Consider the following 56,142-nt stretch of genomic DNA (forward strand, 5'->3'; position numbering starts at 1 on the left):
GTGCTGGCCGGACTGCTGCGCGCCGACGAGGGCGAAATCGACCTCGACGGCCAGCCGGCCGGTACGGCCCGGCGCGCCCGCGCCATCACCTACCTTGGCCACCTGCCGGGGTTGAAGGCCGACCTGACCGCGATCGAGAACCTCAACTTCCTGTGCGGCCTGCACGGCCGCCGCCGCGCGCAGCTGCCGGAGAACGCGCTGGCCATCGTCGGCCTGGCCGGTTACGAGGACACCCTTGCCCGCCAGCTCTCGGCCGGACAGAAGAAGCGCCTGACGCTGGCACGCCTGTGGATGTCGCCGGCACCGCTTTGGCTGCTCGACGAGCCCTACGCCAACCTCGACCTGGAAGGCATCGAGCTGGTCAACCGCATGGTCCAGGCGCACCTGCGCGAAGGCGGTGCCGCGCTGGTCACCACCCATGGCGCCTACGCCGCACCGCCGGTGCGCACGCGCATGCTGGTGATGGCCAAGGGTGCCGTGCAATGACCGCCCAGACCGCCACCCTCTCCGGCGCCGCCCGCGCCCTGCTGACGCGCGACCTGCGCCTGCTCTGGCGCCGCCGCGGCGATGCGCTGCAGCCGGCGCTGTTCGCCCTACTGGTCGTGGTGCTGTTCGCCCTCGCCCTGGGCGGCGAGAAGCAGGCGCTGTCCAAGGTCGCAGGTGCCGTCCTGTGGCTGTCGGTGCTGCTGGCCGGCCTGCTCTCGCTCGACACCCTGTTTCGTGGCGACGCCGAGGACGGTTCGCTGGAGCAGTGGATGCTCGCCCCCGTGCCGCTGGCATGGCTGGTGGCGGTGCGCACCTTCATGCACTGGGCCACCAGTGCGTTGCCGCTGCTGATTGCCACTCCTTTCCTGGCCGAGCTGCTCTACCTGCCGCGCGACCAGTTGCCCGTGCTGCTGGCATCGCTGGCGCTGGGCACGCCGCTGCTGAGCCTGCTCGGCGCGGTGGTGGCCGCGCTGACGGTCGGAATGCGGCGCTCCGGTATACTCGTGGCCTTGCTGGCGCTGCCGCTTTACGTGCCCGTGCTGGTGTTCGGTGCGGGCAGCGTGGCCGCCGCGGCGCAAGGGCTGGATCCCATTGGCGCGCTGCTGTTGCTGGGCGCCGGGCTGGCAGTGGCACTGGTGCTGGCGCCGCTGGCCGCCGCCGCCGCGATCCGGATTGCGCTCAGCTAGTCAACAGCCTGTTGAGCCAGATCAAATGCCGCGCCCCGGCCCCATCCTTTAATGTCCGCCGCAACCCGCCAAATGCCGCCACCTGGCCCCCGCGCCCGGAAGCACACGCAACCAGCAGGCCCGAGCAGTCCAGGTAGACCAAGACAACGATGAATCCGATCATCCGCTGGTTCCACAAACTCGGTTCACCGCCCTACTTCGACCGCTTTGCTGCGCGCTGGGCCCCCTGGGGCTACGGCCTGGGCCTGCTGGTCATGGCCTGGGGCCTGTACGGCGCGCTGTTCCAGGTGCCGGCCGACTACCAGCAGGGCGACAGCTTCCGCATCCTCTACATCCACGTGCCCAGCGCCTGGATGAGCATGGCCGTGTTTGGGCTCATGGCCATCTACGCGGCGATCGCGCTGATCTGGCGGATCAAGCTGTGCGAGATCCTGGCGATGGCCTGCGCGCCGATCGGTGCCGCTTTCACCCTGATCACGCTGCTGACCGGTTCGATCTGGGGCAAGCCGATGTGGGGCACCTGGTGGGACTGGGACCCGCGCCTGACCACCGAGCTGATCCTGCTGTTCCTCTATCTGGGCGTGATCGGCCTGTACAACGCCATCGACGACCGCCGCGCCGCCGCGCGCGCCGCCGGCCTGCTGGCGATCGTCGGCGTGGTGCTGCTGCCGGTGATCCGCTACTCGGTGGTGTGGTGGAACTCGCTGCACCAGGGCCAGACCATCCGCCTGCTCGGTGAGTCGAGCATGGATTCGAGCATGATCCCGCCGCTGGTGTGGATGATCGTCGGCACCAAGCTGTGGTTCATCGGCGCGCTGCTGACGCGCGCGCGCGCCGACAACCTGCGCCGCGAGAGCGGCAAGGGCTGGGTGGCCGAACTGGCACGGGGGAAGGCGCAATGAGCTACCTGAACTACGTGATCGCCGCCTACGCGGTGTTCGTGATCGTGCTGGGCTGGGACTTTGTCGCCACGCACCTGCAGATCCGCCGCGAACTGCGTGGCGCGCGCCTGCGCGCACAGCGCGAAGCCGCCCGCCCTGGCAAGGGCACGGCAGCAAACGAATTGATCAGATGAGTAAGCACGAATGAATCCAGTACGTCGCCGCCGCCTGCTGTGGGTCATCGCCCTGGTCGTGGCCGCCGGCATCGCCGCCGCCCTCGTGGCCATGGCCCTGCAACGCAACATCGCCTACCTGTACACGCCCAGCGAAGTCCTTCGCGGTGAAGCCGGCGGACATGCGCGGTTCCGCCTTGGCGGCATGGTCGCGGCCGATTCCTTCACCCGCGCACCCGGTTCGCTGGAAGCGCACTTCAAGGTCAGCGACGGCGACGCGCTGATGCCGGTGGTCTACACCGGCATCCTCCCGGACCTGTTCCGCGAGAAGCAGGCCGTAGTCGCCACCGGCCGCATGCAGGGCGACACCTTCGTCGCCGAGGAAATCCTCGCCAAGCACGACGAGACCTACATGCCCAAGGAAGTCGCCGACAAGATGGGCATGGCGCACAAGAAGCACGACGTGCCGGCACCGTCAGCAGGTTCGGCGCAATGACCGCACGCATCGGGGTGAGGGCACGCCATGCTCGGTGAAATCGGCCAGGTCACCCTGATCCTCGCCCTGCTGGTGTCGCTGCTGCAGGCAGCGTTGCCGTTGGCCGGCGCGCAGCGCGGCGTCGGCAGTTGGATGGCGATTGCGCGTCCTGCTGCTTATGCGCAGCTGGCGCTGGTCGGCTTCGCCTTCGTCGTCCTCAGCCACGGCTTCGTGACCCAGGACTTCTCGCTGCGCTATGTCGCCGAGAACAGCAACTCGCTGCTGCCGCTGATGTACCGCTACACCGCGGTCTGGGGCGCGCACGAAGGCTCGCTGCTGCTGTGGGCGCTGATCCTGGCACTGTGGACTGGCGCGGTCGCGCGCTTCTCGCAGCGACTTCCGGCCGAGGTCATTGCCCGCGTGCTGGGCGTGATGGGCCTGGTCAGCACCGGCTTCCTCGCCTTCCTGATCTTCACCAGCAATCCGTTCCAGCGCCTGTTGCCGGCCGCCGCAGAAGGCCGCGACCTCAACCCGCTGCTGCAGGACCCGGGCATGATCATCCACCCGCCGATGCTGTACGTCGGCTACGTGGGTTTCGCCGTGCCGTTCGCGTTCGCGATCGCGGCGCTGCTCGACGGTCGCATCGATGCGCGCTGGCTGCGCTGGACCCGGCCGTGGACCAACGTCGCCTGGGCATTCCTGACCTTCGGTATCGCCCTGGGTTCGTGGTGGGCGTATTACGAGCTCGGCTGGGGCGGCTGGTGGTTCTGGGATCCGGTCGAGAACGCGAGCTTCATGCCGTGGCTGGCCGGCGCTGCGCTGCTGCATTCGCAGGCGGTGACCGAGAAGCGCGGAAGCTTCCGCGGCTGGACATTGTTGCTGGCGATCGCGACGTTCTCGCTGTCGCTGCTAGGCACCTTCCTGGTGCGTTCGGGCGTGCTGACCAGCGTGCATGCATTCGCCGCCGATCCGGCGCGCGGACTGTTCATCCTGATCTTCCTCGGCATCGTCATCGGCGGCTCGCTGTTGCTGTACGCGTTGCGCGCGCCTTCGGCCGAGGATGGCGGCAAGCCGTTCGACGTCAGCTCGCGCGAGACGCTGCTGCTGGCCAACAACCTGCTGCTCTCCACCGCCTGCGCGATGGTCCTGCTCGGCACGCTGTATCCGCTGCTGGCCGACGCGCTGGAGCTGGGCAAGATCTCGGTCGGCCCGCCCTACTTCGCCCTGATGTTCGTGCTGCTGATGTCGCCGCTGGTGGCCTTGCTGCCATTCGGCCCGGTCACCCGCTGGCAGCGTGAGCAGGTGTCCAGGCCGCTGGCGATGCTGCTGCCGTGGGCCGCGCTCGCACTGGCACTGGCGGTGCTCGCCTACTTCTTCGCGCCGCAGGGTCCGTGGAAGGTCGCTGCCGGCGTGCTCGGCGCGGCGTGGGTGTTGTTTGGCACGGTCCGCTTCGTCGTCACGCGCCTGCGCAGCCAGAGCACTGGCCAACGCTTCACCGCCGAGATGCTCGGCATGACCCTGGCCCACGTCGGCGTCGCAGTGTTCCTGATCGGCGCCCTGCTGGTCGAAGGCCTGAGCCAGCAGCGCGAGCTCGCCGTCGCGCCGGGCCAGACGGTCGAGCTGGGACGTTACGCGTTCCGCTTCGATGGCGTCGCCCATTTGCAGGGGCCGAACTACGAAGCCGACCGCGGCACCGTCACCGTGTTCGCCAACGATCGCCCGCTGACCGTGATGCATCCGGAGAAGCGCAAATATGCGAGCGGCGGCCAGGTCATGACGGAGGCAGCGATTGAAAGCGGCGTCACGCGCGACCTCTACGTCGCTTTGGGCGAACCGCTCGGCGGTGGCTCGTGGGCACTGCGCGTGCACGTCAAGCCGTTCATCCGCTGGATCTGGGGTGGCGCGCTGCTGATGATGTTCGGTGGCCTGGTCGCGGCAACGGACCGGCGTTTCCGCCGAAGCGCCACGGTCGCCAGCCCCGCGGCCGCTGGTTCGTCCAGTGCCAGTGTCGCCAACCCGGCGATACCCAACCCGAGCGCGGAGCCCGCACGATGAGCGAACCGTCACCGCAGCCACGCAATTCCACGATGCGCTGGGTGCCTTTGCTGATCGTCGTCGCGCTGGGCGTGCTGCTGTTCGCCGGCGTGATGCTCAGCCGCAATCCCAATCGCGAAGCATTGCCGTCGCCGCTGATCGGCAAGCCCGCACCCGCCTTCCGCCTGCCGGTGCTGCACGAACCCGGCAGGCTGGTGTCGTCCGATGATCTGCGCGGCGCGCCGTACCTGCTCAATGTCTGGGGCAGCTGGTGCCCGGCCTGCCGCGACGAGCACCCGGTGCTGACGCGCTTCGCCGAGAGCAAGCGCCTGCGCGTGATCGGGTTCAACTGGAAGGACGAGCACGCCGACGCGATGCGCTGGCTCGAGCAGTTCGGCAACCCGTACTTCATGGTCATCGCCGACTATGAGGGCAAGGCCGCGATCGACTGGGGCATCTACGGCGCACCGGAGACCTTCCTGGTCGACGGCAAGGGCATCGTGCGCTGGAAGTACGTCGGACCGCTGACCGATGAAGTGATCCGGGACGATCTGCTGCCGAAGCTGGATGAGATCGGCGGGAGCGCGCGATGACACGGGCACTGCTGCTGTTCGTCGCAATGGCGATGGCCTCCTTTACCTCCTTCGCCCAACCCGCCAGCGACCCCGCCCCGCTCCAGTTCCAGTCCCCGATCGAGGAGCAGCGCTTCCACGACCTCGTCGCCGAACTGCGCTGCGTGATGTGCCAGAACCAGTCCCTGGCCGAATCCAATGCACAGATCGCCGTCGACCTGCGCCGCGAAGTGCTGGAACTGATGCGCCAGGGCAAGGACAACCGCGAGATCAAGCAGTTCCTGGTCGAACGCTACGGCGAGTTCGTGTTGTACCGGCCCCAGGTTGAATCCAAGACGTGGTTGCTGTGGTTCGGCCCGGCCCTGGTGCTGCTGGCCGGCGGCATCGTGGTCGTCGGCGCGGTGCGCAAGCGCCGCCAGGCGCCGGCCTCGGCAAAGACCAGCGACAGCAACGAAGAGCAGGAGTGGTAATGGTCGGTTTCGTGATTGCCGGCCTCGTGCTGGCCGTGCTGGTGCTGGCCTATGTGCTGCGACCGTTGTGGAGGACCCGTCCCATTGCCGGGTTCGCAGTGATTGCCGGGCTGACCCTGGCCACTGCTCTCACCTACGTCGCCATCGGCACGCCCGCCGCGCTGGATTCGGCGCAGCGACGCGCACCGGAAACCCTGGGCGATGCCATCACCCAGCTCGAGGCCGAACTCAAGCGCGACCCCAACCAGGTCGAAGGCTGGCGCCTGCTTGCCCGCGCACGCGTCGCCGAAGGCGAACCGGCCAAGGCACGCGATGCGCTGATGCGTGCGCTCAAGCTGATGCCGGACGACCCGGACCTGCTGGCCGAAGCGGCAGAGATGCGCGCCATCGCGGCGCCTGGCCGCCAGTTTGATGCGGAAGGCATTTCGATGCTGCGCCATGCGCTCGAAGTGCAGCCGATGCACCAGCGTGCCCGCTGGTTCCTCGGCATCGCCCAGCGCCAGGCCAAGCAGCCGGCCGAAGCCGCGCGCACCTGGGAGCCGCTGCTCACGGTGGTCAGTGGCAGCACCGGCGAGAGCCTGCGCGAACAGATCAACGCCGCGCGTGGCGAGGCGGGCCTGCCACCATTGCCGCCGTCGGCCGTGCCGACGCAAGCCGCCGGCGCAGGCCTCAAGGTCAAGGTGACGCTGGCACCGGCGCTGGCCGCGAAGCTGCCGGCCAACGCCAGCCTGTTCGTGATCGCGCGCCAGCCCGGCGGACCGCCGATGCCGGTCGCCGTCGAGAAGCTCGCAGCCGCGAACTTCCCGGTCGAAGTAACGCTCGACGATGGCGACAGCCCGATGCCGACGATGAAGCTCTCGCAGCTGGACCGGGTGGAAGTACTTGCGCGTGTGTCGTCCAGCGGCAATGCGATTCCGCAGGCAGGGGACTTCGAAGCCATGGCGAAACCGGCCGGCAAGGATGCGGGCACGATCGAGTTGCTGATCGACCAGGTTCGGCCATAACTCGGCCGAGCCCGTTAAGCTTCCCCCATGACCGAATTCATCCCCCCCGGTACCCGCTGGTTCGACCTGCCCTCGCCGTTCCCGATGAAGCGCGGCGGCGCGCTGAACAACGCCCGCGTCGCCTACGAAACCTGGGGCACGCTCAATGCCGCCGGTGACAATGCCGTCCTGATCGTCACCGGCCTGTCGCCCGATGCGCACGCGGCCAGCAACGAAGGCAATCCGGAACCGGGCTGGTGGGAACAGATGCTCGGCCCGGGAAAGCCAATCGACAGCGACCACTGGTTCGTCATCTGCGTCAATTCGCTCGGCAGCTGCAAAGGCTCGACCGGGCCGGCCTCGATCAATCCCGACACCGGCGCACCGTATCGGCTGAGCTTCCCCGACCTGTCGGTCGAGGACGGCGCGCAGGCGGCCGCGCATGTCGTGCACGCGCTCGGCATCACCAGCCTGGCCTGCATCATCGGCAATTCCATGGGCGGCATGACCGCGCTGGCGTTCCTGCACCTGCATCCGGGCCTGGCGCGCAGCCATATCAACATTTCCGGTGCGGCCAAGGCGCTGCCGTTCTCGATCGCGATCCGTTCGCTGCAGCGCGAAGCAATCCGCCTCGACCCGAACTGGAACCACGGCCAGTACGACGACGAGCGCTACCCCGAGGCCGGCATGCGCATGGCGCGCAAGCTCGGCGTGATCACCTACCGCTCGGCGCTTGAGTGGGATGGGCGATTCGGTCGCGTGCGGCTGGATTCGGACCGCACCGAAGACGAGCCCTTCGGCCTCGAATTCGAGGTCGAAAGCTACCTGGAAGGCCACGCCCGCCGCTTCGTGCGCCGCTTCGACCCCAATTGCTACCTCTACCTGAGCCGTTCGATGGACTGGTTCGACCTGGGCGAGTACTGCAGCGACCGCCAGGGCAACGGCGAGGCCGACACCCGGGCCGGCCTGGCCGGGCTGCGCGTGGAGAAGGCGCTGGCGATCGGCGTCCACACCGACATCCTGTTTCCGCTGCAGCAGCAGGAGGAGATCGCCGAAGGCCTGCGCGCCGGCGGAGCCGACTCGCGGTTCCTGCCGCTGCCGTCGCCGCAGGGGCATGACGCCTTCCTGGTCGACATCGCACGCTTCGGACCGGCCGTCGGCGACTTCCTGAACGGCCTTCGCTGAACGGCCCGCCAAGTGTCCGTACCGCCGTAGATTGATGCGGCGCAAGATTCGCTGCGCCGGGTGCACGATAGAATTGCACCATGACGATCAACGACGCACTGCCCGACCTCGATTTCCCCGGCCACGACAAGCTGGTCGCCGCCATCGACGCCGCGGTTGCGGCCGGTGACGAACATGCCGTGACCGCGGCACTGCGCACGACCCTGTGCGGCATGATCCGCGACCGCGACGTGCAGCTGCCATCGTGCGTGCACGACCCGATCGAAGACCACTACGCGCGCCGCGAGATCTACCGCAGCCCGCGCCTGGGCTACAGCGTCGTCGCCATGACCTGGGGGCCCGGCCAGGGCACGCCTGTGCATGACCATTGCGGCCTGTGGTGTGTCGAGGGCGTCTGGGACGGTGAGCTGGAAATCACCCAGTACGAACTGCTTGAACGCGACGGCGAGCGTTTCCGCTTCCGCGCCGCAGGTGGCATGCACGCCGGCCCCGGCAGTGCCGGCAGCCTGATCCCGCCGCACGAGTACCACACCATCCGCAACGCCAGCCGCGAGTCGGTCGCCGTCTCGCTGCACATCTACAAGGCGCCGATGGAAGCGTGCTCGATGTTCGTCCCCAACGAAGGCGAATGGTTCGCCCGCGTCGCCAAGACGCTGCAGACCGACGAAGCCGCGTAAGCCTCAAGTTTCTGTAGCCCCTCTCCCGCCTGCGGGGTGAGAGGACACTGCTTGCGAGCCATTGGCTCGCGTGTCCTCGAACGCCCGAGTGCTATGCGCTCGGGCCGGGGTGCGGGTTGGGGTGAGGGCTCGCCCGGTCGCCAACGCCTGACCTCTGGCACTACACCTCAGCCCCCTATCGCATAGGGTGAGCGTTTCCGCCGGAGCCTCTCCCCCGATGCTGACCGACTTCGTACTCGCCTCGCTCCACCACCTTCTCGTTTACGCACTGATCGCAATGCTGGTCGCACAGTCGGTGCTGCTGCGCGGCGCCGTCGACCGCCCCACCCTGCAGCGCCTGGTCGGCATCGACAGGGGCTACGGCATCTGCGCGATGTTGCTGATCGTGGTCGGCATCTGCCGGATCATCTACGGGGTGAAGGGCCACGACTTCTACCTGCACAACCCGTGGTTCCACGCCAAGATGGGCGCTTTCGTGCTGGTCGGCCTGCTCTCGATCGTGCCGACCGTGCGCTTCCTGCGCTGGCGCAAGGCCCTGGCGACCAACCCGTCCTACCTGCCCGATGCCACCGAGGTCGGCAGGCTGCGCGGCATCGTCCGCTTCGAACTGATCCTGATCGCGGCGATCTTCGTCTTCGCCGCCGCGATGGCCCGCTACGGCGGCCTGTGAGACATCCCCCTGCTACCGGGCGGCCGCGTCGGCTATACTGCGCGGCCGCGCCGGAATGGCGGAATCGGTAGACGCAGCGGACTCAAAATCCGCCGCCGTTAAAAGCGTGTGGGTTCGAGTCCCACTTCCGGCACCAATCGCTTGAAGCCCCAAGGGAGACCTCGGGGCTTTTTTCGTTTCCGCCGCTCATCAGCTCGCAGAACGCTTCCAGCAGGACCTCAGGCGCGTTCCACGTCCGGCAACTTCCAGCTCTTGTCGAACACCGGCGCTTCCGGCCCGTAGAAGCGGAAGATCAACTCGAAGCGCCCCTTCGGATCGGTCGGCACCCAGTTGGAGTCCCTGCCGGCGGGCGCCTTCGGGCCGAAGTACACGTCGACCGAACCGTCGGCGTTCTTCTGCAATCCGGGCGTCAGCGAAGACCGGCTGGCCCATGGCATGTCGCGTATGAGCGCGTGGGTCGCCCGGTCATATGCGGTGACCGACCAGTACAGCCTTACGGGCACGTTTGCCGGAACGTGCAGGCGGTAGTGGCCGCTTCCCTTCAACGGCTCGCCATCCGCGCTCTTCTGATTGAACAGATAGAACTGGCCCGTCCCGAGGTGCTTGGCACTGAAGAACGCATATGAGTACGTGACCCCACGAGCGTCCACAGGATACTGGGCGGGATCGGCGTAGGCCGACTGGATCTCCTTCATCAGGTCGGCAGGCGCCGGCAGCGTCCAGCGGCTGCCGTCGATATACGGGGCCGGGAAATGTCCGCTCTCGTAGCGGGAATCGATCCACGCGTGCGCTTCACGCGCGGCAACGTCGAGGCGTTTGCGCGCCTGCGCGTCCGGCTGGAACGGCTTGCCCTTCTCGATGCCGATCGTCCGCAGCGGATCGATCATCACCCTGTCGCGATCCAGCCACGGCTCGCGTTGCACCACACGATCCAGCAGTTCGTAGAAGCTTGCGTCATAAGGGATCGTGCCATCGAACACGGAATCGATGGCATCGACGAAGCGCGTCTGCGGCGGATTGGCGGCCTGCGAGAGCGGATAGACCTTGATCCGCTTCGCGTAGGCCACGGACTTGGCGACATCCGCCTCGCTGCCGCTGGCAAGATTGGATCGCAACAACGCGTAGGTACCGAAGGTCGCTGACGGCATCGCGATATAGCCTCGCGGTATCGGCCCCTTGAAGCCCGGAGGCAGGATCAGGTACTTGCCGCCCTTGCCCTTGTCTACGCCAGCGGGGCCGACGTCCTCGATTGCCGTTTGCCAGGCGTCGTCGACACTGCCGGTGATGGAGCCGCCCTGCGCGGGCGGAATCTCGAGCACGACCGGCCCTGCGTCGGTCGTGTTGAAGAACGGAATGAGATAGATCGTGTCCGGGTTCGGCGTAAGCGTCTGGTTCTTCCAGCCGGACGGGCGCGACCAGAACACGATCTCGTTGTCCTTGCCGCCGAGCTTGTGCGTCGCATCGCGCATCCGCTCGAAGTTGACGGCTGGCATGCCCCATACCACTGCCTCGACCGCGCGACGCTTCACGGCACGCTCCGAGATCGCTTCCGGCGTGAGCGCGGCGGTGTTGGCACTGTCGGCGGGCGGAACTGCAGGGTCGGCGATGGGCGCCACCTCGTGCTGGCGAAGGCAGGCGGTCAGACACCAGCATCCGAGAAACAGCGCACTCATGCGAGCCAATGTCGGCATCATCAGCTCCTGGTTCCTCGTCGTCGGCAGTCCGTGCCGCCGCTATCGACGGCACGGTGGAGTTCCGGCAGCCTGCCCCGCGTGTCGTTGCAAGGACGTGAATGACGATCCGCAGCTAGCGCGCCGGCCAGCGCTACAACAAGCCCAGTTGCGTGGCCTTCAATGTTGCCGCCGCACGCGTCGTGCACTCCAGCTTGCGGAACACGCTTTCCACGTGCGTGCGCACGGTACTTGGACTGATGGAGAGTTTCTGCGCCGCCTGCTTGTTGCTGGCGCCCAGGCTGATCCAGCGCAGGACATCTCGCTCCCGCTCCGTGAGCAGTCCGGTCGATGGCGGTGGCGGCGATCGTTTGGCCTCCCGGCGCGTGTCGAAAAGCGCATTGACGACGGCCGGGTCATGTCGGCCCGCTGCAGCTTCGGCCATCAACAGATCGCGCGCTTCGTGATCGGCATACGCTCCGCGCCAGGGTCGCTCGACACGAAGCGCTGCCAGCGCCACCGCCGCGGCGAGGACGCGTCCTTCCAGCGGGATGCTGACTGACTTCACCTCGCGAAAGTAGCCCGAACCATCGGGTCGCTCGTACGCGTAGGAGGCCACTTCCGCCTCCGCTGCGAGCGAGCCGATCTGTCGCGCGGCACGGCCGGTCCAGTACGGCACCAGGCGGACGCGCTCCCATGCCGACTCGGCGAGTCGGCCCGGCGTATCCCAGACCATGTTTGGCACGGCAGCTCGCCCGATGCCATGTATGAGCGCGGCCCGGTACACCCGCTGCTGGCTGACTTCGTCCAGGCCCAGCTGCAGCGCTGCGTTGCGCGCAATCTGCGCCACGTTGCGCGAATGGCCGGTCATCCATGGCAGTTTCAGGTCGATGACGTGGGCGAGAATCTCCAGCGATGTCGTACGCCCGGCCAGCACCGCTTCCAGCGAACACGGGCCGGACAAGGTCGGGTCTTCATCGAGCGCCGACAGCCACTGGCGCGCGTGCGCGAGGACCACGTTGGCAAGTGCTCGCGGGTAAAGCGTGTCCGCGCGCTCGGCGATGAGCCTGCATGCCTGGTCGAGGCCGTAGAGCCGGTTGAAGATGTCGAGATCGCCGGCAAGCGAGGCCATGTAGACCGCTGTCGGAACCTGTTCGCCACGCAGTCCATCAGGTGCACCACTGCCGTCATGGCTCTCGAACAGGTGGCGCAGGGCGAACTGCGTTTCTTCATCCAGTCCCAGTTGTTCGGCTATGTCGCCTGACACTTCGCAATGGATTCGAGAGAGCGACAGGAATGCCGATCCCTTGTTGCGGGTCCCTGAACGAAAACTGCTTCCAGAAGACTGGATCGCGAGCAGCGCTTTCCGGCCGCCGACGTCGTCGCCGAACAGCTGGGCGAATTCCGGCGCGTTGGCTGTACAGCCCGACCACCGCAGCAGCGCGACGGCAGTGGCGCGCGTGCGTGCCGCGTGGTCCGCGCCGGCCTCGCGGGCAAGTTGCCCTGCCATCCATGCGGCACGCGGCGAATGGTCGGTAGGTTGCCCCATGGCCAGGTCGCCGACGAACGCCAGCGACCGGATCACATCGAGGAGGGCGACTGCGGAATCGTCCACGGTCTTCATTGCCTCTACACAGGGTGGACGGGAAGTCTATCCCTGCCCTTCCCGTCCGGGCCTCGGTCATTCAACCGATGGTGCACGCAGGGAGCAGGCGGCAATCTGCGCTCCAAGGTTGGTTCGCCAGCCCCTCCGCCGAAAGACCGACCCGCCTCACTATCCATCCTGGAGAATCCCATGAAACTGAAGTCGCTCGCGATCGCCGCGGTTGCCGCCCTGTCCCTGGCCTCCACCGCGCACGCAGCCAAACCCTCCCCGGCCCCGAAGGCCGTCAAGAACGTCGTACTGGTCCATGGCGGCTTCGTTGACGGCTCCGGCTGGCAGAAGGTCTACGACATCCTCAAAAAGGATGGCTACAACGTCAGCATCGTGCAGAACCCGACCCTCTCGCTCGCCGATGACGTCGCTGTCACCAAGCGCGTCATCGCCCAGCAGGATGGCCCCGTCGTGCTGGTCGGCCATTCCTATGGCGGCGTGGTGATCTCCGAAGCCGGCACCGACCCGAAGGTCGAGCGCCTGGTGTACATCGCCGCGTTTGCGCCGGATGCTGGCGAGTCGGTGCAGACGCTGATCGCCAATCCGCCGCCGGGCGCGGCGCAGCCGCCGATCCTGCCGCCGCAGGATGGCTTCCTGTTCCTCGACCGGGCGAAGTTCGCCGCCTCGTTCGCAGGTGATGTCCCGGCAGAGGAGGCAGAGTTCATGGCGGCGTCGCAGGTGCCGTGGGGTGTTGAAGCCCTCGCTGGCAAGGTCACCGTGCCGGCATGGAAGGCGAAGGCGAGCTGGTATCTCGTCGCCACCGACGACCATATGATCCCGCCGCCGGCCCAGCAGATGATGGCCAAACGCGCTGGCGCGACCGTCACCAAAGTTCCGGGCAGCCATGCCATCTATGTGTCCAGGCCCGACGCGGTCGCCATGCTCATCGAGCAGGCGGCACAGGGCAAGAAGTAAACCGCCTTGCAAACCAGGCAGGCGCCCCGCCACAGCGGGGCGCCATTGCTTTGTGATCAATGCGCAGCGATGTAGATATCCCGTAGCACGTCCCGCTCGAGCGCGAGTTCGTCCAGCCGGTTCTTGACGATGTCGCCCAGGCTGACGATGCCCACGAGCACATCGTTGCTGATCACCGGCAGGTGTCGCAGGCGCGCATGGGTCATCAGGGTCATTGCCTGCTTGACGCTGGTGTCGGGCGCAATGCTCTCGACGGCGCTCTTGAGCAGCCGGCTCAGTGGACGCGTTCCAGCCTGGACGCCGTCCTCGGCCACGGCGGCTACGATGTCCTGTTCGGAAACCACACCCACTGGGTGCGCATCGCGGGTGACGACCAGCGCGGCAATCTTGTGCGACGTCATCTTCTGGGCTGCCGCGCCGATCGTGTCGCCGGCATCGATGGTGACAACGGCGCCGGACTTGGTCTTGAGCAGTTCCTGGATCTTCATTGTGAATAGCCTCGAGAGGGAAATGGGCTGCGTCCACCCGGACCAGCCCACAGGTCATGCGACCTTGCGAAAAAGTTTGCGCTCCCGATCTGGCGTCACCAGTGCAATGGACGCTACAAACTGTTGCATCCGTCAAAGCATGCGCGCCCTGGACGGTCAGAAGATGTTCAGGCGCCTCGACAGGACGCGTTGGCAGACAGGGTCAGCCAGCCGCCAGCCGCGCATTGCGCCGGATGGTCTGCGGAGGCTGGCCGAACGCACGCAGGAACGCCCGGCGCATCCGCTCGGGATCGGCGAACCCGGTTTGCGTGGCCACTTCGTCAATGCTGTGCCGGCTCTGCTCGATCAGCATCCGCGCCGCTTCCACGCGCAGATGTTCGACCGCCTTCGCCGGCGACTGCCCGGTCTCGGCGCGGAAAGCCCGGCTGAACTGCCGCGGGCTCAGGTGCGCAGCGTCGGCCAACTCCTCCACCGTCAGGGTTGAACGAAGGTTGCTGCGCGCGTAGTTCATCGCGCTCTGGATGCGGTCGGTCTTCGCGTCCAGGTCCAGCAACGCCGAATGCTGCGACTGTCCGCCCGCGCGGCGGTGATAGACCACCAGTTTCTGCGCCACCGAGCGCGCAAGCTCCGCGCCGAAGTCCTTCTCGATCATGCCCAGTGCGAGGTCGACCCCTGCGCTCATGCCGGCGGAGGTCCAGACCGGGCCGTCGATGATGAAGATGCGGTCGTCCTCGACATGCGCATCGGGGAACTGCGCCTGCAGCTTGCGCGCGTGGATCCAGTGCGTGGTGACGCGGCGTCCGTCGATCAGCCCCGCCTCGCCGAGGATGAACGCGCCCGTGCAAACCGACGCGATACGCCGGGTGGACTGCGCGACCCGGCGAACCTGCTGGATCAGCCCTGGCGCGGAGGGTGCCGGATGCAACAGGCCGGTGACGATAAGAGTGTCGAGCTTCTGTCGCGACAGTGCGCGCGTCTCCATCGGCATGCCCAGGGAACTTGCGACCTGACCGCCGTGCTCGGACAGAACCTTGACCCGGTACAGCGGCTCTTCGGCACAGGTGTTTGCGAGCTCGAATGCCGAGGCGGCCGCGAGCCCCATGATCTGGAAGCGCGGCAGGACAGCGAAACCGATGGTGAGCATGGTGGTCCTCCGGGTATTGCCGGAAAATCGTGATGACCTGAAACGAGGTATATACGACATTCAAGCCACGATCAAGACGACCTACATTTGCCCTGCCCCCGGCATTCGTCGGTCATCTGAGATCCGTCATGAACACCCGCATTCATCAAGGCACCGCCCTGGTCACCGGAGCGTCTTCCGGCATCGGCGCGGTCTACGCCGACCGGCTCGCCAACGCCGGCTACGACCTGATCCTGGTCGCCCGTCGCGCCGACAAGCTGCGCTCGCTGGCCACCGACCTGACCAACCGGACCGGGCGGTCGGTCGAGACGCTGCCTGCCGACCTGACCCGTCCGGAAGACCTCGCCCGGGTGGAAGAGGTCCTGCGTCGCGATGCCAGCATCACCCTGCTCGTCAACAACGCCGGCGTCGGTGCGACGGCGCCGCTGCTGCAGTCGAGCGTGGAGGACATGGACCGGATGATCACGCTCAACGTCAGCGTGCTGACCCGCCTGGCTTACGCCGTCGCACCGGCTTTCGTCGCCCGCGGCCAGGGCACGATCGTCAATATCGCCTCGGTCGTCGCAATTGCGCCGGAACTGCTTAATGGCGTGTACGGCGGCAGCAAGGCATTCGTGCTCGCCTTCTCGCAGTCGCTCCAGCACGAACTGGGCGACAAGGGCGTGCGCGTGCAGGCGGTGCTGCCCGGCGCGACGGCGACGGACTTCTGGGACATTGCCGGCACGCCGATCTCGCACCTGCCGCAGGAGATCGTGATGTCGGCGCAGGACCTGGTTGACGCTGCGCTCTCCGGCCTCGCCCAGGGCGAGCTGGTGACAATTCCCGCCCTGCCCGATGTGGCGGAGTGGGAGGCGTTCGAGCGCGCGCGCAAGGCGATGGCACACGGCCTGTCACGCACGACTCCGGCATCGCGCTACATCGGCTAGCCGCAACGCGGTCCGCACGCCCATGTCCAGCATCCCGGCCACTGCAGCCACGACCGGCACTCCCCGCCCCGGGGCAGTCGTGGCCACCGCCCTCGCCGGCGCGTTCATTGCGAACATGACCACGCAGTTCGCCGGTACGAACCTCGCCGATATCCAGGGCGGCGTGGCGGCTTCTGCGGACGAAGCTTCCTGGGTTGGGACCGCGTACACGGTCGCCAACCTGGTCGGCATCGTGGCCGCGCCGACGTTGCTGAGGACGTTCGGTCTGCGCCGTTACTTTGTCGCCAGCGCGGTGGTGTTCGCCGCTTGTGCCTGGTGGTGCGCGCTGGCGCCAGGGCTGGCGGCGCTGGTCGCGGCACGCATCGTCCAGGGATGCGCCGGTGGCGCCTTCGGACCGATTGCCTTTACCGCTGTGTTCGCGATGCTCAAGGGGCCGCGCGTGGCCCTGGGAATCGCGCTGCTGGCGTTCGTCCTGCTGGTGTCGGTCAACGTCGGCCCAGCGCTCGCCGGGCCGATTGAAGCGGCGTGGGGTTGGCGCGGCTTGTTCGTCGTCCAGCTCTGGGCCGCCGTATTGCTGGCGCTGGCCGGAATGCGCTGGATGCCGCCGCCGGCAGCCATCAACCGTGAGGCACTGCGCATCGACTGGGGCGCCGCCGCGTTGCTTGCACTCGCCGTGGGTGGGCTGATGCTGGTGGTGAGCCAGGGGACCAGGCGATTCTGGCTCGACAACCCGATGGTTGCGTGGACGCTGAGCCTGAGCGTCGGTGCGTGGCTGGGCTTCGTGGTCGCGCACTGGCTGTCTTCCACGCCCCTTCTAAACATGGCGAAACTTCGCGAACGACGCTTCGGTCTCGCGATCGCGCTCAATTTCATTTTCCGCTCCAGCTTCGCTGCCACGGTCTACCTGCTTCCGCTGCTGCTCGCATCGACACAGGCCTATCGTCCGCTGCAGGTCTCGCATCTGCTGTGGTGGAGTGTGCTGCCGCAGATCGCCACGTTCCCGGTCGTGTGGCAGCTGCTGCATCGTCATGACAGCCGGACGATCATGATTGCCGGCCTCCTGCTCTGCGGACTCGCGCTGTGGCTGGCGTCGAGGGCGACCACCCAGGTGGCCGGCGAGCAGTTGCAGCTCAGCCTCGTGCTTCTGGGCATCGGACAGATGCTGTTCCTGGTGCCGACGCTGCTGGTGGGAGCATTGGGTCTTTCCATGGCCGACGGCCCCACTGCCACGATCGCCTTCAACCTCACCACCGTGGGCGGCACTACCGTTGGCGTCGGCCTCGTATCGCATTTCGTGACCGAGCGCGAAAAGTTCCACTCCAGCGTGCTGGTCGATCGCGTGTCCTGGCTCGATGGCCAGGTCAGCGATCGCCTGTCGACGCTGGGAACCGCCTGGTCCGCGCGCCTGGGCGACGAAGTCGCTTCACGCGGTGCACTGGCGCAGCTGGGCGCGGGCGTGCGTCGCGAGGCATGGCTGCTGGCATTCAACGATGGGTTTGCGCTGATTGCCATCGCGCTGGTCCTCGCGACGTTGGGCGTCGCGCTGGTTGGCCGTTCCCCTCCCCTGTCCAACGCTCCACAGGCAGATTCCCCATGAAACTTCGAACTTCCACGCTTGTCGGCCTGCTGTCCGCCGTAGTCGCCACCGCTGCGGTCGGCGCCAGCGTCGCGCCCGGTGGCATTGTCCAGGGCTGGGACCGGCATTACACCGACAACGCCTACGTCCGCGGCGACGTGACCCAGATCAGCCCGAAGGTTTCGGGCCACGTCACCGAGGTCGTCGTGCGCGACAACCAGCCGGTCCGCGCCGGCGACGTGCTGTTTCGCATCGACGACCGCGATTTCCGCGCGCGACTGGCGCAGGCCGAGGCCGCGCTTTCCGCGCGCAAGGCCAGCGAGGGAAACCTGGATGCCCAGCTGAACCTGCAACGCGCCGCCATCGGCCAGGCCGAAGCCGCCTTGCGCGAGGCATCAGCCGAACAGGGGCGTGCACAACGCGACGCGACCCGCGCAGGACAGTTGGCCGGCGAGCAGTTGATTGCCGCCTCCCAGTTCGACCAGCTTTCCTCGTCGGCGAACGTCGCCTCGGCGCGGGTCGATGAGATGCGAGCCGCCCTGATGGCCGCGCACCAGCGCGCCGCCGTGCTGGAGAGCCAGCGTCCGCAACTGCTCGCGGATATCGATGCAGCGCGGGCTGCGGTCGCCCTGGCCGCGCTCGATGTCGACAGCACGGTCGTGCGGGCTCCGCTCGACGGTCGCGTGAGTGAGCGCGCCGCGCGAACCGGCCAGTACGTCAAGGCGGGCACGCCGCTGATCGGGCTGGTGCCTCCGGAACTGTGGGTGGTGGCGAACTTCAAGGAAACGCAACTGGAAGGAATGCGCGCGGGCGCCAGCGTCGACATCGCCATCGATGCCGTTCCTGGCGTGAAGTTCCACGGTCGACTGGAGAGCCTGTCTCCTGCCAGCGGCGCCCAGTTCGCACTGCTGCCGCCCGACAACGCGACCGGCAACTTCACCCGCATCGTCCAGCGCGTGCCGGTGAGGATTGCGCTGGTGGACGAACCGGCGCGGCTTGCCGAACTGCGACCCGGAATGTCGGCGACGGCGAGGGTGCAGGAATGAGCGATCAAACGGTTTCGACGAACCTGGCCTTGCCGCAACGCAGCAATCAGACACCCCGATAACCCATCACCTCTGCATGCGCATCGCCGGGCCGCCTCGCTCCACCGTGCTGAGCTCCCTGCCCCGCCCCCCGCCACGCCACCATGACCGGCATGACCGGGCTGATCGGCGTTGGCCGTCGCCTGAGAGAGGCCGGCCGGGCCGTGTCGCTTCCGCCACGGGCGGCGGCGTATATTCCGGCGACGGTCACAGCGACAGGGGGCCAGCGCCATGTGCTATTCCGCCCAGATCTGGGCCGACTACCGGAAGTTCGCCAAGGTCTTCGGCGCCACGATCAGCATCCAGGACTTCGTGCGCCTGTACTGGGAGCGCGGCAGGGACGGCAAGGCCAGGATTCCCAAGGCGATGGACGCGGCCTTCGCCGAACCGCTCACCGACCTGCAGCACGAGATCAAGGCGCTGATCGTCGAGTTCAACCGGGCCCAGACCGGCCGCTACGAGCAGGAGCTGTTCAAGCAGCGCAAGCGCCTGTTCGATGCCGAGCGCATCCTGCTCGAGAAAACCACGAAGAAGGCGCTCGAGGAAAAGCGCATCGCCACCGACAAGATCGAGTGGGCGCGCGGCAAGCTCGCCGACCTGCATCGCGGTGCGCTGGTCGCCGAGGATTCGCGGATCTTCCCTGGCCACTTTGCGCCCGTGATGGTCTGGGAAAACGGCGGGCGCGTGATCAAGCCGATGCGCTACCAGTGCCGACCCCAAGGCAAGCCGGCCAACTTCGACCAGCGCTTTCCCGGCACCTACAACGCCCGTCGCGACAACCTGCAAGGGTTCTGGAAAGAACAGTTCGGATACACCCACGGAATCGTCCTGGTCAACGCGTTCTACGAGAACGTCAGCCGTCACGCCGTGGAGCACCGCGACCTGCGACCTGACGAGAAGGAAGAGAACGTCGTACTGGAATTCCGACCCGAGCCGGAGCAGGACATGCTGGTCGCCTGCCTGTGGTCGAAATGGAAGGGCTCGCACAGCGCCGAGCTGCTGTCCTTTGCCGCCATCACCGACGATCCGCCGGCCGAGATCGCCGCCGTCGGCCACGATCGCTGCATCATTCCGATCAAGCGGAACAACATCGACGCCTGGCTCAACCCGGACCCGAACAACCTGGCGGCGATGTACGCCATCCTCGATGACCGCGAGCGCCCGTATTACGAGCACAGGTTGGCGGCCTGATGTGCCGGCCGGGCACATGACACCACGTTAACAATCACATTGGCATCGTTGCGCGGATAAGGGCTCCCGCCCCGTCACCCACCGACCACCACGGGGAACTCGATGACGACTGCGGACACCCTGATGCCGCTGCAGGCCGAGGCGCCCTCGAACAAGCAGCGGTTGTTCGTTCGTTACTACAGCGCGATCCTGATCGACCTGGTGGTGCTGAACCTTTTCAACGAGTTCTCAGAGAAGGTCCACATCGAGTCCTTCACCGTGTCGCTGATGTGCGCGCTGGTGCTGCAGATCCTGCTCAAGCTGACGATTGCCCTGGAACATTACGTCGCCGCATACTTCAAGGCTCGCCCCGGCGGCTTCATGACGTTCATGCGCTGGTTCTCGGCGTGGCTGATCCTGTTCGGTTCCAAGTTCGTGATCCTCGAGGCGATCTCGTACGCGTTCGGAACCGATGTCCGCTTCGACGGGCGTTGGCATGGTCTGCTGGTGCTGATCACCGTGATCGTCGTGATGCTGGTGGCCGAAGAGGTGGTCGTCAGGATCTATCGGCGACTCAACTGAGACGCGCCCGCGCCGCGACGGCGCAACGGATCAACCGGGGATGGATGGAACCGTCCCTCACACAACCACAGGCGTCCGACCCGCGAGCGGGTCCGGTCGACGTCAAGGAGGATTTCCACGTGAACCTGGACCAAGAAACGCTGCGCAAGATCGTCACGACCGACCTGACCGAGACGCTGATCAAGGTCGGACTGATCGCATTCCTGGCGTATGTCTGCGTGCGCGTGTTCGCGCCGTTCTCGAACCTGGTGATCCTGGGTGTGATCCTGGCCATCTCCATCTATCCGCTCTACCAGGGCCTGGTACGACGGATGGGCGGCAAGCGCGGCCTGTCGGCCACCGTGCTGGTGCTGGCGCTGCTGCTCCTGCTCGGCGTGCCGATGGTGATCCTTGGCAGCTCGTTCGCCAGCCAGATCAGCGAGGTCCACCAGCAGTTCGAGAAGGGCTCGTTCACCGTGCCCGCGCCGAGCCCGAAGGTGGCCGAGTGGCCGCTGGTCGGCGAACGCCTGCACACGGCCTGGAGCGAAGCGGCCAACAACCTGCCGGCCTACCTCGAGAAGAATGCCGAGATCATCCGCGGCTACACGCGCAAGGCGCTGGCGATGGCGGCCAATGCCGCCGGTGCGGTCCTGATGTTCCTGGCAGCGATAGTGGTCGCCGGAATCCTGATGGTCTACGCCGAGGCCGGCAGTCGCACCGTCGAACGCATCCTGATACGGCTGACCAGTCCGACCGAGGGTCCGAGCCTGCTGAAGCTTTCGGTCGCCACGGTCCGTTCGGTGGCCACTGGCGTGGTCGGTGTCGCCTTCATCCAGGCATTGCTGCTGGGCATGGGCTTCCTGCTCGCGGGCATACCGGCGGCCGGCGTGTTCGCGGCGATCACGATGCTGCTGGGCATCCTGCAACTGCCGGCCCTCATTATTTCGCTACCGGCGATCGGCTACCTGTGGTGGGCCGAAGACGGTTCGTCGACGGGGATGAAGGTCGTCTTCACCATCTACTTCCTGATCGCCGGCATGGCCGACAACGTGCTCAAGCCGCTGCTGCTCGGGCGCGGCGTGGATGCCCCGATGCTGGTGATCCTGATCGGCGCCATCGGTGGCATGGTCACGGGCGGAATCCTCGGCCTGTTCGTAGGTGCCGTCTTGCTCGCGGTGGCATACAAGCTGTTCATGGAATGGGTCGATTCGCGCTCGCTGGACACCGTCGTGCCGGCAGCGCCCGCCGAACCCATCGATACGGATACCGCTCATTAGTCGCAGGAGCGCACGGCCAATGATGCGGGCGATCATGCGGGCCACCACCGGCAAGCGCGCGGCACGGTGCCTGGGCAGCGCGGCAATTGTTGCCTCGGGGCTGCTGCTGGGCGCCTGTACCACGCTCGGGCCCGACTACGAAGAGCCCGACATCGCCTGGCTCAACGACTGGCAGACCAACCTGTACGGGCAGGTCGTCAGCCCCGGACAGCAGCGCGAAGTCGACCTGCAGTTCTGGTGGCACGCCTTCAACGATCCGGTGCTCAACTCGCTGGTCGACACCGCGCGCAAGGAGAATCCCTCGCTGCGCATCGCCGGGCTGAGGATCATGGAGAGCCGTGCGGTGCTCGGCATCGCCAGCGCCAACCTCTACCCGCAGCTGCAACAGGTCAAGGGCTCGGCGACCTATATCGACAGCCGCAGCAGCGGTGGCTCGGGGCCGGACGTCCATGACAACTACGGCGCCTACAGCGCCGGCTTCGACCTGGCCTGGGAACTGGATTTCTGGGGACGGTTCCGTCGCGGCATCGAATCGGCGGAAGCCGGCTTCTTTGCCTCGGTCACCAACCAGCAGGACGTGCAGGTGCTGCTGGCCGCGCAAGTGGCCGATCTCTACTACGCCTACCGCACGACCGTGCTCAGGATCGACATCGCCCGCAAGAACACCGCGATCCAGAAGCGCAGCTTTGAAATCACCGAGCAGTTGTTCAAAAGCGGACAGGAATCGGAACTCGACCTGCAGCAGGCCAAGGCCCAGTACCTGGGCACCCTGGCGACGATCCCGGACCTCGAAGGCCAGCTGGTGCGGGTTCGCAACGCGCTCGCCGCCGTGCTCGGCCGCAAGCCGGGCGATGTCCCGGAACTCGATGAGCTGGTCCGCCCGCTGCCCATCGTCGACGGTGCCGTACTGCGCGAACTGCCGGTGAACCTGTTGCTGCGCCGTCGCGACCTGCGCACGGCGGCATGGCAGGTCGCGGCACAGTCGGCGCAGATCGGCATAGCCAAGGCCGACTATTTCCCGGCCATCACCCTGCTCGGCAGCGTCGGCTGGTCGACCACCTCGCTGGGCGGAAGCCCGCAGGTCCGAAGCATCGCGGCAGGGCCGGCCATCAGCTGGAACATCCTCGACTACGGCCGCATCGCCAGCAACGTGCGCCTGCAGGACGCACGCCTGCAGCAGACGATCGAACTGTTCCAGAGCGCCGCATTGCTGGCGGCGCGCGAGATCGACGACGCCGCCATCACCGTGGTCAAGACCGCCGAGCAGAAAGCCCCCCTGGGCGGCGCCGCACGCGCCGCCGAACGCTCGCTGGAACTTGCCAACTCCCAGTACCAGGAAGGCTATGCCGATTTCGAACGCGTGCTCGACGCGCAGCGCGTGATGTTCACCCAGACCGAGCGCGAGCTGCTCAACAACAGCGCGCACATCAGTGCGGTGATCACCCTGTACAAGGCCGCGGGCGGTGGCTGGACCGAGATGCCACCGGAGGAACTGCTGCCTGAAGCGACGCGCGAAACCATGAAGACCAGGACCAACTGGGGCGACCTGCTGGAGGCGCCCCTCCCTGCCCGCCCCGAGGGGCAGCCCAGCGATAGCGGGAATCCGAAATGAGCGCAGGCAACGACGACAAGAAGGCATCCGGTGCCGCGCCGCCGCCGGGCGGCCCGGACGAACAGGACCCGGCCGGCAAGGCCGTGCGCAAGGGTGGACGCTGGGTGGCTGCCGCCATCGTGCTGACCCTGCTGCTGTACCTGTTCGCCGACCGCTACACGCCCTTCACATCGCAGGCCCGCATCGAGGGCTACATCGTCGGCGTCGCGCCGAAGGTGGCCGGTGAAGTGACCAAGGTTGCGGTCGCCAACAACCAGACAGTGAAGTACGGCCAGACCCTGTTCGAGATCGACCAGTCGCAATACCGGATCGCGCTGGCCAAGGCACGCTCGGACCTGGAGAACGTGCGCAAGCAGGTCGGCGCCGGTGGCGCCGCGGTGGATGCGGCACGCGCCAACCTCGACGCCGCGCGCGCCAACGAGATCAAGGCGCGGCAGGATGCATCCCGCCTGCGCCGGCTGCGCGAGACCGATCCCGGCACGATTTCAGTACGTCGCCAGGAAATTGCCGACGCCAGCCTGGAGCAGGCCAAGGCCATGGTCGTCGCAGCGCAGGCAGACATCCGCCGGGCCATCGAATCGATGGGCGGTGACGATGCCGAAAAGAACACCTTGCTGGCCACGGCGCTGACCGCCGTCGACAAGGCCGAGCTGGACATGACCAATACGGTGGTCGAGGCGTCCACCGATGGTGTCATCACCGACCTGCGCGCGGAGGTCGGCCAGTTCGCCGGCACCGGCAGCCCGGTGTTGACTTTGGTCGGCGTGCGCGACATCTGGATCAGCGCCGAGTACACCGAGAACAACCTGGGCCACATGAAGGTCGGCACGCCGGTCGACATCGTCTTCGATGTCCTGCCGGGCCGCGTCTTCAAGGGCAAGGTGCGCAGCGTCGGCCTGGGCGTCAGCGCCGGTCGCACGCCCAACCCCGGCAACCTCCCCTCGGTCGACAACGACCGCGACTGGCTGCGGCAATCGCAGCGCTTCCCGGTGATCATCGGCATCGACCCCGGGCAGGATCCGGAGGATCGCGCCAAGCTGCGCATCGGCGGGCAGGCCTCGGTCATCGCCTATGGCGAGGGCGCCGGCGTGCTCAAGCTGCTCGGCAAGATCTACATCCGCGTTGCCAGCTGGCTGACCTATGCCTACTGACCGGGACTGACGCGATGATGGCGCCTGCCGCCAGGCGTACCTTCCGGCTCGCCTCCGTGGTGGCGTTGTCGGTCGCGCTCGCCTACGGCCTGGCGATGCCCTTGCCCTTCATGGCGCCACTGTTCGCGGTAATCCTCACCGCGACGCCTGCACCGCCACCGGGGCCAAAAGGCCTGCTCGGGCTGCTGGTGCTGGTCAGCGTGACCCTCGGCATCGGACTGCTGCTCAACCCGCTACTGCGCAACTACCCCTCTTCGGCCGTGCTGATGATTGCCGCCGGCCTCTACCTGAGCACCTACCTCAGCGTCGGCAAGGGCAAGGGCCTGGTCGGCACGCTGCTCTCGGTCGGCCTGACGATGATTCCGGCGGCGGGGCTGATGGACTACGCGCTGGCAAGCGCGGTGGTCAACTCGCTGCTGATCGGCATCGCCGTGGCGGTCGCCTGCCAGTGGCTGGTGCAGCCGCTGTTTCCCGAGCCCCCCCCGGCCGGGCCCAAGCCAAAACCACCGGTGGCCGACCACGAGCGCGCGGCCTGGCTGGCCCTGCGCACGGTGCTGATCGTGCTGCCGCCGGTCATGCTGGCCTTCACCAATCCCGGGATGTACATGCCGACCATCATGAAGTCGGTGATGCTTGCGCAACAGGGTTCGACGGTGAGCGCGCGCGTGGCCGGGCGCGAACTGATCGGCTCGACGTTCCTCGCCGGCGTCTATGCGCTCGCGTTCTGGTTCGCCCTGAAGCTGTTGCCGAACCTGTGGATGTTCACCCTGTGGATGCTGCTGTTCGGCATCCACATCGCCAGCCGGCTTTATCGCGTGGTCCCCAACCGCCATCCGCCGTCGTTCTGGGTGAACGTGTTCGTGACCATGCTGATCCTGGTCGGCCCCGCCGTGCAGGACAGCACCGGCGACGATGTCTATGGCGAGTTCGTGGCGCGCTTCACGCTGTTCGTGCTGGTCACCCTCTACGCCTGGGGCGCGATCGTGGCGCTGGAATGGTTGCGCGGACGCCGGACAGGGCACGGCACCACGCCACTGGAATCGCCGCAGGCAACGTGACTGGCGACGGCACACTCAGCCGCGCGCGTCGCCGGCACTCCCGGCCGCGATGAAACCCGTGCGCCGCGCCACCGCAGCGGCCTCGCTGCGCGACCGCACGTCGAGCTTGCGCAGGATCGCCGAGATGTGGTGGTCGACGGTCTTCTCCGATCTCACCAGCCGTCGCGCGATGTCGGCATTGCTCAGGCCATCTGCCAGCAATTCGAGAATCTGCATCTCGCGCGGGGTCAGTCCGGCGGGGTTGGCGCTGGTGGCCGCACGGGGTCCACGCGCAAGCCCGCGCACGCCGGCTTCGCGCAGGTGCTCGCGACAGCGTTTGGCGGCCGCGTTCGCTCCAAGTCCTTCGAGCAGCGACAAGGCCTCTCGCATCGCACTTTCGTCGCCTTCCAGCAGCGCCAGCGCCTGTTCGTAGGGGCAACCCAGACGGGCCCATTCCGCAGCGGCCTGCTGCCATAGGCCGCCGATCTGCAGCGCGTAGGGCGGCTCCGTGCCGTCGGGCCCGCCTTCAGCGACGCCCAGTCGCAGGCACCAGTAACGCAACTCGCCCAGCGATCGCGTGTCCCTGCGCTGTTCGGCCATGGCATGCGCCTGTGCGACCAGTTCGTCGACCGCACCGCCGTCATTGCGCAGCCACGCAGCCTCGGCGTGGGCGGCGGCGACCGGTGCCAGGCGCTGCAACTCACCGGACTGCCGTGACAGCACCGTCGCTTCATCCAGCAATTCACGCGCTCCCGGATCGCCGCGGCGTTGGCGCAATCGGGCAAGCACCGCCAGTGCGCAGATGCGCGTGACCGGCGCCACGCCCTGCGCCGTCACCAGGCGCAGGGCCTCGTTCGCCGCCGCATCCCAGTTTCCGCATTCGAAATCGAGCCGGGCCTGCCAGGCGCGAATGTAGTTGGTCCACGAATCCAGGTCGCGGGCGGCGAAGTAGCCGGCGGACGCCTCGATATGGCGCTTGGCCTGCGCGTAGTCGCGCAGCTTCACCGCCGTGCTGACGAGGTTGGCGTAGCAGCGCGCGACATGCTCCTCGAAGTCATTGGCGAGCGATATCCGCAGGCTCTGCTCGATCATCGCCTTGCCTTCGTCATCGCCTTCGGCATAGCGCGCGGTGCCGACGTTGTTGAGCGAATGGGCAAGCACCTCGTTGCTGCCGATACGCGTCGCCAGCTCGATGGCGCGGGTGCCCCACTCGACCGATTCGTCGGTGTGCCCGGACAGCATGTACAACTGCGAACGATTGCTCAGGGCCCAGGCGTAGGCCTCGTCGTCGGGGAAATCGCGCAGCAGGTGCACGGCCTGGTTCGCATATTCCTCGGCTTCCTGCCTGCGGCCGCCGAACCAGTTCAGGCGCGACAGCCAGCGCAGCGTCCGCCCCTCCCGGCGCAGGTCGCCGAGCTTGCGCCATATCGCCAGGGCCTCCAGGCGCATGGCGATGGCATCGTCGTTCTGCTCGACCAGGTAGCACTGGTACGACAGGTCTTCGAGCAGTTCGGCGCGGGCGGCCGGCGCGAGCGCATCGGCGTGGGCAAGGGCGGCGCCATAGAGCGTGGCGGCCTCGCAATGGGCGCCATGGTTGGCGGCCTCGTTGCCGGCCTGCAGTGCGTACTTGAGCACGGCATCCGTGTCGCCTGCGCCGGATGCATGGTGGACCAGGCGCGACATCGCCACGGCGCGCCCGCGCTGCTCCAGGAAGGCCTGCTCCAGGAAGGCCAGCACCCTGGCATGGAGCGCGGCGGCCAGCGGCGCCGGCAGGGCCTGCTCGACCGCGATCCGCGCCAGTTCATGGCGGAACGCATACGCGCTCCCGTCGGCGACCAGCAGCCCGGATGCCAGGGCTGCCGCGACGTCGTCGGGCGCGGGCGACAACACCGCCTCGACGATGTCGATCTCGATGCGTGCCGGCACGATGGCGACCAGATCGAGCAGCGCGCGTACTTCCGGCGTTTGTCGCGCTGCACGTGCAAGCACGGCGTCGCGCACGGAGACTGGCAGGCCCTCGGCACGCAGTGCCTCGGTGACGAAGAACGGATTTCCACCGGTCGTTGCATAGATGCCCTCGGCCGGATGACTCGACTGGCGGGCCAGTTCGGCCACTCCGGCCTCCGACAACGGCAGCAGCGGCACGCGCACCACGGCGTCGGCGGGCAGGTCACCGAGCACCAGTTGCAACGGATGGCGGTCGCCGAGTTCGTCGTCGCGATAGGTCAGCACCAGCAGCGCGCGCACGCGTTGTATCCGGCGCGCCAGGAACTTGACCAGGTCCAGCGTCGCTGCGTCGGCCCAGTGCAGGTCCTCGAGCACGACGATGGTGGGATCACTGGCTTGCTGCAGTTCCGCCAGGAAGCAGCTGAACAATTCCGTTCGGTGCCCCTCCAGGCCGAGCAGCGCCTGCAGTTTCGACCCCATGGCGCTGGCCATGTCGTAGAGCGGTCCCAGCGGTCGCGGCGAGAACAACGCCTCGCATCCGCCCCACAGCACGCGCCCTGCGCCATGCCCGGCGACCAGCTGCGTCAGCAACGAGGTCTTGCCGATGCCGGCTTCACCGCACACCAGCGCCGTGCGGCCGGCACCTTGCCCCGCGACCTCCAGCGCGCCCTGCAACAGGCTTAGTGCATTGCCTCGTTCAATCAGCTCCACCTTGCCGGCTCCGGGGGTATCGCGATCCGATTATCCCCCGATGAAACGCGCACGGGCGGCGCCCCAGGCCGACGGCGCGCATTCAGAAGTAGAAGAATGGCGACAGGTCGGATATTTCGATGATGCTGGCCACCGGCAAGCCATTGCGGCGCGCTGCCTGCCGGATCGCCTCCGGCGAAGGCGCGTCATAGATGCAGAAGGTCCTGCGCCGATCGGCACTCACATAGGAGTGCAGCCAGTTGACGCCGCTGTCGCCATTGATGCTGGCTATCCGCGCGCAATCCCTGGCCCCCTCCCCGCCCGCGGGGATGGCGAGATCGGCTGCGAAGGCGCGTTCGATCAGGTATCGGGGCATGACGGGGTCCTCGAGGTGGCGCAGCGGGCTCAGACGCAGCCGAAGCGGATGGGCATCCAGCTGCTGGTGTAGTGACGGTCGCTGGCGTACCCGGAACTGTTGCCATAGCCCACGCCGAAATCGCGTTCGCGATGAACGTGGTGGACCGGCTCGGTGCCGGCCGCGTATTCGATGTCCCGCCAGTCGTCCATGCTGAACATGATCGAAGGGGCGGTCGTGTGCGCGTTCAGTGGCGCGAACAGGCCGGTGGCGGTGACGAGATCCATCAGGGAAGTAGACATTGCGGTGTCCTCGGCGATTCACGCAGCCCGGGATCCGGACTGCGATGCCAGACTAGGCAATGGGCGCGCCGGCAACATCGGGAACGCTCCCCAGATTGCGCAAACCCCCTCCCCATTTTCGACGCTCACGCGGCGACGACAGCTCCCATGGCATGGATGTTGCCGCCGCCGACGTCGCAGCCTGCGAGACCGCTGCACGCCACCCTTCCGGCCGGCCCAAGGGGAGCATTGCCATGACGATCGATACGTTCCACGCCTATGACGATGCAGGAAACCGATACACCATCCATGTGCGGCGTACTTACATCGACACCCGCGGTGCCGACGGACTCGGACGCCGCGTCGAAGGCCTGCGCACCTACCATCTGAGCGATGGTGGCCCGGTCGACCGGCTCGACGACGACACGTTTGCCATCGTCGATTCCGGCATCGGGCTGCGGCTCACGCGAAGCGCTGCCTGACTGCCTGTCTACCGGACGCAGCGAGGGTCCGCCATTCGCTGCGTCCGGGGGCCAGGTGCCTTACTGCGTTGCCGACGTCCCGGCCCCGGCCTGCTTCGGCGCAGCCAGGATCTTGCCGGTGCCGTACGGCGCGTGGTCGAACGTGCCGTTGCTGATCCAGTCATTGACCACGCGGAAATAGCCGTCGGCATAGCGGGTCGATGTGCGCTCGCCGTCGGCTGCGGTTTCGAACTCGAGGATGCCGTGGTCGGTGGCCGGAAACTCGATCACGCTCACCGCGCGACCGTCATGGGCCAGTTGCAGCAGGCGCTCGCGTGTCTGCTTGGGCGGAGCCTCGCGGTCCTCGCCGGCCAGCACCCACAGCAACGGCACGCGCAGGCTGCGCAGCGTCGGCATCGGGTCGAACTCCCAGCTGGTTTCCTGCTCCAGCACCGGCGCCAGCTCGCCCGCCCGCTCACGTGAAAGCGTGACCACCAGGCCGGTGAACTCGCCCTTCATGGCCGGCCACCACGGTTGCGTGGCGTACCTGGCCCGGACCGCGTCCAGTTGTTCCCATCCGCTTGCGCCACGCGCGGCGACAATCGCACCGGTGACGTCGGTCACCTCGCGCGCCTTCGCCATCGCGTCCTCGCCGTAACCGGCGTTGCGCAGGTCCAGCATGACCTGGTCGCGGTCTTCCGCGAGGGGGCTGTCTGCCAGACCGAAGCGGACCACTACGAAATCCGGATTGCTCCGGCTCGCCGCCAGCGGTGCCACCCAGCCGCCCTGGCTGCCACCGTCGTAGCCGATGCGCTTGACGCGGGCACCGGCCAGGCGCCGTGCCTCCGCCAGCGCCGCGCGCGCGTCATCGGCGAGCAGATGGAAGTTCTGCGTGTAGCGACCCGTCGATTCGCCGGTGCCGCGCTTGTCGTAGACGAACACGCCGATGCCGTAAGCGGGATACAGGTACTGCGTATACAGGCCCTGCACCGCCGAGTTGTTCTCCGAGCCGTGCACTTCGATCGCGATCGGTACGGGCTGGCTGCCGCGCGGAAGCACCAGCCTCCCCCGCAGCTTCACTCCATTGCCTTCGAACGTCGTCTCGGTGATGTCGAACTGCCGACGCTGGCCGGCATGACCGTCGAAAGTGATCGTCCCCTGGCTGCAGGTGCCGAAGCGCACCTTCATGCCGTCGGGGCGACCGGTCCAGCCCATGCTGCTGTTCCATTGGCCGCCGGCGCCCTGCTTGAGCAGGCCGCTGCGGCCATCCAGCGTGCGCCAGCGCAGGTCCGCCGGCTCGCTGGCGGTGGCGATCGCGACGATACGCCCATCGTCGAGCGCATAGGCACCCGCGTGGCAGCGGACAGTGTCGTCGGCCGCGGCGGCGGCGCCTGTGAATCCGAACGAGATCAACAACAACGAGGCGGCTGCCTTCATATCGCGGTCCTGTCGTGGGGGAACGCCACGGTAGCGGGGTGGATTCCGCGGCGCATGCCCTCTTGGATGCGCGGTTCCGCCGTCGGGTTGATATCCATCCGAAGCAGCGGCCCGCGCGCAACTGCGCGAACGTAGACAGCGGCGGCCGCGCTGGCAGGGCGGCAAGGTCAAGAAGGGCGACTGGGCTATCAGTCGGAAGCGGCGTTCAGCCGCGCATTCAAGCGGCAACCCGGGTTATCGCCCGGTGCGGTCCGTCGACAGGGAATCTAGGCAGGTCTGGCCTGATCTGGCTTAGAGCACGTTGGCTCAGAGCAGCAGCGTGCCGAAAACCACGCGGGCGCGATCGTCGTAGATGCGCAGCCAGAGTGCCTGGCTCATCGTCTCGGCGCAGCGCTTGGCCTGGGGCAACACAGCCGCCAGCGCGGCCTCGGCACTGGAATAATCGACCGCGGCTTCTGCGATCTGCTGGGCCAGGATGCTGCCATCCTGTCGCGATAGTTCGACTCGGTACATGGGTCACCTCCCGGCGGTTGGGAGTGGGCGGCCGTCCTGCGAACAGGCGGTTCCTGTGTCATGGTCATAGCCTCCACAAACCGCGGCGCTTCCGCAGTCGGGCGGCATCGCTCTGGTGTGTAGGACTTTCCCTACAACGCTATCGCCACAAGCCATTCACCCTGATGAATCCACTCCCCATGCCCTTGTCAGACAAGTCCTTCGCAGACGAGCCATCCGCATGTGCCTGATTGCCATCGCCTGGCGTGCCCACCCCCGCTACCGGCTGGCACTCATCGCCAACCGCGACGAGGCGCATGACCGCCCGGCGTCGCCGGCCGGCTTCGATCCCGCCGACGCGACGCTTTACGGCGGCCGCGACCTCCGCGCCGGCGGCAGCTGGCTGATGGCGTCCACCCGCGGCCGGCTGGCGGCGGTGACCAACGTCCGCGCCGGCCTCGCCGAGGGCGCGATGCCGCGCTCGCGTGGCGCGCTGGTGCACGGCTTCGTGGCGGGATCGGACAGCAGCCCGGCCTTCCTCGCCGGCCTCGCCGGGAACGCCCCTGAATACGGCCGGTTCAATCTCCTGGCCTGGGACGGAACCGAGCTGGGCTTCGCCAGCAACCATCCCGCTTTCGAACGACGCCCGGTATCGCCAGGCCTCCACGCCATGTCCAACGGTGCGTTCGACGCCCCCTGGCCCAAGAGCGGCCATGCCGTGGCGGCGCTCGACGCCTGGTTGCAGTCGTCGCTGTCGCGGTCTGACGACGACATGGCGGTGGCGCCGTTGCTCGATGCCCTGGCCGATACCAGCCCGGCCCCGGACGCCGCCCTGCCCGACACCGGCGTCGGCCTTGAACTGGAGCGGCGCCTGTCGCCGCCCTTCGTGCGCGGCCCCAACTACGGCACCCGCTGCAGCAGCGTGGTCCTGGTGGGCGCCGACAGCATCACCTTCGTCGAGCAGAGCTATGGCCCGGACGGGGTGCCCAGGGGTCGGACGCGGGCCACCTTCGCGATCGCCTGACCTTGGCTGACTGGCGCCGGCAGTGGTGCGGCGCAAGCAACGGTGCGGTGCACCGGACGTGCTATCGCCGCCGCGGCAGCACGCCTAACATAACGCCACTGCCACCCGGCCCTCCCCCATGGAAACGCTGCTGCACCTGATTGCCGTCTACGGCCTGCTGGTCGTATTCGTCAGCGTGTTCCTGGACCAGGGCGGCATCCCGGTTCCGGCCTATCCGCCGATCATCCTGACCGCGGCACTGGCGGTCGATCGCGGCGACAGCGTCTGGCCCATCCTGATCGTGGCAACGCTCGCCGCCATGCTGGCCGACTGGCTGTGGTTCATCGGCGGACGGCGGCTGGGCGCGAAACTGCTGCGCCTGATGTGCCGCCTGTCGTTGTCCCCCGACTCATGCGTGCTGATGACGCGCGGCGTGTACTCACGCTGGGGCGCGCCGTCGCTGATCGTGGCCAAGTTCGTTCCCGGTTTTGCCGCGGTGGCGACCACGCTGGCCGGTGAAACCGGCACGCGTACCGGGCGCTTCCTGTTCTACGACGGTATCGGCGCGCTGCTCTGGTCGGGCCTGGCCGTCGCGCTGGGCGCTGTTTTCCACGAAGCCGTGAACAGCGTGCTCGAGCGCCTGGAGGACCTGGGCCGTTTCGCGCTGCCGGCGATCGTCATCCTGATCCTGGCCTTCGTCGGCTGGAAGCTGTGGAGGCGGCAGATGTTCCTGCGCCAGTTGCGCATGGCACGAATCACGCCGATGGAGCTTCGCCAGCTGATCGACGAAGGCACCTCGCCGCTGATCCTGGACGTGCGTCCGGAAACGCTGCGCAATGCCTCCGGCTGGATCCCGGGCGCCGTATTCGTGCGCACGCTTGCGGAGGCGGCGTTGCAACCGCGCGACGAGGTCGTCGTGTATTGCGACTGCCCCAACGAAGCCTCCGCGGCGGTGTTGGCGCGCGAGCTCAACAAGCATGGATTCAAACGCGTGCGCCCGCTCGCCGGTGGCTTCGAAGGCTGGCGCAGCGAAGGCAACCAGGTCGCCTTCGAGTAGACACCCCGTCAGCGCGACCAGGGCCACCAGCCGCGGCCGGTACGCGCGTAGCGATCGGCAGCGCGTTCGAAGCGGTTGCGCACGCTGATGCCGCCGAAGGCCAGGTACAGCGGCAGGAACAACGGCCCCAGCGCCAGGTACTGGTAGACGTGGGCGCGCTCGTGATCGGCAAGGACGATCGCCGGTTCGTCGCCGTGGCCGGCACGGTGCGCGTAGGTCACGCAAGGCGAGTCCAGGCTGTCGCCAGTGTGCAGTATCACGTTGCCGAACGTGACCGCTCCACCTGGCCCCCAGGGCCAGCGGTGAAACACCAGCGCCAGTTCGCGGCGACGCCAGTGCAGGTGCGCGCCGAAGGCCATCCCGGCCAGGCCCAGGGTGAGTCCAAGCAACGTGTTGGGCAGCGTCCACAGGGCGCCGAGCGCAACCAGTCCGCGGGTAAGAAGCGTCGACATGCGTGCAGCCTAGCGCAGGCAAATGCCGGTGGTGGCCAGGAAAGATTCACCCACCTTGGGCGCCTCCCGGGAAGTCAGTCGCCCTCGGGGACCAGCAGCCACAGGATCAGGTAGACCAGGATCCCCGGGAACGCCGCCGAGGCAATCGAGATCAGTACGTAGGCGATGCGCAGCAGCGTCGAACTCCATCCGAACCTGCGTGCGATGCCGCCCATTACCCCGGCGATCATCCGGTCGTGACGTGAGCGGGAAAGAGTGCGGGTGGTATTCATGGCGACGCGATCCTTGGCGGCGACCGCTGGTGGCGGCGATCGGAGTCTAGCGCCGGCGCTCAGGGTGGAGCGTGACGAATGGCAGCCAATCGCGTTGTCAGCCAGGTCGACGAGGCGACGGCCGGCTGGCCGGGGCAGCGAACCTGGTAAGCCTTGCCGCTCATGCTGCTCTGGCTGCCGGCGCGCTCGATGAACTGCTCGGCATTGGCGACCATGTCGCGCTTGCGCAGGTAGTCGTACTTGCGCCGCAAGTGCGACTGCGCCTCGCTCGCCGGGTACCAGCTGCCATTGCGCTGGAACTGGCAGCCGGAACTTCCCAGCGCGGTGATCAGCTGCTCGATCTCCTGCTGCGCCTTCGCCGGCAACGGCGCCTGCGCCTGCGCGATGGACGCGCAGGCGGCGAGCAGGACACCACTCAGGGACGCGCGGAGGATGCGGCTCATGGCGCCATTACAACCTATCCAGCCATTTCCCCACCACATCGGTCCAGATGGCATAGCCGTTCTGGTTCATGTGCAGGTGATCGTCGAGGAAGAGCTCGCTGCGCGGCTGGCCGTCGGCGTCCAGCATCGGCGTGGCCACGTCCAGAAAGTCGACGCCCTGCTGGCCTCGCGCGTAATCGCGCACCAGCGCATTGGCCTCACGCATTCGGCCCATCAGGGCTTCCCGCGCCGGACTGGGCTTGATCGAGATGAAGGCGATCCGCGCCTGCGGCAACTGGGCCCGCAGATTGCTGACCAGCGCGGCGAAGTCGTCGCGCACCTGCTGCGGCGTGCGGCCTTCGGCGAGGTCGTTGTCACCGGCGTACACGACCACTGCGCGCGGCTGGTACGGGATCACGATGCGCTGGGCGTAGAAGGTCGTGTCGCGCAGGCGCGAACCGCCGAAGCCGCGGTTGATCGGCGCCGCCCCGGGGAAATCGTCGCCCAGGCTGCTCCACAGGCGGATCGAGGAACTGCCGACAAACACCACGCCGCCGGGCCGGCGACGGACGACACTGTCGGCCTGTTCGAAGGCAACGATGTCGGGCTCGAACCTGGTCGAGTCCTGCGACTGCGCAGCAGGGACAGCGGCAGGCGGCGTCGGATTGGATGCGCAGGCGGTCAGCAGCACGAGGCAGAGGAGCAGTACGAACTTGGGCATCTGGGCAGTGTCAGGTGGGGTTGCTGACTGTGCCATGAGGCCAATGCGACGATCTGTCGATTGCTCCGCCATTCTACAAAACCGCCGGCGCGAACCGCCGGCGCGATCGGCTCAACGCGAGCGCGCGGCGAGCCAGTCGTGGATTGCCGCAGGCACTTCGCGTTGCGCACGGCTGGAGACGTAGATGCCGATGTGCCCACCCTTGAACGACACTTCGCTGTAGTCCTCGCTGCCGACCAGGCCGGCCAGCACCTTCGACGACGACGGTGGCACCAGGTGGTCCTGCTCGGCGTAGATGTTGAGCACCGGCATGTCGACATTGCGCAGATCAACCGGGCGCCCGCCGATGTCGATGCCGCCCTTGACGAAGCCGTTTCCCTGGTAGAACTGCTTGCAGAACTGGCGGAATGCCTCACCGGCCTGGTCGGGCGAATCGAAGATCCATTTCTCCATGCGCAGGAAGTCCTCCAGCGCCTTGCGGTCGTCGAGCACGTCGACCAGCCCGACGTACTTCTGCACGAACAGGCGCCACGGCTTGAGCGTGAGGTAGCACCAGTTCATGACATCGGCCGGGACGTTGCCCAGCGTGTCGATGAACAGATCGATGTCGAGGCCGCGCGTCCAGTTGCCCAGCATGTTGTCGCTGGTGTGGAAATCGACCGGCGTGACCATCGTGATCAGGTTGCGCACCTTGTGCGGGTTGAGCGCGGCATGGCACAACGAGAACGCCCCGCCCTGGCAGATACCGAGCAGGTTGACCGCATCGAGGCGGTACTCGCGACGCAGGTGATCGATGGCACCGCCGATATAACGCTGGATGTAGTCGTCCAGCTCGAGATAGCGGTCGGAGCGGTCCGGATAGCCCCAGTCGAGGACGTAGACGTCTTCGCCGCGCTCAAGCAGGCCGCGCACGAGCGACTTGTCCTCCTGCAGGTCGACCATGTAGGGCCGGTTGACCAGGGCGTAGACGATCAGCAGCGGGACCTTCGCCGTCGGTGCGCGATCGCCGCGGAAGCGATACAGAACGACCTTGCCGTCGCGCCAGACTTCCTCGCGCGCGGTTGCGCCGTAGTCGACGTCGTGGACCTGGTGCAGGGTTTCCAGGCCGGCGCGCAACTTGGCCTGGAAACGCAGCGACTCTTCCGCCAGCGACTGCGGCGTGAAGCCGAGCGGGCCTTGACCGAATCCGTCCATGTCAGCGCTTCCCCTTGGTCTTGGCGGGCTTGGCGGCGGGCTTTGCAGCAGGCTTGGCGGCAGACCTGGCCGGCGCAGCCTTGCGCGCCTTTGCCGCGGGCTTTGGTGCTGGCTTCGGTGCAGGCGCCGGTGCAGGCTCCGCACGCTGCCTCGACGCAGTCCCTTCGCTTCGACCGGCGCGCGTGGCAGCCCCTTCGACGGCGTCGCGCAGGCGCCGCAGTTCGCGCTCGAGCTGCACGATCTTGCGGTGTGCCGAGTCCAGCTCGGTTCGTGTCGGCATGCCCATCTGCGCGCTGGCCTGCTCGACGATCGTCTGCTGGCGGCCGCGCAGCGTCATCTGTGCATTGACCAGGGCGGCATAGGCATCGCGGAAGCGCGGCGACAGCGCGATATCGGCATAGGCCTCTTCCGCCGCATCGATCCACAAGTCGAACAGCGCCCGCACCGACTCGAGCTGGCGGCCCGGCGCGCTGCGTTCGCCAAGCTTGCGCTCGAAGCGCACGAAGGCGTCCTGGCCGGCTTCACCCAGCAAGGTCTGGTAGGCCTGGCTTTGCTGCTGCAGGTCGACCTGCGCCTGCATCAGGTGCTGCCAGCGCTCCTGGTGCTCGCGGGCGAAGCCGAACGCGGGAAGGCCCAGCCACGAGCGGCCATCGCGCTGCACCTTCTGCAGCCACGGCGCGGCCTGTTCGAACCACTGCGAGGGATCGGTGCTGGCACTGCCGGGCATCATGCCCAGCATGTGCGCGAACGGATTGGCGCCATCGCCGCCGAGCGCCTGCTTCCAGGCGGCGGTGATGTCGGCGGCGTTGGCGGGGCGACCGGCGAACTGCGCCGCCAGCTGCTGCATCTGCCCGAACCACCCTTGGGCCTGGGTGTTGAAACGCGACACGGCTTCATCGCCCTGCGGCATCCCGCCCCTGGCCAGCTGCGACCACCAGTTCATGGCGTCGTTCCAGCCTGGCAGGCCCGGCGCCTCAGGCGTCGTCGCCGAACGCAGGGTGTCACCCCAGGCGTTCCAGTACTGCCGCGTCCACGCCTCGAAATCGTCCTGCTTCATCGCCGCCTCCGCATGATCCCGGCCATGTTAGCAAGGGTCATGTTGCACGGCCGCGACGGGGACGCTGTCAGGGCTTTGGGATCCGCAAGGTCTTGCTGATCATCAGCGATCCCGACAGGGCGAAGATCAGCACCAGCGGATGGAACTGCCACGGCCCGAGCTTGATCATGCCCAGCCACAGGTCGGGCCCGATGGCGCCCTGCCAGGCGGCCACGGCCAGCACCACCACCAGCGCCAGGCTGGTCGGAATCGGCGTGCCTTCGAAGAACTTGACCTTGTCGCCGCCGCCGGACAGTTGCTCGGCGGTGACGTTGTAGCGCGCCAGTCGGCTCACGCCGCAGCCGACGAAGTAACTGAGCACCACCCAGTCCCAGCCGCCCTGCAACCCGCAGGCGTAGGCCAGCGCCGCCGGGGCGACGCCGAAGGAGATCACGTCGGCAAGCGAATCGAGTTCACGGCCGAGGGTCGAGGCGGAATTGCGCCAGCGCGCAACGCGGCCGTCGAGCGCGTCGAAGATGAAGGCCAGCGGGATCAGCGCCATGCCGATCAGCAGGTCGCGAACGCCGCCCTCCTGCAGGAAGCGCATCGCAGCGAAGATCGCGCCCGTGCCGCAGAAGGCATTGGCCAGCGTGAACCAGTCCGCGAGGTGGAACTCGCGCAGCATTGAAAAGTGGCGCGACATGCGGCGCTCCTGATCCATCAAGATCCATCAAGGCCTGCCAGCGTGCCAAATCGGACGTTAAGGCGGCAAGAGCCTTGTTGGATTCCCCGCTCCCCGGTTGCGGCGGCGAGGCCGCCTCAGCGCGGTATGGCCAGGTTCGCGGCCTCCAGCGGCTTGCCGGCACGTGGCGTCGTGGCGATCACGGCATCGACCGGCAGTGCGCCATTGCCGTCCAGCTGCGCGCTGACCCGGTCCAGCGCCGCGTAGACGTACGGCAACAGCGGCAGGTAGCGCGCGCCGTAGTCGGGCAGACCGAGGAACGCGTCGAAGTGCTGGGCATTGCGCACCTGCCAGTAGCGCACGTCGCGGCCGGCGGCCTGTGCCTGCTTCACGTAGGGCGCGCTGGTGAATGCCGGCGGCACCAGGCCGTCGTCGCTGCCATGGATGACCACCACCGGCAGGCCCTTGCGCGGCAGGCCGGCCTGGGTTGCGGCGATGCCCTTGCGCACGCGCTGCGCATCGGCGGAGTCGCCCGTCCACAGGGCCCGCAGGCACTGCAGCGTCACCAGCGGCGCCTTCGGATTGGATTCGAGCAGGTTGACGCCCGCACCCGGCGGGATGCCGCTGGCGTCCGACCACCACGCAGCGCGCTCGGCAGCGGTCGCGGCGCGCGAGCTGAAATCGGCATTGAGCGCGCCGTAGCCGTTGCCGCAGGGCAGCTCTCCGACTCCGTAGCGGCCGTAGGCCGACGCGTAGGTCACCGCGACCGCGCGCCACAGATCGAAGCCGACAGACAGTGCACCTGCGCGCAGGGCCTCGTCGGTCCAGCCATGGGACTTGAGCATGTCGTAGGCGGATTTGGCCTGCGCTGCAGTGTCGCCGCCCTCGATCAGTCCGCTTTCCTTGAGTGCGGCGCAGCGCTGCGTCCACAGCGGCGCGACCTGCGCCGTCAACGGTGGCTGCGGCAGGTTCTGCATGTGCAGCAGCGCGCACGGCATCAGCAGTGCCGCCTCGGTGGTGAAGTCGTACAGGGGACGACTGCCACCGCCTTGCGCGTAGACGTTGGGTTCGCCGGCAACGACCGCATCGAGCCAGTCGCCGTCGAGCTCGGCCGCGCGCAATACCGCGCCGCCGCCATTGGAGATGCCGACGGCGATGACACGCGTGTTGTCGAAGGTGAAGGGCGCGGCCTGCGGGAAGGCGCTGTCGAGCGATTGCAGTGCAAACTGCGCCGCCTGCTTGACGTGCCGGCCCCAGTCGGCCTCGGGGTTGTCGCGCGAATGTGCGTGCTTGAATGCCACGCCGGTCGATGCCGACGTCACCGGCTCGAAGGCCAGGCCGTCGCCGCGTGCGCCGACGGTGCCATCGGCGCGGGCACCCTGCCCCGCGTCGAGATCGAAATAGTCGGTGCCGGCGCCCTTGTCGGTGTAGGCCACCGCGCAGCCCTTGGGCAGGCCCCACGCTCCGGCGACGGCAATTGCGCCATAGATGCCGCGCGAACCCGACGACGCCGTCACCACCAGGCAGCGCTTGCCGGTGTCGAATCCATCGGGCACCTGCACCAGCACGCGGTGCGGCGAGTTCGCACCGGGCACGGTCGCGAACGCGCTGTACTCGCGGCCCGGCACGCTGGCCACGCTGCCGTAGAGCTCTCCGTAACCACCGCCCGGCGCGAGGTCGGCGATGCCGCGCCAGTTGCTCCACAGCGCACGACGGCGCAGTTCGGCGGGCGTGGGGTCCCCGACATCGCCAAGCGCGGGCGGTGCCATCGCGCGCAGCCCCGACAGGCCGAGGCCGGCGCTGAGCAGATCGTCGCTGCCGCGATGTTCGGTCATGCGCAATGCGGAGAACATCGGCGCGGCCTCCGTCTTGCTGCGCGGGGTGGACGTGGAGCAGGCCATCAGGGAAATGGCGGCCAGGGCGAGCGTGGCGCCGGCGAGGACGGTTCGGACGGGTCGCGTGGTCATCGTCGCAGACTAGCAAGGCCAGCCGCGGTGCCCATCGTACTTTCGTACCAAGCATGGGCCGACACGCAGGTGCGTGCACTTGCTAGGCTATCGGCAATGCCGACCCTGCTGATCGCCGACGACCATCCGCTGTTCCGCGCCGCATTGCGGCAGGCGGCACTGGAAGCCGTAAGCGGTGCCGAGATCCTCGAAGCGGGCCACCTGGACGCCGTGCTGGCGGCGCTCGACGCCGATTCCGGGGTCGACCTGGTGCTGCTCGACCTGCACATGCCAGGCAACCATGGCCTGGCTGGACTGGCCGCGATCCGCGCCCAGCACCCGGGCGTGGCGGTGGTGGTGGTCTCGGCCAACGACGACCCGCGCGTGGTGCGGCGCGCACTCGACCATGGCGCCGCCGGTTACCTGCCCAAGAGCGCCGGCCTGGACGAACTGCGCGACGCCATCCGTGCCGTCCTCGCCTGCGAGCAATGGCTGCCGGCGACGCTGCGCGCAGCGGTTGCGCGCACGCAGAGCGACAGTGGCGATGCCGACCTGGCGGCGCGCCTGGCGAGCCTGTCGCCGCAGCAGTTCAGGGTGCTGACGCTGGTGGCGCAGGGCCTGCTCAACAAGCAGATCGCCGACCGCCTGGTCGTGCAGGAGCGGACGGTGAAAGCCCACTTGTCGGCGATCTTCGAGCGGCTTGGCGTGCGCAACCGCACCCAGGCCAGCGTGGTGCTGCGCGAACTGGAATTGTCGGATCCGGCGCGGCAGATGGCCTGAGACGTGGCGGCTTTCCCGGGTGCGCTGCGCTTACCCGGGCTACCTGGCTGGGTAGCCCGGGTAAGCGCAGCGCACCCGGGGGCTCTCAGGACAACGCCACTTCGCGAGCAGCAAGTGCGCGGTCGAGCACCGACTTCAATGCCAGCGGCTTCACCGGTTTGGCCAGCAGCGACAGCCCTGCCTCTTCGACCGCGCGACGCACGACTTCACCGCGATCGGCGCTGAGGATCAACGTCGGCCGCGCGCCAAAGCAATGCTCCAGGCGCTCGGCCAACGCCACCCCGGTGTCGCCGTCATCGAGGTGGTAGTCGAACAGCCACAGCGAGGCCGGCATGCGCTGCAGCGCTGCCTCGGCCTCGGCGCCATTGCGCGCGGTGACGACGTCGAAGCCCCAGCCCCGCAGCACGGCGGCCAAGGCGGACATCGCCTGTGCGTCGTTGTCGACCGCCAGCACGCGCAATGCGGCATCGACGTTGGGCGCCGATGACGTCAGCAGCGGTCGAGGCGCACTGTGCACCCGTACCGAGAACACCGTGCCCTGGCCAAGCCGACTGCGAAGTCCCAGCGGCGCATCGAGCAACTGCGCGATGCGTTCGGCGATCGACAGGCCCAGCCCCAGGCCCTGCCCCGGTGCGTCTTCTCCACGTCGGAACTCCTCGAAGATCGCCGCCTGCTGGCCCGCGGCGATGCCGGGGCCACTGTCGTGCACTTCGATGCGCAAGCCGTCGCCGTCGCGTCGCACGCCCAGCACCACCCCGCCGCGCTCGGTGTATCGCACGGCATTGGCAAGGAAGTTCTGCAGGACCCGGCGCAGTAGCTGCGGGTCGGTGTGCGCCCAGGCACGACTGGCAATGAAGCCAAACTCGAGGCCACGCGAAGCCGAGATCGCGCGGAACTCCGATGCCAGCGGTTCCAGTACCTCGGCCAGCGGGAACGGACGCGGCTGCGGAACCAGGCCGCCGGCCTCCAGGCGCGACATGTCGAGCAGGCCGGTGAGCAGGTCACTGGTCGAATCCAGCGCGCCGCCGATCTGCGCCACGGTTTCGCGCTGGCGCGGCTCGTGCAGCTGCTGCGACAGCGCATCGGTGAACAGTTGCGCGGCATGCAACGGCTGCATCAGGTCGTGGCCGATCGCGGCGAGGAAGCGGCTCTTGGCTTCGTTGGCGCGCTCGGCGTCGCGCTTGGCCACTTCCAGGTCGGTGGTGCGCTCGACGACACGTTGTTCCAGCGTCTCGTTGGCCATGATCAGGCCGGCCTCGGCGCGGCGGAACGCGGTCACGTCGGTGAAGGTCGCGACGAAGCCGCCGCCAGGCATCGGGTTGCCGCGGATCTCGATGATGCTGCCGTCGGCGAGGACGCGTTCGGACAGGTGCGCGGTGCCCGCGCGCATGAAACTCAGGCGCCGCTCGAGGGCGCGTTCGAGATCGCCTTGCGGCGGCATTCGCTGCAGGGCCCAGCGCGACAGCTCGGCGATCGGCCTGCCGACCTGCAGCAGTTCCGGCGGGAACCCGAACAACTCGACATAGCGCCGGTTCCACGCGACCAGGCGCAACTGCGCATCGACCACGCTGATGCCCTGGCTCATGTTCTGCAGCGCCGCCTCGAGCACGCGCTGGTTGAAACGCAGGTCGGCGGAGGCCTCGCCGACGATCGCCGCGACGGCGTCGAGCTCGTGCCCGCTCGCTGCGCGCCGCGCCGCATCCAGCAGCACCCGCGCCGACGCCGAACCCAGCACGGCCGCCAGTTCGCGCTCGATCCGCTCTTCGATCGGAGCGGCCACCGGCTCGCCGGCGGGCACGCCCTGCAGCAACTGCTGCACGCGCTCGCGCGGCAGGAAACGCAGGCCTGCATTGCGCAGCGTCTTGACGTCGAGGCCACGATGGGCGCGGTGCGGCGCCTCGCGGCGCCACAACGCTGCCAGTACGGTGGCGAGCGTGCCGACGAACAGACTTGCACCGACAGCACGCCCGAGCCGGCTCCAGCCGGTCAAGCCAAACAAAGCATCCGGCGCCAGCCAGTGCAGGCCGAACGGGCCGTTGTCGAGCCACGGTGCCGTCGCCCCGCGGATCTCCATCGCCATCGGCAGCAGCTGCACCCAGGCCCAGGCAGCGAAGCCGCCGGCAATGCCTATCACCGCGGCGCGCGCCGGCGTCTGCGGCCGCCACACTGCGAAGCACAGCGCCGGCACCAGCGTCGCCAGCGCCGAGAACGACACCGCGCCCACGTCAGCCAGCGCGTCGTTGCCGGCGATCAGGCGGCTGTAGGCCCAGGCCAGCAGCATGATCACGACGATGCCGGCGCGGCGCAGCGCCAGCACGCTGCCACGCAGGTCGCTGCCGTCGTTGCGCGACCACGAACCGCGCAGCAGGCCGGGCGCGAACCAGTGGTTGCCGATCATCAGGCTGAGCGTGAGGGTGCTGACCACGACCATGCCGGTCGCCGCGCTGAGGCCGCCGAGGAAGGCGAACAGTGCCAGGCCCTCGTGCCCCTGCGCCAGCGGCAGCGCGAGAACGTACAGGTCCGATGGCACGCCGCTGCCGCCGAGCATCGCCTGCCCCGCCTTGGCCAACGGCAGCACCGGCAGCGCGATCAGCACCAGGTACAGCGGGAACTGCCAGCGCGCCGTGCGCACGTCGCGTTCGTCGCGGCACTCGACCACGCCAACGTGGAACTGGTGCGGCAGGATGAACATCGCCAGTGCGCCCAGCAGCACCAGCGGCGCGAAACCGTCGGCCGAACGCGACGGCGGCGCCATCGCCGGCGCAATGGGCAGGTCGCCCAGCCCCCACCAGACAAACAGCCCCAGCGCCAGCATCGCCGCCAGCTTGAAGACCGACTCGAACGCCATCGCCAGGACCAGGCCGCGGTTGTGCTCGGCGGCGCTGGCGCGGCGCGTGCCGAACAGCATCGCGAACAAGGCCATCGCCAATGCCACGTACAGCGCACTGTCCTGCCACGCCGGCGTCGGCGCGATTTCACCGCTGTGCGTGGTCAGCATGGCGAAGCTCATCGCCACGGCCTTGAGCTGCAGGGCGATGTAGGGGATCAGCCCCAGCGCCGCGACCAGGGTGACGGTGGCGGCGAGCCACGCGTCCTTGCCCAGGCGCGTGGCAATGAGGTCGGCCAGCGAGGTCGCGTTGGTTTCCCGCGCCAGCTGCACCAGCCGGATCATGAAAGCGATGGCGACCGCGTACAGCACGATCGCACCAAGGAAGGTCGGCGGCAGCGGCCACCCGTAGCGCGCGGCCTGGGTGACGGTCCCGTAGAAAGTCCACGAGGTGCAGTGCACCGCCAGCGACAGCGCGTAGACATGACCCCAGTGCCGCGCCAGCACGGTGGGCCGGCGCTCGGCGTAGAGCGCCGTGCCGAACATCAGCGCCAGCCAGGCCAGGCTGGCCAGGGCGACCGCGGTGAAGCTCAGCATGGGGTGGCGGCGAGGTGCATCACGGGAGGATAGCCGAGCTGGGGCGCCTCACCCCAACCCCTCTCCCGCAGGCGGGAGAGGGGCTCGCACGGCGTCAGAAGTCGTACCGCGCCGACAGCGTGTACTGGCGCGGCGCACCGTAGAAGCCGGTCAGCACGCCCAGCGCGGCGTTGAGGTTGTAACCGGTGGTACGGTACTCCTTGTCGGCCAGGTTGGTGCCCTGCAGCGACAGCGACCAGGCATCGTCGATGCGCCAGATCACGCCGGCATTGACCAGGCCGTAACCGTCCTGGGTGATCGGCTGGGCACCGGTGCGGACGATCTCCGTGGTCGCGACCACTTCACTCTGGTAGCTGTAACCCAGGCGCGCCGACAGGTTGCCGCCGTTGGACAGATCCGTGCGGTACTCGACGTTGAGCGCACCGGAGAAGTCCGGAGCATTGGTGAACTCCTGCTCGTCGGCGATGTTGACGCCGGCGTACATGAACTCGTCGTACTGGGCATCGAGCCACGCCAGGTTGCCGCTGATCAGCCAGTTCTGCGTCGGCAGCCACTGGTATTCGACTTCCACGCCCTGCACGGTGCCCTTGCCGGCGTTGGTGAAATCGCCGAAGAACGCATCGTTGGTGCCATCGCCGTTGCTGTCGTAGGAGGTGAACACCGACAGCTGGATGTCCTCGTACTTGTTGTGGAACGCAGCCAGGTTCAGGAACAGCGTCTGCTCCAGGAACGCCATCTTGCTGCCGATTTCGAAGCTGTCGACCGACTCGTCATCGAACGGCTCCGCCGAACGCGGCACCGCCGTGGCCTGGGCGCGGATGTTGAAACCGCCCGACTTGAAGCCGCGCGACGCCAGGCCGTAGACCATGATGTCCGGCGTGACCTGGTAATCGAGCGAGATCTTCGGCGAGGTGTTCTCAAAGCCGATGCGCTTGTCGAAGTTGGCCGCGATCGGGGTCGGGTTGTTGGCCGCGCAGCGCGCCGCCAGCGTCGAGAAGGTGGCATCGGTGTAGCAGCGGTTGAGCACCACCGCATGCTTCTTCTCGTCGGTGTAGCGCGCGCCCAGGTCGAGCTTGAGCCTTTCGGTCAGGTCGAACGTCCAGTCCGCGTACAGCGCCAGCGCATCGGTGTAGACCGTGCCCTGGGTATCGCCGAAGGACAGGTTGAAGAAGTTGTTGAGGACCTGGCCACCGGCCTCGCCGTCGAAGGAGTAGAAGCCGATCACGCCACGCGAGCGGCCGCCGGCGTCGTAGTTGACCTGCAATTCATTGGTGACCTGCTCGTCGGCGTAGAACGCCTTCACGTCGGCGACCTTGTTGGGCAAGGTGTCGAAGTCGATGTTGGTCTCGGTGTCGGACTCGCGCTTGGCCAGGATGTACTTGAACCCCCAGTCCTCGTTGATGCGCCAGTTGACCGTGGCCGAGGCGCCCTTCATCGAGGTGTCATTGACGTTGGGCATGCCACTGCGGATGTCGTAGCGGCTGTCCAGCGGCAGGAAGCCCGGGGCGAAGCGGTTGGGCGCCAGCATCCTGGCGCCGCGCACGCCGGACTGGTCGTCCATCCAGTCGTAGGCGAACTGCACATTGAGGTCGTCGCTGATGTAGGCGCCGAGCTGGCCGCGCATCGCCAGGATTTCCTTGTCGCTGACTTCCTGGCCACTGAACAGGTTGTCGCCGTAACCCTCGCGGTTGAAGCTGCCCAGCGCGATGCGGCCACGCAGCGCGCCGTCGCCGACGGACGCGCCGAGCGAGGCCTTCACGTCGAGCTGGTTGTAGTTGCCGACGGTGACCGACACCTGGCCTTCCGGAGCGACCGGCAGTCCGCGCGAGATGTACTTGATCGCACCGCCAATGGTGTTCTTGCCGTACAGCGTGCCCTGCGGGCCGCGCAGAACTTCGATGCGTTCGACGTCGAATACGTCCAGCAGCGCGCCCTGCGGGCGGGCGATGTAGACATCGTCCATGTACATGCCCACGCCCGGATCGACGCCCCACAGCGGATCGGACTGGCCGACGCCGCGGATGTAGGCGGTGATCGTGCTGCTGGAGCCGCGGGCGGCGTAGATGGTCAGGTTGGGCACCTGGCCGTCCAGATCGCTGAGGTCCTCGATGTTGAGCTTGTCGAGCGCGTCGGCGGTGAATGCGGTGACTGCGACCGGGACTTCCTGCAGCGTCTCCTCACGCTTGCGCGCGGTAACGGTGACGCCACCGAGCGTGGTGGCCTGCGCTTCGCCGGTCGGAGCGGCGGTCGTTTCCTGGGCGAAGGCGGCCGGCGCCAGCAAGGCGAAGGCAATGGCGATGCTCAGGCTGCTTCTGTTGCTGCGATTCATGGTGACGCTCTCTCCCCAGTCCCAAATCGTTGGCCGCGGCCCGGCGGGTGCCGGAAGCGAAATGACCGACGGGCCCTCCCCCGTCATGCTGGCAAGCCTAGGACCGTGCGCCTGCCGGCGCTGCTGTACCTTCGGACAATGCCGGTCGGGGCCGCCCGCGCAGAGACTCTGTCGACATCTGCACTAGTTCGTCAGTCCCGCGAAGGCGGGAATCCAGGGCCTTCAGTACTCAACGTCCATGGATCCCCGCCCACGCGGGGATGACGAATCCAAATTCCGTACCGGGGACGTACATGGCATTTCTGATCGTGCTGGCCGCGCTGTGCTTTCTGATGTTCGTGGCCTACCGCGGCTACAGCGTGATCCTGTTCGCGCCAGTGGCCGCGCTCGGCGCGGTGCTGTTGACCGACCCGTCCCTGGTCGCGCCGATGTTCACCGGCTTGTTCATGGACAAGATGGTCGGCTTCCTCAAGCTGTACTTCCCGGTGTTCCTGCTCGGCGCGGTTTTCGGCAAGCTGATCGAGTTGTCGGGATTCTCCAAGGCGATAGTGGCCGCGACCATCCGCCTGTTCGGTGCCGGCCGGGCGATGCTGTCGATCGTGGTGGTGTGCGCGCTGCTGACCTACGGCGGCGTGTCGCTGTTCGTGGTGGTGTTCGCGGTGTACCCGTTTGCCGCCGAACTGTTCCGCCAGAGCGACATCCCCAAGCGCCTGATCCCCGGCACGATCGCGCTGGGTGCCTTCACTTTCACCATGGATGCACTGCCGGGCACGCCGCAGATCCAGAACATCATCCCGACCACGTTCTTCGGCACCAACACCTGGGCGGCGCCGTGGCTGGGCACCATTGGCGGCGTCTTCATCCTCGTCGTCGGCCTGTTCTATCTGGACTGGCGGCGTCGTGCGGCGCTGGCTGCCGGGGAAGGCTACGGCGACCAGCTGGTCAACGAGCCGGCACCGTTTGCCGGCGGAACGCTGGCCCACCCGTTGATCGCAATCCTGCCGCTGGTGCTCGTCGGCGTGGTCAACAAGCTGCTGACCGTGGCCATCCCGCGCTTCTATGGCGAGGCACACAGCTTCGACCCGGCGGTGATCGGCAGTGCCACGCCGGTGGTGCAGGAAGTGTCCAAGGTCGCGGCGATCTGGGCCGTGCAGGGGGCGTTGCTGGTCGGCATCCTCGCCGTGCTCGCCTTTGCATGGAAGCCAGTGATGGCCAGCTTCGCCGAGGGCAGCAAGTCGGCGATCGGTGGTGCGTTGCTGGCGGCGATGAACACTGCCTCGGAGTATGGTTTCGGTGCGGTAATCGCCGCCCTGCCAGGCTTCCTGGTCGTGGCCAATGCGCTGGCCGCCATCCCCAACCCGCTGGTCAACGAAGCCATCACCGTGACCGCACTGGCCGGCATCACCGGCTCGGCATCGGGCGGCATGAGCATCGCCCTGGCGGCGATGGCCGAGACGTTCATCGCCAATGCCAATGCCGCCGGCATCCCGATGGACGTGCTGCATCGTGTCGCCGCGATGGCCTCGGGCGGCATGGACACCCTGCCCCACAACGGTGCGGTGATCACCCTGCTTGCAGTAACCGGCCTGAGCCATCGCCAGGCCTACAAGGACATCTTCGCGATCACGCTGATCAAGACCGCGGCGGTGTTCGTGGTGATCGGGACGTTCTACGCGACCGGGCTGGTGTAGCCCCTGCCACTACGCCTGCTGGATCGGCAGCGACACCGTCACCACCGTCGGGTCATCGGGATTGGCGGTGGTGGTGAACCCCAGTCGCCGGCACATGTCGAGCATGGTGCGGTTTTCCTGCAGCACCTCGCCTTCGATCGAGCGCAGGCCCAGCCAGCGCGCGTACTCGATGATCGTCTGCATCAGCCGCCAGCCCAGGCCCTGGCCCTTCAGGTCCGAGCGCACCAGGATCCCGTACTCGCCATGGTCGTAGTTGGCGTCGGCGTGCAGGCGAACCGCGCCAAGCATCTCGCCGTCGTCCGGATCGATCGCCACCAGCGCGATCGAGCGCGCGTAGTCGAGCTGGGTCAGCTGGGCGATGAACTCGTGGCTGAAATGACGGATCGTCTGGAAGAAACGCAGTCGCAGGTCTTCATCGGTGACCTTGGTGAAGAACCGGCGGAAGAGCTCGTCGTCCTCTGGCCGCACCGGCCGCAGGAAGGCGGCACTGCCATCGGACAGTTCGAGCGTGCGCTCCCACTCCTTCGGATACGGGCGGATCGCAAAGCGCGGATGGCCAGGTCCCTTGTGCAACGTACGCGACGGTGCCACGCCGATGCGCGCGTCGACCGCGATGATGCCGTCGCGGTCTGCCAGCAGCGGATTGATGTCGACCTCGAGGATCTCCGGGATATCGGCGACCAGCTGCGCCAGCTTCACCAGTGCCATCGCGACCGCGCGTTCGTCGGCGGCGGGCACGTCGCGGTAACCCTTGAGGATGCGCGACACGCGGGTGCGACCGATCATCTCGTGGGCCAGGCGCAGGTCCAGCGGCGGCAACGCCAATGCCTTGTCGTCGATCACCTCGACCGCGGTGCCACCGCGGCCGAACACGATCACCGGCCCGAAAGTGTCGTCGTCGACCATGCCAATGATCAGCTCGCGTGCCCGCGGTCGTATGACCATGGGCTGGATCGTCACACCTTCGATGCGGGCATCCGGACGCGCGTCGCGCGCGCGTTGCAGGATCGCGTCGGCGGCCTCGCGCACCGCCTGCGCGGTGAACAGGTTCAGGCGCACGCCGTCGACGTCGGACTTGTGGCTGATGTCGGGCGACAGGATCTTGACCGCGACAGGCGTTGCGTCCGCCAGCAGCGGCGCGGCCACGCGGACGGCTTCGTCCGCATCCCGCGCGGGCAACGTCGGGGTGATCTCGATCCCGTACGCGGCCAACACCTGCGCGACTTCCATCGGGTCGAGCCAGGACCTCCCCGACTGCAGCGCGGCATCGACGATCGCGCGTGCATTGGCGGTGTCGACCACCAGGTCGTCGGGCATGCTCGGCGGCGTCTCCATCAGCGCCTGCTGCGCCTCGCGATGGCGCACCAGGTACATGAAGCCACGTACGGCGTCGGCCTCGGTGGCGTAGGTCGGGATCCGCGCGGCATTGAGCCGGGCGGTGGCGCTCTCGTCCTTGCCCAGCCAGACCGCGAACACGGGTTTGCGGCCACCGGCCTTCATCGCCAGCGCCTTCGCGTCGGCCAACGCCTGCGCACGGCTGTCGGCGCCGATCAGCGCCGTGGGGACATTGAGTGCCAGCACGGCATCGTTGCCGGGGTCGGCCAGCAACGCGCCGATCGCTTCGGTGTAGGCGGCATGGTCGGCATCGCCATTGATGTCGACCGGGTTGGTCCGCGGCCAGGCCGACGAGGCGACCGGCTCGAGCTGCTGCACGGTCTGGTCGGACAATCCGGCGCGCGTGCCGCCCATGTCGACCAGGCGATCGGCGGCAAGCATGCCGGTACCGCGGCCGTTGGCGAAGATCGCCAGGCGCCGGCCCGGGAAGGTGTGGGTCCGCCCCAGGGTCTCGGCGGCGGCGAACAGTTCATCGAGCGCGCTCACGCGCAGCATGCCGGCGCGATGGAAGGCCGCGGCATAGACCCCATCGGGCGTCGCCAGTGCGGCCGAATGCGTGCGCACCGCGGTCGCGCGTCGCGAATGGCGATCTGACTTCACCACCACGACCGGCTTCAGTCGCGCCGCCGCGCGCGCCGCCGACAGGAACTTGCGCGCGTCGCGGATCGATTCGACGTACAGCAGGATCGCCCGCGTGTAGCGGTCGCGCGCGAAGTAGTCGAGCAGATCGGCGAAGTCGACGTCGAGCGCATCGCCCAGCGAGGCCACCGCAGAAAAGCCCAGCGAGCGACGCGCGCCCCACTCCACCAGCGCCGCGGCAATCGCGGCCGACTGCGAGATCACGGCGAGGTCGCCCGGCAGCGCCGCGTGCCCGGCAAAGCTGGCATTGAGGCGCGCATGCGGCGCAAGAATGCCCAGCGAGTTCGGACCGACGATGCGCAGGCCATCGGCGCGGGCGACGCTGGCAAGTTCCGCTGCCGGCGACTGTGCCCCCTGGCCCATGCCGGTGTTGAGCACCACGGCCGCGGATGCGCCCTTTGCCGCTGCGGCGCTGGCGAACCTGGGCACGAGCGAGTGAGGCGCTGCGATCACCACCAGTTCCGGCGTCCACGCCAGGTCCTTGATCCGCGAAACCGCAGCCACGCCTTCGATCTCGTCGAAGTTCGGATTGACCAGTCCGATCTGGCCGGCAAAACCGCCGTCGACCAGGTTGCGCAGCACCGCCCTGCCTGCCGACTGCTCGCGCGTACTGCCACCGACCACGGCGACCGACCTGGGGCTGAAGACCGATTGGAGTTGATAGGTGCTCATCTGCAGCCGAAAGCCTTCCTGGACCTGCTGTAGGAGCCAGCTCGCTGGCGACCGACCCGCTCCACCGCACGCGCCCACCGCGCGGCGCATCATGCTCCCTACGATAGCCGGGCGGCTGTTCAATGGCGCCCCATGGCGTTAGTATTTTCACTAACAGGCCGTCCGACAGCGGCCGTCCGCCCGCCGCCTCGCTCGTCGCCATGCCCGCCCCGATCCGCAAGATCCTCCACGTCGACATGGACGCGTTCTACGCGTCGGTCGAGCAGCGCGACGACCCGTCCCTGCGCGGTCTGCCGGTGGTCGTGGCATGGCGTGGCGCCCGATCGGTGGTCTGCGCGGCCAGCTACGAGGCGCGCAAGTTCGGGGTGCGCTCGGCCATGCCCGCGGTACGTGCCGAGCGCCTGTGCCCGCAGGCGGTGTTCGTGCCGCCCGACTTCGTCCGTTACAAGGCAGTGTCGCGGCAGGTGCGCGAGATCTTCGCCCGCCATACCGACCTGATCGAGCCGCTGTCGCTGGACGAGGCCTACCTCGACGTCACCGCCACCCGGACCGGCCTGGCCACCGCGACCGAAACGGCCGAAGCGATCCGCACGGCCATCCGCGAGGAGACCGGGCTCACCGCCTCGGCCGGGGTCGCGCCCAACAAGTTCGTGGCCAAGATCGCTTCCGACTGGCGCAAGCCCGATGGCCTGTTCGTGGTCCGCCCGCACCAGGTCGAGGGCTTCCTCGCGCCACTGCCGGTCGGCCGCCTGCCCGGTGTCGGCAAGGTCGGCGAACAACGCCTGGCAGAGCTGGGCATCGCCACGGTCACCGACCTGCGCACTGTCGCTGCGACTGACCTGGAAAGGCATTTCGGTCGCTGGGGCAGGCGGCTGCACGAGCTCTCGTTCGGCATCGACGACAACCCGGTGCAACCCGAGCGCCCCACCCTGCAGATCTCTTCGGAAGACACATTCGAGCGCGACCTGCCGCTGGACGAACTGGAACCGCACATCGAACGCCTGGCGACGAAGACCTGGGAGGGCTACCAGCGCGAACTCGCGCGCGACGACTCGCGCATCGCGCGCACGGTGGTGCTCAAGCTGAAGACCGCGGACTTCCGCATCCTCACGCGCAGCCTCACGCCGGCCGAGCCGCCATCGTCGCTGCAGGAACTGGCGCGGATCGCCAGCGAGCTGCGTGCGCGGGTGCCATTGCCGCCACGCACGAAGTACCGACTGGTGGGCGTCGGGCTGTCCGGTTTCGCCGAACGTGATGAGTCCGAGGTGCAGACCGACCTGTTCGCCGAACAGCAGGCCTAGATCAGGCTAGATGCGGTCGTTGGCCCCGGCCTTGCGTGCGGCCTGCGCTGCCTGCTTCAGTTTCTTCGCGGTGCTGTCGTCGGCCGGGCAGCCCCCGGCAAGGGTCAGCCGCGGGCGCTGCAGCCGTGGAACAGATCGAGCCCAGGGTCGTACTCAGGCGTACTCACCTGCATCAACCCGAGCACCGAGTGGAACAGGTTGTCCTGGCTCACCGGCGCGGTGCTCTCGCGCTTCATGCAGTCCTGGTCGATGCCGCGCGAGGCCGCCATGCCCGGCGACAGCCACATCACCATCGGCACGCGGGTCTGCGTGTCAGGCGCGATCGCGTACGGCACTCCGTGCAGGTACAGGCCGTTCTCGCCGAGCGACTCGCCGTGGTCGGACAGGTAGATCATGGCCGTGTCGCGCCCGCTCTGCTCTGCCAGCAGCCGGATCGTGCGCGCCAGGAAGGCGTCGGTGTGGAGCACGGCATTGTCGTAGGCATTGACGATCTCGTCGCGACTGCACTTGCCCAGCTCCGGCGTCTCGCAGGTCGGCGTGAACCGCCGCAGCGACGACGGGTAGCGCTTGTAGTAGCTGGGCCCGTGGTTGCCGAGCTGATGCAGCACGACCACCATGTCGCCCTGCCTGCGCGCCACCGCCTGGCTCAGGCCGTTGAGCATCACTTCGTCCATGCAGCCTTCGGCCGTGCATTCACCCGGATCGGTGGCGTGCTCGAACGACTCGAACGCCAGGCCTTCGCAAACGCCCTTGCAGCCAGTCTGGTTGTCGCGCCACAAGGTGCCGATGCCGGCGTGCTCGAGCACGTGCAGAAGCGACTGCGAGTGGTTGATCTTGTCCTTGTCGTAATGCGCGCGTCCGTACGGCGAGAACATGCACGGCACCGATACTTCGGTGGCCGAACCGCACGAGGTCATGTTGGGAAAATTGATCGGCGCGATGTGCCGCAGTTCCGGCGTCGTGTTGCGCGCATAGCCGTTCAGGCCCCAGTTCTGCGCACGCACGGTTTCGCCCACCACCAGCACCAGCAGGCGCGGCCTGGCATCGGTCGGACGACCATTGACTTTGGCACTCGTGCCGATGGGCGTGCGCGGGCGGTTGCGCCCGGCCTGGTCGTCGCGCATCACCCGCACCAGCGAAACCAGGTAGTTGCCAGGCGTGATCAGGTGCCGCACTTCGCGATGGTTGCGCATCAGCGCCGACAGGTCCTGGAACGATGCCAGCGCCGCGCCTGAGGCAACCACCACTGCGAGCACGATGCAGCCAACGCGCACCGCGATCGCGCGGCCGATCGGACGGCGACGCAAACGCACCCGCCACAGCAGCAGCGAGGGCAGGATGCCCAGCACGATCAGGCTCGGCACCATGCCCAGCGTGATCAGCTCACCCGACTCCTTGCCATCGGTATGCAGGATGTTGCGCAGCATGTCGGCGTCGAGATAGACCGTGTACTGGCTCATGAAATGCGATGCGGCGGCGGTGACCAGCAGCAGCACGGTCAGCACCGGCTTGGCCGTCCAGCGGTTGAGCAGCAGGCACAGCAGCAACATGTTCAGCGCGCCGATCATCACCACCAGGCTGGCGCCGGTTCCCAGCCCGCGCAGGCCATGCAGCGCGCCAAACGCGATTGCTTCACGGAAGAACGCCGTATTGCAGAACAGCGTGAAGAAGGCTGCCGCCACCAGCGCCAGCGTTTCCACCGAGAGCTCGGGGCCGACGGCCAGGAACTGGCGGAACTGCTGGGCAATGACCCCGAGGAACTGCGGCCGACTGCGGACTACCGAACTCATCGCGCCGCCCCTGTCGATACCGCGGGCGATCCCGCGGCCGGCAGCGTCGCCGCTTCGGTCACGGCCGGACGACGACGGAACCAAAGGAACACCGCCAGCGCGCTGCCCCAGCAGATCGCCAGCGTCCACAGGTCATGCGACAGGAAATGGGCGCCGCGCAGCTGCTGCGAGAACCCGAACGTGAGCCCGGCCACCGCGCCGACCGCCAGTCCCAGCCAGCGCAAGCGCGGACGCACTGACCACAGGAAGAAGTAGAGCGCCAGCCAGGCGTAGCCACCGCTGGCGTGTCCCGCCGGGAAGCAGGCGCCGCGCGACATGCCCAGTGGCCGCATCGCGAACAGGCCCACGTATTCGCGTGCCCCGCCGTAGCGCACCAGGTCCCACGGGCAGTCCATGTTCGACCAGGACTTCACCCATGCCACCAGCGCCGTCGAGACGGCCACGGACACCAGCAGGCAGGCCAGCGGCCGCCGCAGCGTCCCCCAGCCCGGACGGGTACGCGCGACGATCCACGCGGCCAGGACGGCAAGCCACGCCATCGTGCTGACATCGCGGCCGATGCGGTGGATGAGTTGCTCGGTGATGAAGTCGTGGCGTAACTGCCACTGCCCGCCCTGCCAGGCATACATCCGGTCAGCCAGCCATTGATCGCCACCCAGCACCGTCGACCACAGCACCAGCACCGCGAACGCGATCAGCGGGACCCAGGCATGGGCGAGATGGAAGCGCGAGCCGGGACCGCGGTTTCCCGGCAGCGGCCACCGGCGCGGCGCCAGCCACGAGGCCGAGCCACTGGCGGCGCTGGATTTCATCGAAGGAGAGTTGTTGTTCATGCTGCTGGATCGATCGGCGGACGCATTCCGGAGTCGGAACGGCGGCGATGATCCGCAGCGGGTTGTCGGAAAGCGGTAGGAGTGCCCGCCAGAATCTGCAATTGCGTATGCGTTCGTTCAGCGTCGCCGCGAATCCGACGCGATCAGGCCGGCGGCCGGAGCGGCCGCTGGATTCCCCTGCCCCGCCGGCACGGAGTATCGTCGGCCCGTTCCGACGGGTTTCCGACGGATGCCAGCGCAAGCTGTAGGGCTCGGTGCAAATGGCGCCCGTGCCTGCTGCAACAAAGGAAAGGGCGACTGCCTATGCGCGTACTGGTGGTGGAAGACAATCGCAATCTGGTCGCCAACCTCTTCGACTACTTCGAAGCGCGCGGCTACACCCTGGACGCGGCGCCCGACGGCCCGACCGGGCTGCACCTGGCGGTTACCCAGGACTTCGATGCGATCGTGCTGGACTGGATGCTGCCGCGCATGGACGGCCGCGAAGTGCTGAGCCGCCTGCGCGATGCCGGCCGCACCATGCCGGTGCTGATGCTGACCGCCCGCGACGAGCTTCCCGACAAGATCGCCGGCTTCCGCGCCGGCGCCGACGATTACCTGACCAAGCCCTTCGACCTGCCCGAGCTCGAAGTCCGGCTGGAGGCACTGGTGGCGCGCGCGAGCGGTCGTGGCCGCAGCCGCGTGCTGCAGGTAGGCGATTTGCGGCTGGACCTCACCACGCTCGATGTCACCCGCAACGGCCAGGCGCTGCACCTGTACCCGGCCTGCCGGAAGTTGCTGGAAGTGCTGATGCAGGCCAGCCCGGCCGCGGTCACGCGCGATCGACTCGAGCATGCGCTCTGGGGCGACGACCCACCCGACGGCGACATGCTCCGCTCGCATATCTACGAACTGCGCCGCAGCGTCGACGGGCGGTTCGACACCAAGCTCATCCAGACCCTTCCACGCGTGGGCTATCGCATCGCCGCCGCAGGCACGTCCCAGGCCATCCCGGGCACCAGCGCGGACACCGGCGCGGACAGCGGGCGATGAGCACGCCCCGTTCCGGCCTGCGCCGCCGCATCCTGCTGGGACTGCTCGGCTACGTGGTGGTGCTGACAGTCGCGGTGATCCTGCATGGCTTCCTCGTCAACGAGCACGCCGAGCAGCTGGTCTGGCAAAGCCTGCTCGACTCCGAGCTCGACCACATCCGCGAGCTCAGCAGCAAGGATCCCGATTACCGCTGGGTCGACACGTCCAACATCGCCCTCTTCGACGGCCGCAATCCTGCCGACATCCCGCC

At 67.7% G+C, this 56,142-nt stretch carries 52 protein-coding genes and 1 tRNA gene (2 of these 53 only partly in view); 31 read left to right on the forward strand and 22 right to left on the reverse strand.

Features of this window, described 5'->3' with window-relative positions:
• The 13 genes from ccmA to MNR01_RS03620 form a co-directional block, all read left to right on the forward strand.
• Positions 1-486, forward strand: partial view of a heme ABC exporter ATP-binding protein CcmA gene (gene ccmA / locus MNR01_RS03560; RefSeq protein WP_241919606.1) — the 3' portion only. 165 nt of this gene lie to the left of the window's left edge; only the last 486 of its 651 coding nucleotides appear in the window; its start codon lies beyond the left edge, outside the window; it ends in the stop codon at positions 484-486.
• On the forward strand, positions 483-1,172 hold the full coding sequence (gene ccmB, locus MNR01_RS03565) for a heme exporter protein CcmB (RefSeq protein ID WP_241919607.1): 690 nt from the start codon (positions 483-485) through the stop codon (positions 1,170-1,172). Before ccmA ends, ccmB begins: the two co-directional genes overlap by 4 nt.
• Positions 1,173-1,321: 149 nt before the next feature.
• On the forward strand, positions 1,322-2,074 hold the full coding sequence (gene ccmC / locus MNR01_RS03570; protein WP_241919608.1) for a heme ABC transporter permease CcmC: 753 nt from the start codon (positions 1,322-1,324) through the stop codon (positions 2,072-2,074).
• Positions 2,071-2,247 (forward strand): heme exporter protein CcmD, encoded by a 177-nt coding sequence (locus tag MNR01_RS03575; RefSeq protein ID WP_241919609.1) that lies wholly within the window; start codon positions 2,071-2,073, stop codon positions 2,245-2,247. The genes ccmC and MNR01_RS03575 overlap by 4 nt, the downstream gene beginning before the upstream one ends.
• 10 nt (positions 2,248-2,257) lie before the next feature.
• Positions 2,258-2,722 carry a cytochrome c maturation protein CcmE gene (gene ccmE / locus MNR01_RS03580; protein ID WP_241919610.1) on the forward strand — a complete coding sequence of 155 codons (465 nt, stop codon included), beginning with the start codon at positions 2,258-2,260 and terminating at the stop codon, positions 2,720-2,722.
• Between the two features lie 27 nt (positions 2,723-2,749).
• Positions 2,750-4,756, forward strand: coding sequence for a heme lyase CcmF/NrfE family subunit (locus MNR01_RS03585; protein WP_241919611.1), 2,007 nt, complete (start codon positions 2,750-2,752; stop codon positions 4,754-4,756).
• Positions 4,753-5,328, forward strand: a complete 576-nt coding sequence (locus MNR01_RS03590; protein ID WP_241919612.1) for a DsbE family thiol:disulfide interchange protein — start codon at positions 4,753-4,755, stop codon at positions 5,326-5,328. Before MNR01_RS03585 ends, MNR01_RS03590 begins: the two co-directional genes overlap by 4 nt.
• Entirely contained in the window at positions 5,325-5,777 is a 453-nt protein-coding gene (locus MNR01_RS03595; protein WP_241919613.1) for a cytochrome c-type biogenesis protein, read from the forward strand. The genes MNR01_RS03590 and MNR01_RS03595 overlap by 4 nt, the downstream gene beginning before the upstream one ends.
• Positions 5,777-6,781, forward strand: a complete 1,005-nt coding sequence (locus MNR01_RS03600) for a tetratricopeptide repeat protein (RefSeq protein ID WP_345779027.1) — start codon at positions 5,777-5,779, stop codon at positions 6,779-6,781. Before MNR01_RS03595 ends, MNR01_RS03600 begins: the two co-directional genes overlap by 1 nt.
• Positions 6,782-6,808: 27 nt before the next feature.
• Positions 6,809-7,945: a homoserine O-acetyltransferase gene (locus MNR01_RS03605; protein WP_241919615.1), complete on the forward strand. Its 1,137-nt coding sequence runs from the start codon at positions 6,809-6,811 to the stop codon at positions 7,943-7,945.
• Positions 7,946-8,025: 80 nt separating this feature from the next.
• Positions 8,026-8,622, forward strand: coding sequence for a cysteine dioxygenase family protein (locus MNR01_RS03610; RefSeq protein ID WP_241919616.1), 597 nt, complete (start codon positions 8,026-8,028; stop codon positions 8,620-8,622).
• Between the two features lie 217 nt (positions 8,623-8,839).
• On the forward strand, positions 8,840-9,292 hold the full coding sequence (locus tag MNR01_RS03615; protein WP_241919617.1) for a DUF2214 family protein: 453 nt from the start codon (positions 8,840-8,842) through the stop codon (positions 9,290-9,292).
• Positions 9,293-9,341: 49 nt separating this feature from the next.
• A tRNA-Leu gene (locus tag MNR01_RS03620) sits at positions 9,342-9,428 on the forward strand.
• An 82-nt stretch (positions 9,429-9,510) separates the two neighbouring features.
• Here the strand turns inward: MNR01_RS03620 and MNR01_RS03625 are convergent.
• Together MNR01_RS03625 and MNR01_RS03630 are read right to left on the reverse strand one after the other, a co-directional pair.
• Positions 9,511-10,983, reverse strand: a complete 1,473-nt coding sequence (locus MNR01_RS03625; RefSeq protein WP_241919618.1) for a DUF1254 domain-containing protein — start codon at positions 10,981-10,983, stop codon at positions 9,511-9,513.
• A gap of 133 nt (positions 10,984-11,116) precedes the next feature.
• The gene (locus MNR01_RS03630) at positions 11,117-12,577 is read right to left on the reverse strand and encodes an HD domain-containing phosphohydrolase (RefSeq protein ID WP_241919619.1); all 1,461 of its coding nucleotides are present in this window, start codon (positions 12,575-12,577) and stop codon (positions 11,117-11,119) included.
• A gap of 180 nt (positions 12,578-12,757) precedes the next feature.
• On the opposite strand from MNR01_RS03630, the gene MNR01_RS03635 reads away from it, so the two are divergent.
• Positions 12,758-13,531 (forward strand): alpha/beta hydrolase, encoded by a 774-nt coding sequence (locus tag MNR01_RS03635; protein ID WP_241919620.1) that lies wholly within the window; start codon positions 12,758-12,760, stop codon positions 13,529-13,531.
• Between the two features lie 56 nt (positions 13,532-13,587).
• On the opposite strand, the gene MNR01_RS03640 is transcribed toward MNR01_RS03635, so the two are convergent.
• Both MNR01_RS03640 and MNR01_RS03645 read right to left on the reverse strand, forming a co-directional pair.
• Positions 13,588-14,019: a CBS domain-containing protein gene (locus MNR01_RS03640; RefSeq protein WP_241919621.1), complete on the reverse strand. Its 432-nt coding sequence runs from the start codon at positions 14,017-14,019 to the stop codon at positions 13,588-13,590.
• A 202-nt stretch (positions 14,020-14,221) separates the two neighbouring features.
• Positions 14,222-15,163, reverse strand: a complete 942-nt coding sequence (locus MNR01_RS03645; protein ID WP_241919622.1) for a GlxA family transcriptional regulator — start codon at positions 15,161-15,163, stop codon at positions 14,222-14,224.
• A gap of 128 nt (positions 15,164-15,291) precedes the next feature.
• On the opposite strand from MNR01_RS03645, the gene MNR01_RS03650 reads away from it, so the two are divergent.
• The 9 genes from MNR01_RS03650 to MNR01_RS03690 all read left to right on the forward strand — a co-directional run bounded on the left by MNR01_RS03650 (position 15,292) and on the right by MNR01_RS03690 (position 25,579).
• On the forward strand, positions 15,292-16,089 hold the full coding sequence (locus MNR01_RS03650; RefSeq protein WP_241919623.1) for an SDR family oxidoreductase: 798 nt from the start codon (positions 15,292-15,294) through the stop codon (positions 16,087-16,089).
• 79 nt (positions 16,090-16,168) lie between these two features.
• The gene (locus MNR01_RS03655; RefSeq protein ID WP_241919624.1) at positions 16,169-17,686 is read left to right on the forward strand and encodes an MFS transporter; all 1,518 of its coding nucleotides are present in this window, start codon (positions 16,169-16,171) and stop codon (positions 17,684-17,686) included.
• Complete coding sequence (locus MNR01_RS03660; RefSeq protein WP_241919625.1) at positions 17,683-18,711, forward strand: HlyD family secretion protein; 1,029 nt, start codon at positions 17,683-17,685, stop codon at positions 18,709-18,711. The genes MNR01_RS03655 and MNR01_RS03660 overlap by 4 nt, the downstream gene beginning before the upstream one ends.
• A gap of 270 nt (positions 18,712-18,981) precedes the next feature.
• Complete coding sequence (locus tag MNR01_RS03665) at positions 18,982-19,941, forward strand: SOS response-associated peptidase family protein (RefSeq protein WP_241919626.1); 960 nt, start codon at positions 18,982-18,984, stop codon at positions 19,939-19,941.
• A 102-nt stretch (positions 19,942-20,043) separates the two neighbouring features.
• On the forward strand, positions 20,044-20,502 hold the full coding sequence (locus MNR01_RS03670; RefSeq protein WP_241919627.1) for a hypothetical protein: 459 nt from the start codon (positions 20,044-20,046) through the stop codon (positions 20,500-20,502).
• 119 nt (positions 20,503-20,621) lie between these two features.
• Complete coding sequence (locus MNR01_RS03675; protein ID WP_241919628.1) at positions 20,622-21,758, forward strand: AI-2E family transporter; 1,137 nt, start codon at positions 20,622-20,624, stop codon at positions 21,756-21,758.
• Positions 21,759-21,777: 19 nt separating this feature from the next.
• The gene (locus MNR01_RS03680) at positions 21,778-23,370 is read left to right on the forward strand and encodes a TolC family protein (RefSeq protein WP_241919629.1); all 1,593 of its coding nucleotides are present in this window, start codon (positions 21,778-21,780) and stop codon (positions 23,368-23,370) included.
• Entirely contained in the window at positions 23,367-24,521 is a 1,155-nt protein-coding gene (locus tag MNR01_RS03685) for an HlyD family secretion protein (RefSeq protein WP_241919630.1), read from the forward strand. Before MNR01_RS03680 ends, MNR01_RS03685 begins: the two co-directional genes overlap by 4 nt.
• 14 nt (positions 24,522-24,535) lie before the next feature.
• Entirely contained in the window at positions 24,536-25,579 is a 1,044-nt protein-coding gene (locus MNR01_RS03690) for a DUF2955 domain-containing protein (RefSeq protein WP_241919631.1), read from the forward strand.
• Positions 25,580-25,594: 15 nt separating this feature from the next.
• Here the strand turns inward: MNR01_RS03690 and MNR01_RS03695 are convergent, their stop codons facing one another.
• The 3 genes from MNR01_RS03695 to MNR01_RS03705 all read right to left on the reverse strand — a co-directional run bounded on the left by MNR01_RS03695 (position 25,595) and on the right by MNR01_RS03705 (position 28,852).
• On the reverse strand, positions 25,595-28,216 hold the full coding sequence (locus MNR01_RS03695) for a helix-turn-helix transcriptional regulator (protein WP_241919632.1): 2,622 nt from the start codon (positions 28,214-28,216) through the stop codon (positions 25,595-25,597).
• 82 nt (positions 28,217-28,298) lie between these two features.
• Positions 28,299-28,571: a DUF4242 domain-containing protein gene (locus MNR01_RS03700; RefSeq protein WP_241919633.1), complete on the reverse strand. Its 273-nt coding sequence runs from the start codon at positions 28,569-28,571 to the stop codon at positions 28,299-28,301.
• Positions 28,572-28,600: 29 nt separating this feature from the next.
• Complete coding sequence (locus tag MNR01_RS03705; RefSeq protein ID WP_241919634.1) at positions 28,601-28,852, reverse strand: hypothetical protein; 252 nt, start codon at positions 28,850-28,852, stop codon at positions 28,601-28,603.
• 233 nt (positions 28,853-29,085) lie between these two features.
• Between MNR01_RS03705 and MNR01_RS03710 the strand changes: the two genes are divergently transcribed.
• Entirely contained in the window at positions 29,086-29,313 is a 228-nt protein-coding gene (locus tag MNR01_RS03710) for a hypothetical protein (RefSeq protein WP_241919635.1), read from the forward strand.
• Positions 29,314-29,373: 60 nt separating this feature from the next.
• Here MNR01_RS03710 and MNR01_RS03715 read toward each other — a convergent pair whose 3' ends face one another.
• The gene (locus MNR01_RS03715) at positions 29,374-30,729 is read right to left on the reverse strand and encodes an alpha/beta hydrolase (protein WP_241919636.1); all 1,356 of its coding nucleotides are present in this window, start codon (positions 30,727-30,729) and stop codon (positions 29,374-29,376) included.
• Between the two features lie 306 nt (positions 30,730-31,035).
• Positions 31,036-31,242 (reverse strand): hypothetical protein, encoded by a 207-nt coding sequence (locus tag MNR01_RS03720; protein ID WP_241919637.1) that lies wholly within the window; start codon positions 31,240-31,242, stop codon positions 31,036-31,038.
• Positions 31,243-31,462: 220 nt separating this feature from the next.
• Between MNR01_RS03720 and MNR01_RS03725 the strand changes: the two genes are divergently transcribed.
• Positions 31,463-32,245 carry an NRDE family protein gene (locus MNR01_RS03725; RefSeq protein WP_241919638.1) on the forward strand — a complete coding sequence of 261 codons (783 nt, stop codon included), beginning with the start codon at positions 31,463-31,465 and terminating at the stop codon, positions 32,243-32,245.
• A 118-nt stretch (positions 32,246-32,363) separates the two neighbouring features.
• Positions 32,364-33,281 carry a DedA family protein/thiosulfate sulfurtransferase GlpE gene (locus tag MNR01_RS03730; protein ID WP_241919639.1) on the forward strand — a complete coding sequence of 306 codons (918 nt, stop codon included), beginning with the start codon at positions 32,364-32,366 and terminating at the stop codon, positions 33,279-33,281.
• An 8-nt stretch (positions 33,282-33,289) separates the two neighbouring features.
• On the opposite strand, the gene MNR01_RS03735 is transcribed toward MNR01_RS03730, so the two are convergent.
• From MNR01_RS03735 to MNR01_RS03770, 8 genes are all read right to left on the reverse strand, one after another.
• A complete protein-coding gene (locus MNR01_RS03735) occupies positions 33,290-33,733 on the reverse strand; it encodes a hypothetical protein (RefSeq protein WP_241919640.1) in 444 nt (147 codons plus the stop codon).
• A gap of 74 nt (positions 33,734-33,807) precedes the next feature.
• Entirely contained in the window at positions 33,808-34,005 is a 198-nt protein-coding gene (locus MNR01_RS03740) for a PspC domain-containing protein (protein ID WP_241919641.1), read from the reverse strand.
• Positions 34,006-34,064: 59 nt separating this feature from the next.
• Positions 34,065-34,448, reverse strand: a complete 384-nt coding sequence (locus tag MNR01_RS03745; RefSeq protein ID WP_241919642.1) for a DUF5329 domain-containing protein — start codon at positions 34,446-34,448, stop codon at positions 34,065-34,067.
• A 7-nt stretch (positions 34,449-34,455) separates the two neighbouring features.
• Positions 34,456-35,148 carry an SGNH/GDSL hydrolase family protein gene (locus tag MNR01_RS03750; RefSeq protein WP_241919643.1) on the reverse strand — a complete coding sequence of 231 codons (693 nt, stop codon included), beginning with the start codon at positions 35,146-35,148 and terminating at the stop codon, positions 34,456-34,458.
• A gap of 111 nt (positions 35,149-35,259) precedes the next feature.
• A complete protein-coding gene (locus MNR01_RS03755; protein WP_241919644.1) occupies positions 35,260-36,342 on the reverse strand; it encodes a class III poly(R)-hydroxyalkanoic acid synthase subunit PhaC in 1,083 nt (360 codons plus the stop codon).
• Between the two features lies 1 nt (position 36,343).
• Positions 36,344-37,399: a class III poly(R)-hydroxyalkanoic acid synthase subunit PhaE gene (gene phaE, locus MNR01_RS03760; RefSeq protein WP_241919645.1), complete on the reverse strand. Its 1,056-nt coding sequence runs from the start codon at positions 37,397-37,399 to the stop codon at positions 36,344-36,346.
• A 67-nt stretch (positions 37,400-37,466) separates the two neighbouring features.
• Entirely contained in the window at positions 37,467-38,081 is a 615-nt protein-coding gene (locus tag MNR01_RS03765; RefSeq protein ID WP_241919646.1) for a CDP-alcohol phosphatidyltransferase family protein, read from the reverse strand.
• 116 nt (positions 38,082-38,197) lie between these two features.
• The gene (locus MNR01_RS03770) at positions 38,198-40,027 is read right to left on the reverse strand and encodes a D-(-)-3-hydroxybutyrate oligomer hydrolase (protein ID WP_241919647.1); all 1,830 of its coding nucleotides are present in this window, start codon (positions 40,025-40,027) and stop codon (positions 38,198-38,200) included.
• 96 nt (positions 40,028-40,123) lie between these two features.
• Here MNR01_RS03770 and MNR01_RS03775 point away from each other — a divergent pair, with 96 nt between their 5' ends.
• Entirely contained in the window at positions 40,124-40,786 is a 663-nt protein-coding gene (locus MNR01_RS03775; protein WP_241919648.1) for a response regulator transcription factor, read from the forward strand.
• Positions 40,787-40,871: 85 nt separating this feature from the next.
• On the opposite strand, the gene MNR01_RS03780 is transcribed toward MNR01_RS03775, so the two are convergent.
• Positions 40,872-44,210 (reverse strand): PAS-domain containing protein, encoded by a 3,339-nt coding sequence (locus tag MNR01_RS03780; protein ID WP_241919649.1) that lies wholly within the window; start codon positions 44,208-44,210, stop codon positions 40,872-40,874.
• Positions 44,211-44,304: 94 nt separating this feature from the next.
• Complete coding sequence (locus MNR01_RS03785; protein ID WP_241919650.1) at positions 44,305-46,539, reverse strand: TonB-dependent receptor; 2,235 nt, start codon at positions 46,537-46,539, stop codon at positions 44,305-44,307.
• A 293-nt stretch (positions 46,540-46,832) separates the two neighbouring features.
• Between MNR01_RS03785 and MNR01_RS03790 the strand changes: the two genes are divergently transcribed.
• Complete coding sequence (locus MNR01_RS03790; RefSeq protein WP_241919651.1) at positions 46,833-48,230, forward strand: GntP family permease; 1,398 nt, start codon at positions 46,833-46,835, stop codon at positions 48,228-48,230.
• A gap of 9 nt (positions 48,231-48,239) precedes the next feature.
• Here the strand turns inward: MNR01_RS03790 and MNR01_RS03795 are convergent, their stop codons facing one another.
• Positions 48,240-50,936, reverse strand: coding sequence for a bifunctional acetate--CoA ligase family protein/GNAT family N-acetyltransferase (locus MNR01_RS03795; protein WP_241919652.1), 2,697 nt, complete (start codon positions 50,934-50,936; stop codon positions 48,240-48,242).
• 200 nt (positions 50,937-51,136) lie between these two features.
• Between MNR01_RS03795 and dinB the strand changes: the two genes are divergently transcribed.
• Positions 51,137-52,237 (forward strand): DNA polymerase IV, encoded by a 1,101-nt coding sequence (gene dinB / locus MNR01_RS03800; protein ID WP_241919653.1) that lies wholly within the window; start codon positions 51,137-51,139, stop codon positions 52,235-52,237.
• A 104-nt stretch (positions 52,238-52,341) separates the two neighbouring features.
• Here the strand turns inward: dinB and MNR01_RS03805 are convergent, their stop codons facing one another.
• Positions 52,342-54,027, reverse strand: a complete 1,686-nt coding sequence (locus MNR01_RS03805) for a phosphoethanolamine--lipid A transferase (protein WP_241919654.1) — start codon at positions 54,025-54,027, stop codon at positions 52,342-52,344.
• Positions 54,024-54,860: a phosphatase PAP2 family protein gene (locus MNR01_RS03810; RefSeq protein WP_241919655.1), complete on the reverse strand. Its 837-nt coding sequence runs from the start codon at positions 54,858-54,860 to the stop codon at positions 54,024-54,026. Before MNR01_RS03810 ends, MNR01_RS03805 begins: the two co-directional genes overlap by 4 nt.
• 303 nt (positions 54,861-55,163) lie before the next feature.
• Here MNR01_RS03810 and MNR01_RS03815 point away from each other — a divergent pair, with 303 nt between their 5' ends.
• Together MNR01_RS03815 and MNR01_RS03820 are read left to right on the forward strand one after the other, a co-directional pair.
• Positions 55,164-55,892 carry a response regulator transcription factor gene (locus MNR01_RS03815; protein ID WP_241919656.1) on the forward strand — a complete coding sequence of 243 codons (729 nt, stop codon included), beginning with the start codon at positions 55,164-55,166 and terminating at the stop codon, positions 55,890-55,892.
• Positions 55,889-56,142, forward strand: the 5' end (the start) of a protein-coding gene (locus MNR01_RS03820; protein WP_241919657.1) for a HAMP domain-containing sensor histidine kinase. Its footprint extends 1,021 nt past the window's final position; the window shows 254 of its 1,275 coding nt (coding positions 1-254); it begins with the start codon at positions 55,889-55,891; its stop codon lies off the right edge, out of view. The genes MNR01_RS03815 and MNR01_RS03820 overlap by 4 nt, the downstream gene beginning before the upstream one ends.

Source organism: Lysobacter sp. S4-A87, from assembly GCF_022637455.1.
Lineage (GTDB): Bacteria > Pseudomonadota > Gammaproteobacteria > Xanthomonadales > Xanthomonadaceae > Lysobacter_J.

What these genes read in the sequence shown, in the direction of transcription:
- MNR01_RS03575 (WP_241919609.1), top strand. Translation starts at nt 2,071, where the DNA reads ATGAGCTACCTGAACTACGTGATCGCCGCCTACGCGGTGTTCGTGATC.
- MNR01_RS03585 (WP_241919611.1), top strand. Translation starts at nt 2,750, where the DNA reads ATGCTCGGTGAAATCGGCCAGGTCACCCTGATCCTCGCCCTGCTGGTG.
- MNR01_RS03725 (WP_241919638.1), top strand. Translation starts at nt 31,463, where the DNA reads ATGTGCCTGATTGCCATCGCCTGGCGTGCCCACCCCCGCTACCGGCTG.
- MNR01_RS03750 (WP_241919643.1), bottom strand. Translation starts at nt 35,148, where the DNA reads ATGCCCAAGTTCGTACTGCTCCTCTGCCTCGTGCTGCTGACCGCCTGC.
- MNR01_RS03710 (WP_241919635.1), top strand. Translation starts at nt 29,086, where the DNA reads ATGACGATCGATACGTTCCACGCCTATGACGATGCAGGAAACCGATAC.
- dinB (WP_241919653.1), top strand. Translation starts at nt 51,137, where the DNA reads ATGCCCGCCCCGATCCGCAAGATCCTCCACGTCGACATGGACGCGTTC.
- ccmB (WP_241919607.1), top strand. Translation starts at nt 483, where the DNA reads ATGACCGCCCAGACCGCCACCCTCTCCGGCGCCGCCCGCGCCCTGCTG.
- MNR01_RS03705 (WP_241919634.1), bottom strand. Translation starts at nt 28,852, where the DNA reads ATGTCTACTTCCCTGATGGATCTCGTCACCGCCACCGGCCTGTTCGCG.
- MNR01_RS03805 (WP_241919654.1), bottom strand. Translation starts at nt 54,027, where the DNA reads ATGAGTTCGGTAGTCCGCAGTCGGCCGCAGTTCCTCGGGGTCATTGCC.
- MNR01_RS03670 (WP_241919627.1), top strand. Translation starts at nt 20,044, where the DNA reads ATGACGACTGCGGACACCCTGATGCCGCTGCAGGCCGAGGCGCCCTCG.
- MNR01_RS03590 (WP_241919612.1), top strand. Translation starts at nt 4,753, where the DNA reads ATGAGCGAACCGTCACCGCAGCCACGCAATTCCACGATGCGCTGGGTG.
- MNR01_RS03735 (WP_241919640.1), bottom strand. Translation starts at nt 33,733, where the DNA reads ATGTCGACGCTTCTTACCCGCGGACTGGTTGCGCTCGGCGCCCTGTGG.
- MNR01_RS03650 (WP_241919623.1), top strand. Translation starts at nt 15,292, where the DNA reads ATGAACACCCGCATTCATCAAGGCACCGCCCTGGTCACCGGAGCGTCT.
- MNR01_RS03775 (WP_241919648.1), top strand. Translation starts at nt 40,124, where the DNA reads ATGCCGACCCTGCTGATCGCCGACGACCATCCGCTGTTCCGCGCCGCA.
- MNR01_RS03635 (WP_241919620.1), top strand. Translation starts at nt 12,758, where the DNA reads ATGAAACTGAAGTCGCTCGCGATCGCCGCGGTTGCCGCCCTGTCCCTG.
- MNR01_RS03810 (WP_241919655.1), bottom strand. Translation starts at nt 54,860, where the DNA reads ATGAACAACAACTCTCCTTCGATGAAATCCAGCGCCGCCAGTGGCTCG.
- MNR01_RS03660 (WP_241919625.1), top strand. Translation starts at nt 17,683, where the DNA reads ATGAAACTTCGAACTTCCACGCTTGTCGGCCTGCTGTCCGCCGTAGTC.
- MNR01_RS03625 (WP_241919618.1), bottom strand. Translation starts at nt 10,983, where the DNA reads ATGCCGACATTGGCTCGCATGAGTGCGCTGTTTCTCGGATGCTGGTGT.
- MNR01_RS03740 (WP_241919641.1), bottom strand. Translation starts at nt 34,005, where the DNA reads ATGAATACCACCCGCACTCTTTCCCGCTCACGTCACGACCGGATGATC.
- MNR01_RS03765 (WP_241919646.1), bottom strand. Translation starts at nt 38,081, where the DNA reads ATGTCGCGCCACTTTTCAATGCTGCGCGAGTTCCACCTCGCGGACTGG.
- MNR01_RS03745 (WP_241919642.1), bottom strand. Translation starts at nt 34,448, where the DNA reads ATGAGCCGCATCCTCCGCGCGTCCCTGAGTGGTGTCCTGCTCGCCGCC.
- MNR01_RS03595 (WP_241919613.1), top strand. Translation starts at nt 5,325, where the DNA reads ATGACACGGGCACTGCTGCTGTTCGTCGCAATGGCGATGGCCTCCTTT.
- MNR01_RS03615 (WP_241919617.1), top strand. Translation starts at nt 8,840, where the DNA reads ATGCTGACCGACTTCGTACTCGCCTCGCTCCACCACCTTCTCGTTTAC.
- phaE (WP_241919645.1), bottom strand. Translation starts at nt 37,399, where the DNA reads ATGAAGCAGGACGATTTCGAGGCGTGGACGCGGCAGTACTGGAACGCC.
- MNR01_RS03685 (WP_241919630.1), top strand. Translation starts at nt 23,367, where the DNA reads ATGAGCGCAGGCAACGACGACAAGAAGGCATCCGGTGCCGCGCCGCCG.
- MNR01_RS03730 (WP_241919639.1), top strand. Translation starts at nt 32,364, where the DNA reads ATGGAAACGCTGCTGCACCTGATTGCCGTCTACGGCCTGCTGGTCGTA.
- MNR01_RS03610 (WP_241919616.1), top strand. Translation starts at nt 8,026, where the DNA reads ATGACGATCAACGACGCACTGCCCGACCTCGATTTCCCCGGCCACGAC.
- MNR01_RS03795 (WP_241919652.1), bottom strand. Translation starts at nt 50,936, where the DNA reads ATGAGCACCTATCAACTCCAATCGGTCTTCAGCCCCAGGTCGGTCGCC.
- ccmC (WP_241919608.1), top strand. Translation starts at nt 1,322, where the DNA reads ATGAATCCGATCATCCGCTGGTTCCACAAACTCGGTTCACCGCCCTAC.
- MNR01_RS03640 (WP_241919621.1), bottom strand. Translation starts at nt 14,019, where the DNA reads ATGAAGATCCAGGAACTGCTCAAGACCAAGTCCGGCGCCGTTGTCACC.
- MNR01_RS03645 (WP_241919622.1), bottom strand. Translation starts at nt 15,163, where the DNA reads ATGCTCACCATCGGTTTCGCTGTCCTGCCGCGCTTCCAGATCATGGGG.
- MNR01_RS03790 (WP_241919651.1), top strand. Translation starts at nt 46,833, where the DNA reads ATGGCATTTCTGATCGTGCTGGCCGCGCTGTGCTTTCTGATGTTCGTG.
- MNR01_RS03815 (WP_241919656.1), top strand. Translation starts at nt 55,164, where the DNA reads ATGCGCGTACTGGTGGTGGAAGACAATCGCAATCTGGTCGCCAACCTC.
- MNR01_RS03755 (WP_241919644.1), bottom strand. Translation starts at nt 36,342, where the DNA reads ATGGACGGATTCGGTCAAGGCCCGCTCGGCTTCACGCCGCAGTCGCTG.
- MNR01_RS03605 (WP_241919615.1), top strand. Translation starts at nt 6,809, where the DNA reads ATGACCGAATTCATCCCCCCCGGTACCCGCTGGTTCGACCTGCCCTCG.
- MNR01_RS03770 (WP_241919647.1), bottom strand. Translation starts at nt 40,027, where the DNA reads ATGACCACGCGACCCGTCCGAACCGTCCTCGCCGGCGCCACGCTCGCC.
- MNR01_RS03720 (WP_241919637.1), bottom strand. Translation starts at nt 31,242, where the DNA reads ATGTACCGAGTCGAACTATCGCGACAGGATGGCAGCATCCTGGCCCAG.
- MNR01_RS03690 (WP_241919631.1), top strand. Translation starts at nt 24,536, where the DNA reads ATGATGGCGCCTGCCGCCAGGCGTACCTTCCGGCTCGCCTCCGTGGTG.
- MNR01_RS03700 (WP_241919633.1), bottom strand. Translation starts at nt 28,571, where the DNA reads ATGCCCCGATACCTGATCGAACGCGCCTTCGCAGCCGATCTCGCCATC.
- MNR01_RS03680 (WP_241919629.1), top strand. Translation starts at nt 21,778, where the DNA reads ATGATGCGGGCGATCATGCGGGCCACCACCGGCAAGCGCGCGGCACGG.
- MNR01_RS03715 (WP_241919636.1), bottom strand. Translation starts at nt 30,729, where the DNA reads ATGAAGGCAGCCGCCTCGTTGTTGTTGATCTCGTTCGGATTCACAGGC.
- ccmE (WP_241919610.1), top strand. Translation starts at nt 2,258, where the DNA reads ATGAATCCAGTACGTCGCCGCCGCCTGCTGTGGGTCATCGCCCTGGTC.
- MNR01_RS03780 (WP_241919649.1), bottom strand. Translation starts at nt 44,210, where the DNA reads ATGCTGAGCTTCACCGCGGTCGCCCTGGCCAGCCTGGCCTGGCTGGCG.
- MNR01_RS03785 (WP_241919650.1), bottom strand. Translation starts at nt 46,539, where the DNA reads ATGAATCGCAGCAACAGAAGCAGCCTGAGCATCGCCATTGCCTTCGCC.
- MNR01_RS03665 (WP_241919626.1), top strand. Translation starts at nt 18,982, where the DNA reads ATGTGCTATTCCGCCCAGATCTGGGCCGACTACCGGAAGTTCGCCAAG.
- MNR01_RS03600 (WP_345779027.1), top strand. Translation starts at nt 5,777, where the DNA reads ATGGTCGGTTTCGTGATTGCCGGCCTCGTGCTGGCCGTGCTGGTGCTG.